Origin of the sequence: Telmatospirillum siberiense, from assembly GCF_002845745.1 — a bacterium.
Taxonomy (GTDB): domain Bacteria; phylum Pseudomonadota; class Alphaproteobacteria; order Rhodospirillales; family Magnetospirillaceae; genus Telmatospirillum; species Telmatospirillum siberiense.
This window is the reverse complement of sequence record NZ_PIUM01000001.1, coordinates 400268-457938: the sequence shown is the minus strand read 5'-3', so window position 1 is coordinate 457938 and position 57671 is coordinate 400268. Positions and strand designations below refer to the sequence as shown.

48 protein-coding genes (1 of these 48 cut by a window edge) are annotated in these 57671 nt (G+C 62.6%); 22 read left to right on the top strand and 26 right to left on the bottom strand.

Annotation, left to right across the window (positions count from 1 at the left end; all coding sequences use genetic code 11):
• Window positions 1-368: 368 nt before the first annotated feature.
• The 6 genes from CWS72_RS02085 to CWS72_RS02065 all read left to right on the top strand — a co-directional run bounded on the left by CWS72_RS02085 (window position 369) and on the right by CWS72_RS02065 (window position 6682).
• Window positions 369-2408 (top strand): glutamate synthase, encoded by a 2040-nt coding sequence (locus tag CWS72_RS02085; protein WP_101248872.1) that lies wholly within the window; start codon window positions 369-371, stop codon window positions 2406-2408.
• Window positions 2409-2657: 249 nt separating this feature from the next.
• The gene (locus CWS72_RS27315) at window positions 2658-3083 is read left to right on the top strand and encodes a hypothetical protein (protein ID WP_146002593.1); all 426 of its coding nucleotides are present in this window, start codon (window positions 2658-2660) and stop codon (window positions 3081-3083) included.
• A 376-nt stretch (window positions 3084-3459) separates the two neighbouring features.
• Window positions 3460-4356 carry a hypothetical protein gene (locus CWS72_RS02080; protein WP_101248871.1) on the top strand — a complete coding sequence of 299 codons (897 nt, stop codon included), beginning with the start codon at window positions 3460-3462 and terminating at the stop codon, window positions 4354-4356.
• Between the two features lie 231 nt (window positions 4357-4587).
• On the top strand, window positions 4588-5997 hold the full coding sequence (hydA, locus tag CWS72_RS02075) for a dihydropyrimidinase (protein WP_101248870.1): 1410 nt from the start codon (window positions 4588-4590) through the stop codon (window positions 5995-5997).
• 62 nt (window positions 5998-6059) lie between these two features.
• Complete coding sequence (locus CWS72_RS02070) at window positions 6060-6287, top strand: AbrB/MazE/SpoVT family DNA-binding domain-containing protein (protein WP_101248869.1); 228 nt, start codon at window positions 6060-6062, stop codon at window positions 6285-6287.
• A complete protein-coding gene (locus tag CWS72_RS02065) occupies window positions 6284-6682 on the top strand; it encodes a type II toxin-antitoxin system death-on-curing family toxin (protein WP_101248868.1) in 399 nt (132 codons plus the stop codon). Before CWS72_RS02070 ends, CWS72_RS02065 begins: the two co-directional genes overlap by 4 nt.
• On the opposite strand, the gene CWS72_RS02060 is transcribed toward CWS72_RS02065, so the two are convergent.
• Complete coding sequence (locus CWS72_RS02060) at window positions 6679-8325, bottom strand: N-acyl-D-amino-acid deacylase family protein (protein WP_101248867.1); 1647 nt, start codon at window positions 8323-8325, stop codon at window positions 6679-6681. The genes CWS72_RS02065 and CWS72_RS02060 overlap by 4 nt on opposite strands.
• The gene (locus tag CWS72_RS02055) at window positions 8322-9551 is read right to left on the bottom strand and encodes a Zn-dependent hydrolase (protein WP_101248866.1); all 1230 of its coding nucleotides are present in this window, start codon (window positions 9549-9551) and stop codon (window positions 8322-8324) included. The genes CWS72_RS02060 and CWS72_RS02055 overlap by 4 nt, the downstream gene beginning before the upstream one ends.
• 211 nt (window positions 9552-9762) lie before the next feature.
• On the opposite strand from CWS72_RS02055, the gene CWS72_RS02050 reads away from it, so the two are divergent.
• The 8 genes from CWS72_RS02050 to CWS72_RS02015 all read left to right on the top strand — a co-directional run bounded on the left by CWS72_RS02050 (window position 9763) and on the right by CWS72_RS02015 (window position 20796).
• Window positions 9763-10602 carry a MurR/RpiR family transcriptional regulator gene (locus CWS72_RS02050; protein WP_101248865.1) on the top strand — a complete coding sequence of 280 codons (840 nt, stop codon included), beginning with the start codon at window positions 9763-9765 and terminating at the stop codon, window positions 10600-10602.
• A gap of 11 nt (window positions 10603-10613) precedes the next feature.
• Window positions 10614-13262, top strand: a complete 2649-nt coding sequence (xdh, locus tag CWS72_RS02045; protein WP_101248864.1) for a selenium-dependent xanthine dehydrogenase — start codon at window positions 10614-10616, stop codon at window positions 13260-13262.
• The gene (locus CWS72_RS02040; RefSeq protein WP_199175503.1) at window positions 13259-14485 is read left to right on the top strand and encodes an amidohydrolase family protein; all 1227 of its coding nucleotides are present in this window, start codon (window positions 13259-13261) and stop codon (window positions 14483-14485) included. Before xdh ends, CWS72_RS02040 begins: the two co-directional genes overlap by 4 nt.
• Window positions 14486-14519: 34 nt before the next feature.
• Window positions 14520-16025, top strand: a complete 1506-nt coding sequence (locus CWS72_RS02035) for a pyridoxal-phosphate dependent enzyme (RefSeq protein ID WP_101248862.1) — start codon at window positions 14520-14522, stop codon at window positions 16023-16025.
• 129 nt (window positions 16026-16154) lie between these two features.
• A complete protein-coding gene (locus CWS72_RS02030; protein ID WP_101248861.1) occupies window positions 16155-17438 on the top strand; it encodes a pyridoxal-phosphate dependent enzyme in 1284 nt (427 codons plus the stop codon).
• Between the two features lie 260 nt (window positions 17439-17698).
• Window positions 17699-18724, top strand: a complete 1026-nt coding sequence (locus CWS72_RS02025; protein ID WP_101248860.1) for a methyl-accepting chemotaxis protein — start codon at window positions 17699-17701, stop codon at window positions 18722-18724.
• Between the two features lie 298 nt (window positions 18725-19022).
• Window positions 19023-19526 carry a PAS domain-containing protein gene (locus tag CWS72_RS02020; protein WP_241911530.1) on the top strand — a complete coding sequence of 168 codons (504 nt, stop codon included), beginning with the start codon at window positions 19023-19025 and terminating at the stop codon, window positions 19524-19526.
• On the top strand, window positions 19501-20796 hold the full coding sequence (locus CWS72_RS02015; protein WP_101248858.1) for a methyl-accepting chemotaxis protein: 1296 nt from the start codon (window positions 19501-19503) through the stop codon (window positions 20794-20796). Before CWS72_RS02020 ends, CWS72_RS02015 begins: the two co-directional genes overlap by 26 nt.
• 56 nt (window positions 20797-20852) lie before the next feature.
• Here the strand turns inward: CWS72_RS02015 and CWS72_RS02010 are convergent, their stop codons facing one another.
• From CWS72_RS02010 to acs, 7 genes are all read right to left on the bottom strand, one after another.
• Window positions 20853-22655 (bottom strand): O-acetylhomoserine aminocarboxypropyltransferase, encoded by a 1803-nt coding sequence (locus tag CWS72_RS02010; RefSeq protein WP_199175502.1) that lies wholly within the window; start codon window positions 22653-22655, stop codon window positions 20853-20855.
• Complete coding sequence (locus tag CWS72_RS02005; protein ID WP_101248857.1) at window positions 22652-23812, bottom strand: trans-sulfuration enzyme family protein; 1161 nt, start codon at window positions 23810-23812, stop codon at window positions 22652-22654. The genes CWS72_RS02010 and CWS72_RS02005 overlap by 4 nt, the downstream gene beginning before the upstream one ends.
• On the bottom strand, window positions 23805-24317 hold the full coding sequence (locus CWS72_RS02000) for an OsmC family protein (RefSeq protein WP_101248856.1): 513 nt from the start codon (window positions 24315-24317) through the stop codon (window positions 23805-23807). The genes CWS72_RS02005 and CWS72_RS02000 overlap by 8 nt, the downstream gene beginning before the upstream one ends.
• 24 nt (window positions 24318-24341) lie before the next feature.
• Window positions 24342-25118 carry an ABC transporter ATP-binding protein gene (locus CWS72_RS01995; protein ID WP_101248855.1) on the bottom strand — a complete coding sequence of 259 codons (777 nt, stop codon included), beginning with the start codon at window positions 25116-25118 and terminating at the stop codon, window positions 24342-24344.
• A gap of 148 nt (window positions 25119-25266) precedes the next feature.
• Window positions 25267-26154, bottom strand: coding sequence for an ABC transporter permease (locus CWS72_RS01990; RefSeq protein WP_241911529.1), 888 nt, complete (start codon window positions 26152-26154; stop codon window positions 25267-25269).
• Window positions 26151-27140, bottom strand: coding sequence for an aliphatic sulfonate ABC transporter substrate-binding protein (locus CWS72_RS01985; RefSeq protein ID WP_101248854.1), 990 nt, complete (start codon window positions 27138-27140; stop codon window positions 26151-26153). Before CWS72_RS01985 ends, CWS72_RS01990 begins: the two co-directional genes overlap by 4 nt.
• 14 nt (window positions 27141-27154) lie before the next feature.
• Complete coding sequence (gene acs / locus CWS72_RS01980) at window positions 27155-29125, bottom strand: acetate--CoA ligase (RefSeq protein WP_101248853.1); 1971 nt, start codon at window positions 29123-29125, stop codon at window positions 27155-27157.
• Window positions 29126-29397: 272 nt separating this feature from the next.
• On the opposite strand from acs, the gene CWS72_RS01975 reads away from it, so the two are divergent.
• The 7 genes from CWS72_RS01975 (at window position 29398) to siaD (ending at window position 35859) form a co-directional block, all read left to right on the top strand.
• Window positions 29398-30138, top strand: a complete 741-nt coding sequence (locus tag CWS72_RS01975) for a response regulator (RefSeq protein WP_199175501.1) — start codon at window positions 29398-29400, stop codon at window positions 30136-30138.
• Entirely contained in the window at window positions 30135-31493 is a 1359-nt protein-coding gene (locus CWS72_RS01970) for an ATP-binding protein (protein ID WP_101248851.1), read from the top strand. Before CWS72_RS01975 ends, CWS72_RS01970 begins: the two co-directional genes overlap by 4 nt.
• A gap of 140 nt (window positions 31494-31633) precedes the next feature.
• Window positions 31634-31906: a hypothetical protein gene (locus CWS72_RS01965; RefSeq protein ID WP_101248850.1), complete on the top strand. Its 273-nt coding sequence runs from the start codon at window positions 31634-31636 to the stop codon at window positions 31904-31906.
• Window positions 31907-32057: 151 nt separating this feature from the next.
• The gene (gene siaA, locus CWS72_RS01960; protein ID WP_206747692.1) at window positions 32058-34115 is read left to right on the top strand and encodes a biofilm regulation protein phosphatase SiaA; all 2058 of its coding nucleotides are present in this window, start codon (window positions 32058-32060) and stop codon (window positions 34113-34115) included.
• Window positions 34112-34657, top strand: a complete 546-nt coding sequence (gene siaB / locus CWS72_RS01955; protein ID WP_274540578.1) for a biofilm regulation protein kinase SiaB — start codon at window positions 34112-34114, stop codon at window positions 34655-34657. Before siaA ends, siaB begins: the two co-directional genes overlap by 4 nt.
• A 14-nt stretch (window positions 34658-34671) precedes the next feature.
• Entirely contained in the window at window positions 34672-35058 is a 387-nt protein-coding gene (gene siaC, locus CWS72_RS01950; RefSeq protein ID WP_274540577.1) for a biofilm regulation phosphoprotein SiaC, read from the top strand.
• Between the two features lie 9 nt (window positions 35059-35067).
• Window positions 35068-35859, top strand: a complete 792-nt coding sequence (gene siaD / locus CWS72_RS01945) for a biofilm regulation diguanylate cyclase SiaD (protein ID WP_101248848.1) — start codon at window positions 35068-35070, stop codon at window positions 35857-35859.
• 101 nt (window positions 35860-35960) lie between these two features.
• Here the strand turns inward: siaD and CWS72_RS01940 are convergent, their stop codons facing one another.
• The 16 genes from CWS72_RS01940 to CWS72_RS01860 form a co-directional block, all read right to left on the bottom strand.
• Entirely contained in the window at window positions 35961-37190 is a 1230-nt protein-coding gene (locus tag CWS72_RS01940; protein ID WP_158240468.1) for a methyl-accepting chemotaxis protein, read from the bottom strand.
• A 76-nt stretch (window positions 37191-37266) separates the two neighbouring features.
• Window positions 37267-37992 carry a hypothetical protein gene (locus tag CWS72_RS01935; protein WP_101248846.1) on the bottom strand — a complete coding sequence of 242 codons (726 nt, stop codon included), beginning with the start codon at window positions 37990-37992 and terminating at the stop codon, window positions 37267-37269.
• Window positions 37989-38363, bottom strand: coding sequence for a response regulator (locus tag CWS72_RS01930; RefSeq protein WP_101248845.1), 375 nt, complete (start codon window positions 38361-38363; stop codon window positions 37989-37991). Before CWS72_RS01930 ends, CWS72_RS01935 begins: the two co-directional genes overlap by 4 nt.
• A gap of 23 nt (window positions 38364-38386) precedes the next feature.
• The gene (locus tag CWS72_RS01925) at window positions 38387-39238 is read right to left on the bottom strand and encodes a ParA family protein (RefSeq protein WP_101248844.1); all 852 of its coding nucleotides are present in this window, start codon (window positions 39236-39238) and stop codon (window positions 38387-38389) included.
• Window positions 39235-39492, bottom strand: coding sequence for a hypothetical protein (locus CWS72_RS01920; RefSeq protein WP_101248843.1), 258 nt, complete (start codon window positions 39490-39492; stop codon window positions 39235-39237). Before CWS72_RS01920 ends, CWS72_RS01925 begins: the two co-directional genes overlap by 4 nt.
• 2 nt (window positions 39493-39494) lie before the next feature.
• On the bottom strand, window positions 39495-42140 hold the full coding sequence (locus CWS72_RS01915; protein WP_101248842.1) for a chemotaxis protein CheA: 2646 nt from the start codon (window positions 42138-42140) through the stop codon (window positions 39495-39497).
• A complete protein-coding gene (locus CWS72_RS01910) occupies window positions 42137-42556 on the bottom strand; it encodes a response regulator (protein WP_241911528.1) in 420 nt (139 codons plus the stop codon). The genes CWS72_RS01915 and CWS72_RS01910 overlap by 4 nt, the downstream gene beginning before the upstream one ends.
• A gap of 5 nt (window positions 42557-42561) precedes the next feature.
• A complete protein-coding gene (locus CWS72_RS01905) occupies window positions 42562-43437 on the bottom strand; it encodes a CheR family methyltransferase (protein ID WP_101248841.1) in 876 nt (291 codons plus the stop codon).
• Window positions 43437-44054, bottom strand: a complete 618-nt coding sequence (locus tag CWS72_RS01900) for a HEAT repeat domain-containing protein (RefSeq protein WP_199175500.1) — start codon at window positions 44052-44054, stop codon at window positions 43437-43439. Before CWS72_RS01900 ends, CWS72_RS01905 begins: the two co-directional genes overlap by 1 nt.
• The gene (locus CWS72_RS01895) at window positions 44041-45162 is read right to left on the bottom strand and encodes a protein-glutamate methylesterase/protein-glutamine glutaminase (RefSeq protein ID WP_101248840.1); all 1122 of its coding nucleotides are present in this window, start codon (window positions 45160-45162) and stop codon (window positions 44041-44043) included. The genes CWS72_RS01900 and CWS72_RS01895 overlap by 14 nt, the downstream gene beginning before the upstream one ends.
• 92 nt (window positions 45163-45254) lie before the next feature.
• Complete coding sequence (locus CWS72_RS01890; protein WP_101248839.1) at window positions 45255-46808, bottom strand: chemotaxis protein CheW; 1554 nt, start codon at window positions 46806-46808, stop codon at window positions 45255-45257.
• A gap of 39 nt (window positions 46809-46847) precedes the next feature.
• Complete coding sequence (locus CWS72_RS01885) at window positions 46848-48782, bottom strand: methyl-accepting chemotaxis protein (protein ID WP_101248838.1); 1935 nt, start codon at window positions 48780-48782, stop codon at window positions 46848-46850.
• A 111-nt stretch (window positions 48783-48893) separates the two neighbouring features.
• A complete protein-coding gene (locus CWS72_RS01880; protein ID WP_101248837.1) occupies window positions 48894-49559 on the bottom strand; it encodes a response regulator transcription factor in 666 nt (221 codons plus the stop codon).
• A 131-nt stretch (window positions 49560-49690) separates the two neighbouring features.
• Window positions 49691-50380: a helix-turn-helix transcriptional regulator gene (locus tag CWS72_RS01875; protein WP_101248836.1), complete on the bottom strand. Its 690-nt coding sequence runs from the start codon at window positions 50378-50380 to the stop codon at window positions 49691-49693.
• Window positions 50377-51420, bottom strand: coding sequence for a cobalamin B12-binding domain-containing protein (locus CWS72_RS01870; RefSeq protein ID WP_146002592.1), 1044 nt, complete (start codon window positions 51418-51420; stop codon window positions 50377-50379). Before CWS72_RS01870 ends, CWS72_RS01875 begins: the two co-directional genes overlap by 4 nt.
• A 464-nt stretch (window positions 51421-51884) precedes the next feature.
• Complete coding sequence (locus tag CWS72_RS01860; RefSeq protein WP_101248833.1) at window positions 51885-54731, bottom strand: FAD-binding and (Fe-S)-binding domain-containing protein; 2847 nt, start codon at window positions 54729-54731, stop codon at window positions 51885-51887.
• Window positions 54732-55234: 503 nt separating this feature from the next.
• Between CWS72_RS01860 and CWS72_RS01855 the strand changes: the two genes are divergently transcribed.
• The gene (locus CWS72_RS01855) at window positions 55235-56050 is read left to right on the top strand and encodes a FadR/GntR family transcriptional regulator (protein WP_101248832.1); all 816 of its coding nucleotides are present in this window, start codon (window positions 55235-55237) and stop codon (window positions 56048-56050) included.
• Between the two features lie 12 nt (window positions 56051-56062).
• On the opposite strand, the gene arsA is transcribed toward CWS72_RS01855, so the two are convergent.
• Window positions 56063-57671: the 3' portion of an arsenical pump-driving ATPase gene (arsA, locus tag CWS72_RS01850; protein ID WP_101248831.1), read on the bottom strand. Its footprint extends 92 nt past the window's final position; the window shows 1609 of its 1701 coding nt (coding positions 93-1701); the start codon falls outside the window, past its right edge; its stop codon occupies window positions 56063-56065.

Genomic DNA, 57671 nt, shown 5'->3' with positions numbered 1-57671 from the left:
TCCTTCATCCCTGGCCGAACCAGAGGTTCGCCGTCAAATACCCGAGGTGGGAGCCGTATGCGGGAAAGCCGCACGTACGGATCTGTGCGGGGGGCGCTCAGCAATGAGCGTCCCTACCGCGATCCCCGAAGCTTTAGCGGAGGAAGCCCGAGGCGGACGGATGTCCGCCGCCCGGCGTCTGAAGGGCAACAATTTAAACCAGGGCAAGCGGGTTCACCGATTGCCCTGAAGAGGGTTGCGGGCTCCCCTGATTTTAGGCACACTCGTTTCATCATCACAAAATGATGGAACAATCGTTTCACCCACACATTCATCGCGGGCCTCGTCCGGTCCGCATGCGCGCAACTTAAGCAGCCGGTAACCGTTTCATGGTCGAACTCCGTCCCGTTCCCTTTGCCGTCCTGATCACCCGCATGTTTCAAGAGCTGGAACGCAATGGGGCGATTTTCGACTATCCGGCGCGGCGCATCGTGCAGGCCGCTCCGGCGCGCGACCTGTCGGTTTCGATCCATGGGCATCGGGCCTCCACGCCCTTCGGACCGGCCGCCGGCCCCCATACCCAACTGGCCCAGAATATCGTTCTCGCCTGGCTCGCCGGTGGCCGGGTGATGGAATTGAAGACCGTCCAGATCAAAGACGATCTGGAAATTCCCAGACCCTGCATCGACATGCAGACCATCGGCTTCAACGTCGAATGGTCGCAGGAACTGTCGTTGAAGCAGTCGCTGGAGGAATATGTCAAAGCCTCGATGCTGATCGAGATGCTGAAGGCGGAAGGATTGGCGCCCGGTTTCGGCGACACCGTTTTCGATATGAGCGTCGGCTACGACCTGGCCGGCATCCGCTCCCCCAAGGTTCGCGCATTTCTGGACGGCATGAAGGACGCGTCCGAGGTTGTCGAACGGTTGCGCGGCCAAATCCCCGCCGCCTTCGCCCACTTCCGCGACCTGGCCTTTCCGACGAAACTTTCCGACACGCTGACCCTGTCGACCTTCCACGGCTGTCCGCCCGAGGAAATCGAGAGCATCGGCGCCTTCCTGCTGGAAGAGGCCGGCCTGCATCTGGTGGTGAAGCTGAATCCGACATTGCTCGGCCGCCAGGATCTCAACGCCATCCTGCGCGACCGCCTTGGCTATGCCGATCTGATGGTTCCCGACGCCGCCTTCGCCAAGGACGCCCGCTGGGAGCAGGTGGTGGGCATCATCGAACGCCTGGGCACGCTGGCCGAACGCCTGGGCCGCGGATTCGGCGTAAAATTTTCCAACACGCTGCTGGTCAGGAACCATCGCCATTTCTTCACCGGCGAGAAGGAAATGTATCTCTCCGGGCCGCCGCTGCATGTGCTGGCCATCAGCCTGGTCCAGAAATTCCGGCAAACCTTCGGCGACCGCTTCCCCATCTCCTTCTCGGCCGGCATCGACGCGGCCAACTTCGCCGATGCCGTCGCCCTGGGACTGAAACCCGTCAGCGTCTGCACCGATTTGCTTAAGGTCGGCGGTTACGGCCGCGCGCAACGATATTTCGCCGATCTCGCCGCCCGGATGGAAGCTTTGGGTGCCACCGATATCGACGGCTTCGTGCTGAAGGCCTATGGCCAGGCCGAACCGGCGCTGGCATCGCTCGGCCTGCCCGCCGAACAAATGCGGAAATGCCGGGACGCCCTGGCGGACGGCGGCGATCTGGCCGCCGCCGCGGGCGACGCCTTCTCCGCCTGGGTGGGCGCCGCGCGGCTGAAAAACACCGAGATCTACGCGGCGCGCGTGCTTGCCGACCCGCGTTACCGGGCCGCCGAAAACAGCGTGCCGCCCAAAAAAATCGGCAGCCACCTGACCCTGTTCGATTGCCTGACCTGCGACAAATGCATCCCGCTTTGCCCCAACGACGCCAACTTCTCGCTGCCGATCGCCCCGACGCGTCTGCCCATCGAGCATTTGCGCCGCACCGATGATGGCTGGACTGTCGAGACGTCGGGCGAGGTCAACCTTGAGAAGCCGCGCCAGATCGGCACTTTCGCCGACGCCTGCAACGAATGCGGAAACTGCGACGTCATGTGCCCCGAAGATGGCGGCCCCTATCTGGTCAAGCCCCTGTTTTTCGGCAGTCGGCAAAGCTGGGCGGAGGCCCCGGCCCGCGACGGATTCGCGTTCGAAACACGCCCCGAAGGGCTTCACATGTATGGCCGGTTCGACGGCCAGACCGTGACTGTGGTCAGCGGCAAAGGGCGCGTGCGCTATATCGGCGCGGATTTCGACCTGACGCTTGATCCGGCGGATCCCGCCGGCACCACGGAAGGCACCGCGAACACGCCCGTCGATCTGACCCGGCTTCGCCTCATGGAATTGCTGCGCGTCGCCGTCACCGAAAGCGGTTCCGTCAATTATCTGTCCGCCGGGCTGAACGTCGCCTGAGCCCCCAGCAACGTGGGCGTCATCTAAAACCTTAGGATGCGCTCTCAGAGTTACCGCCCTTACGGTATTTTTGCGCAATTCAATCAAATAGCGTCATACCCGGCCTTGAGCCACGGCTGTCCGGCACGGATTTTGCCCTCAATGCATGGGGAAATTTATGCGCTTCTGTTCAACTATAAGTCGCCATGCCCGGACTTGATCCGGGGATCCACGTGCCGCTTCCAATGACGTCAGTCGGTCCGCACAATCATGGATTGCCGAATCAAGTCCGGCAATGACGGTTTTGGTTGCAGCTATCATTCAAATGCGAGCAACGCACAAACTGTGCCGGACAGCCGTGGCTTTGAGCCGGGCATCCGCCGGATAAGCTCTCGCACAGAGAAACAACTTGGCGCGTTTTATGCAACACCCTTCATAGATTTCGGTAAATCCGCCCCAAATCCCCGTCAGAAACAAAAAGCCTGCCCAGAGAATAAGCAGCGCACCCCCAACCCTTTTTCCGGACACCCCAAAATATCGTCTGCCAAAAAGAAAACGAAGCGATTCACTGTAACAAAATTTTCCAAAATCAATTCAATTTGCCACATTGTTACAATAATGCCACATCAAGACCGGAACCCGGGGAAACAGGCCGAGCTTCCCCACACTCCGCGTGGTCATATGCACAAAATTTGACCACTCGGTCAGGAAATGGGGCAAAACTTAGCCACTCTTTCGCGGTCGATTCTCCTGCAAACGAACCACCGTCGCCGGCGTGGCGCAATCCATTGTCTTTCAACAAAAAAATTCCACCGCCGCCAACTTCTGTCGGTTGGCACGCCCTATGCTTATGGCTTAGTCCAGTGGTTTGGGGTTGGTCATGAGGGTTTTTAAAAGGCCCGCCCCACGGAGGTCCGAGCGGAGGGCCTGCGATGCCGGAAAGTTCAAGTTCTGCAGCCGATGTGTTCGGCGGTCGACGCCGCAACAGGCAGTGATCGGAGAATTTGGTCTTCCGGCAATTCCCGAACCGCGGACCATTTCTCAAGCACTCACCTGAACGGGGGAATGAAATATGCTGAAAAAACTGTTGCCGTCGCTGTTGGCGATCTGTGCGGGCATGGCTGCCGCGCCCGCGCATGCAAGTGACTTCCTGTGGACGGACACCTATCTCAGCTATCGCTATCTGTGGCAGGACAAGCAGCCCGGCACCTATAAGGATGTCCAGGAACATGCGGTCAACCTGTCGCATGCCGACGAGTGGGATTACGGGGCCAACTTCTTCAGCCTCGACGTCGAGCAGTTCACACGTCAGGACGCAACCAACTACGCCTTCGCGTCCGACTACCAGAACGGTGGTACCAAGAGCACGGGATCGGGCGAGTTCTATGGCCTGTTCCGCTCGTCCTTCAGCGGCAACAAGATTTCCGGCACCAAGGTTTTCGCCTTCGGTCCGATCAAGGACGTGAGCCTTGAGATCGGCGCCGACTGGTGTACCCAGAACGATGCCTTCGCCTCCAACAAGAAGATGATCGTCGCCGGCCCGCAGTTCTCCATTGCCCTGCCCAAGGGCTTCTGGGACATTTCCATTCATATGGCGCATGAATGGAACACCAACGGCTATCATGACAACGGTCAGGCCGACAATTTCGACGCCGTGCCGGAATTCGAGACCTCTTGGCTCTATCCGATCACTATCGGCCCGGTTCCGATGAAGTTCACCGGCTATGCCAACCTGATCGGCCCCAAGGGCAAGGGAACCTCGAACGATGCCGGACACACCACCGAGTTCCTTGCCCATCCCAAGCTGATGTTCGACGTGGGCGCCATGGCCGGCGGCAAGCCGGGCAAGGTCGACGCCGGCATCGGTTACGAATACTGGCTGAACAAGTTCGGCACCCGCAGCAGCGCGAGCGTTCCGAACCCCGTCCAGCGGGCCGTCTTCTTCGAAGTCGGCTACCACTTCAACTGATCACGGCGAAGCGGGGGAGAGTTCTCCCCCGCTTCATCTTTGCCCTGTCAAACCGTTCCCTCCATAAGGGACGGGGCGGATGGCGGCCACCGGCATATGCCGTCGCCCGACCGGAATTCCCTCACCGAAGAAACGGAAAAGCCTCTTGGTATCCCGGTGCCTTGGTGGTTTACCTTGTCCGTCCTGAAGCTCTCGACTCTTTTAAGCTTTATCGAAGAACGGAAAAAATCCATGACCACCGATATTCTGATCCGGGGCGGTACCGTGATCAGCGAAAGCGGGCGGCAACGGGCCGATCTGTTATGCCACGAAGGACGAATCGCCGCCGTCGAACGGGACCTGGAGGCGCCGGCCGGCGCATCGGTCATCGACGCCGGGGGATGTTTCGTCATGCCGGGTGGCATCGATCCCCATACCCATATGCAGCTTCCGATGATGGGCACGGTGGTCGCCGACGATTTTTTCACCGGAACGGCCGCCGGGGCCGCCGGCGGCACCACCACCATTCTCGATTTCGTCGGCCCCGACAAAGGCCAGTCGCCGCTCGACGCCCTGGCCGCCTGGCGGGAAAAGGCGGCCAAGGCCTCGATCGACTATGGCTTCCACATGACCGTGTCCTGGTGGGGTGAGGGTTTCGCCGCCGAAATGCCGGCCCTGGTCCATGACCACGGCGTGACCAGCTTCAAATTCTTCCTGGCCTACAAGGGCGGCCTGATGCTTCCCGACGAGGAGATCCTGGCCGGTTTCCTGCGCTGCCGCGACCTGGGCGCCCTGCCCCAGGTTCATGCGGAAAACGGCGAGTTGATCGCCCATCTGCAACGCAAGCTGCGGGCCGAAGGCGTCCGGGCGCCGGCGGGGCATCCGCTGTCCCGTCCCTCCCAATGCGAGGGCGAGGCCACCTTGCGCGCCATCACCATGGCCGAACTTCTCAAGATGCCGCTTTACGTCGTGCATGTTTCGGCGGCGGAGGCGGCGGAAGCCATTCAAAAAGCCCAGGCGCGCGGCGTCGGGGTGATCGGCGAGACCCTGCCCGGCTTCCTGGCCATCGACGCCTCGGTCTATGAGAACCCCGACTTCGATATCGCCGCCGGCCATGTGATGAGCCCGCCCTACCGGCCCGACGGCCATCCCCAGGCCTTGTGGAAGGCCGTCGAGGCCGGCACGCTCAGCATCACCGGGACCGATCATTGCTGTTTCACCCGCGCGCAAAAGCGCCTGGGCGAAGACGACTTCACCAAGATCCCCAACGGCTGTGGCGGCGTCGAGGACCGCATGAACATTCTTTGGGCATTGGGCGTGGAAGGCGGGCATATTTCGCCGGAACGCTTCGTCGCCCTGACCTCGGCGAACGCCGCGAAGACTTTCAATCTCTGGCCGCGCAAGGGCACGCTGAGCATCGGCGCCGACGCCGACATCGCCATTCTCGATCCCGCCAAAAGCAAGACCATCAGTGCGTCCACCCAGCATCAGAACACCGACTTCTCGGTCTGGGAGGGCCGCCGGCTCAAGGGATCGGTGGTCCACACCGTGGCCGGCGGCCGCCATCTGTGGGCGGACGGCGACCTTCGGGCCGAAGCCGGCGGAGGACGCTACCTTCCCCGCGCGCCCTTCGGATCGGTCTACGAGAATTTGAGAGAATAACCGCGGTCGCTTGCAAGAGGGCCCGGTCGTATATAATATTTATTATATACGGAGGATTTCTCATGCTCGCATTCAAAGTCACCACTGTCGGCGCGTCCGCCGGATTCATTCTGACCAAGGAAGCGATGGCGCGCCTCAAAGTCCAGAAGGGCGACACCGTCTATCTGACCGAGGCTCCGGACGGCAGTTACCGACTGACCCCCTATGATCCCGATTTCGAGCGCCAGATGACCTTGGCAGAGGAAATCATGCATGAGGACCGCGAGATCCTGCGGGCCCTGGCGAAGTGAAGAGCTGGCGCTGGGTCGGCTCCAATGTCGTTTATGCCATTCATGACCGCCAGTTGGCCGAACATGGCGGCCTGGAAGGTATCCGTGACCAGGGGGCGATCGAATCAGCTTTGGCGCGGCCCCAGAACCTGACCGTCTATGGTCAACCGGATGTCGCGGACCTGGCGGCGGCATATGCTTACGGGTTGGCCCGAAATCACGGCTTCACGGACGGCAACAAGCGCACAGCCTGGGTGATCGCCCGCCTGTTTCTGGCCGACAACGGGGAACGCCTCCGATTCGACGCGATCAACGCCGTGAAGACGGTGGAAGCCGTTGCAGCCGGGACCATCGATGAGGCGGCCCTGGCCGCGTGGTTCCGCCGGCACCTGGCATCCATGAGGGATGGCGGTTAAGCCCGCAACGGACTGGTCAAGATCCGCCCGGGGAACGGCTTCGGCACGATGAACTGGCCATGGTCGAACACCCGCTGCCCGTGGATCCAGACCATGTCAATGCCGGCCGGCCGGACCAGGGGATCGAGGTAGTCGTTCTTCTCCCCCACCGTTTCCGGATCGAAGAGGACCAGCGAGGCGTCGGCGCCGACCCGCAAGGTGGGATCGGACAGATTGAGGAAGCGGCAGGGCAGCGTGGCCAGGCGCCAGATCATCTGTTCGAGCGGAATGCCCATTTCGCGGCCCATGCGCAAGGCCTTGGGGAAAGCGCCGATGGCCCTGGGATGGGGTTTCTGGCCGGGGCCGGGCATCAGCCCGTCGGTGCAGATGGCCATCGTCGGACGCCGGAAGAACCGTTCGACCGTGGCGTCGTTGCCGTAGTGGGTGATGATGGAGATCTCGCCGGCATTGGCGCTGTAGAAATCGAAGACGGCATCGTAGGCGGCATCGGACATCATGTCGTCGATGCCGGCCGCGGCGGCCACATCGCTCAGGCGCTTGCCCAGAAGGGCGTCGCCGACACCGGGCCGCACGCCGGCGATCTGGATTCCCCCCAGGCCGCCGCAGAAATGGATAAAATTGTCCCAGCTCTTGCTGTCGAAGCGCATCTTGTGCGACATCGCCCGCCGCATCTCGGCATCCCCCAGGCGGGCGAGGAATTCAGCGCGGGTGCCGGAGCGCATCTCCGGCGGGAAGATGGCGTCGCCGGTGGTCGAGCCCGCCGTGTAGGGATACATGTTCTCCATGGTGGGGATGGAGGCCGAGGCATCAGCCAGCACGCCTTCCATCTCGCCGATGCGGTCGTAATTGTTGGCCCCGGCGATCTTCGAATGCTCGTTGCAATAGCCGCCACCGCCGTCGACGGCGGCTTCGACCACCTCTTTCAGGCTGGCGACGATATTGTCGCTTTCCGATCGGAGATGGGGGAACAACGCGCCCGGCTTGACCTTGTTGAAGGCGCCGACCAGGGCGGTGATCTCCCGCTGGTCGCAATAGACGGCGGGGTTGTAGACCAGCCCGGTCGACAGGCCGAGGGTCATCGGCGCCTCGCGGCGGACCACCTCGGCCATGGCGGCGATCTCGGTGTCGGTGGCGACGCGGGCCAGATTGTGCATGACGACGCGGCGGACCGCCGAATGGCCGAGATAAAGGCCCATGTCGGTGACAGAACGGCCCCGGTGCCAGGCCAGGAATTCGGCGACCGAACTCCAGCTCCAGTCGCCCTCGATGGCGCCATCCAGCGGCTTCAACTGGGCCGCGTATTGCGAGCGCTGCGCTTCCGCAACGGGAGCCGGCGACAGACCGTCGACGCCGCAGATGCGCCTGGTCACGCCGGCCTGGATGGCCAGCTCGCAGGCGCGCGGCAGGCCCGAGGACCCCGGCAGGGTTCCGCCCAGGGCGCCGTGATTGTGGGTGTCGGTGAATCCGGGAGCAAGGGCCCGGCCCTTGGCATCGATCACCTGATCGGCCGTCTGGGCATCGGTGCGAGCGACCATCCCCAGGCCTTTGATCACATCGTCCTCGACCAACACATCCCCGGAAAAGGGCGCCGTCTTGCCATCGCCGCGGACGATCTGGGCGTTCTTGATCAGAGTGCGCATCATTCGGCCATTTCGAGCAGCAGACGCAAAAGCACGTCGGCGCCCGCCGTCAGATCGTCGGGCGCGGTATATTCCTTGACGTTGTGGCTGATGCCCTTGACGCTGGGCACGAAGATCATGCAGGCGGGACAGACGCGGGCCAGCATCTGGGCATCGTGCCCGGCCCCGCTGGGAAGCCGCTTGACCGGCAGGTCGAACTCCCTGGCGATGGCCTCGACACGCGCCACCAGGGGGGCCGAGAACGCCACCGGCTCGAAGCGTGCCAGGGTGCGCCGGGTGATTTCGACGCCCTCCGACGCCGCGATCTCGTCGGCGAAGGCGAACAACCGCTTCTCGGCCTCCTGCAAGCGGGCCTCGTCGGTGTTGCGCAGATCGACCGTCATCAGCGCCCGGTCGGCGACCACATTGACCAGATTGGGGGAAAGCGTCAGCGCGCCGACGGTCGCCACCTGATTGCCGCCGATCTCGCGGGCCAGCCGGCGGGCGAAGGTGGCGATCTCGGCGGCCGCGTAGCCGGCGTCGTGACGAAGCCGCATCGGCGTGGTGCCGGCATGGTTGGATTGCCCGGAAATGGTGAATTCGGTCCAGGAAATCCCCTGCACCCCTTCGACCGCCCCGATGGTGAAGCCCTCGGCCTCCAGCACCGGCCCCTGTTCGACATGCAGTTCGACATAGGAATGCACGCCGGGCTTGCCGACCGGCGCCGGACCGGCATAGCCGATGCGGGTCAGCTCGTCGCCCAGGCGGGCCCCGTCGATGGCCGGCGTCGCCAGGGCCTGCGTCAGGGGCAGATCGCCGACATAGACCAGACTGCCCAGCATGTCGGGCTGGAAGCGCGAGCCCTCCTCGTTGGTGAAGAAGGCCACCGCCAGCGGGCGCCTGGTGACGATCCCCGCCTCGTTCAGGGTGGCGATCACCTCAAGGCCGGCCATCACGCCCAGGTTGCCGTCGTAGCGCCCGCCGGTGGCCACCGTATCGATGTGGCTGCCGGCCATCACCAGCGGACCGTCCTCGCGCCCGGCGCGAACGCCCACCACATTGCCGACGCCGTCGATGGTGACGGCCAGCCCCAGCTCCTTCATCCAGGACACCACCAGATCCCGGCCCTGCCGGTCGGCGTCCGAAAGGGCCAGGCGGGCGACCCCGCCCCCCTCGATGGCCCCCTTGGTCGCCAGTTCCGCCAAACGCCAGGACAGACGCTCGCCATTGATCCGAAGGTTGTTCTGCATGGTTTTCCGTTTCCTTCAACAGATACCGTCATTGCGAGCAAAGCGAAGCAATCAGGAATGCGGGGAACCGCTGGATTGCTTCGCCTGCGGCTCGCAATGACGAGCGAACTGAAGTGTGTACGAAACCACCGGGCCGCTCTCCGGTCAACGGAAATATGAAACGATAATTTCTATATTGCCTGATGATGAAACATATGTTTCTAATCGCGCCATGAGCGACGCGCTGGAACAGGCCATCCGAGACCGATATGACGATCTGCCCGCCGGGGAGCGGAAGATCGCCGACGTGCTTTTGGAGATGCGCAGCGAACTGGCCGCCTATTCCGCCACCGAACTGGCGGCGCGCGCCGGTGTTTCCAAGGCCACCACGGCCCGGCTGGTCCGCCGGCTGGGATATGCCGATTACCAGGAAATGCGCCAGGAGGCCCGGGCCCAGTGGAAGAACGGCTCGCCCCTGGCCGAACTGCCCGACGCGCTTGGCCAGGGCGGCTCGCTCAGCCGTCATCTGGAACAGGATCTGACCTGCCTGACCTTGACCCTGGGCACCATCCCGCCGGGTCAGACCGAACTGGCGATCGAGCTTTTGGCCAAGGCCCGCCGAATCTGGGTCATCGGGTTCAGGAACAGCCACGCCCTGGCCCTTTACGCCCGCGAATTGCTGGTTCAGGTCAAGGACGACGTGCGCCTGCTGCCGGTCATGGGACAGACCGTGGCCGAGGAGCTATCGGTTCTGTCTCCCGAGGACCTGGTGCTCGCCCTCGGTTTCCGGCGGCGGCCACCGGTGCTGGGAAAAATCTTGAAACATGCCGACGGCGCCGGCACGCCGGTCCTGTTGATCGGCGATCCGTCGCTGGGCGAACTGACCCAATGGGCGAAGGTCAGCTTCCGCTGCCTCAACCGCGGGGCCAGCCTTTTCGATTCCTATGTCGCCGGCATCAGCCTGCTAAACTATCTATGCTCGGGAGCGGCGCTCGCCCTGGGCGAGGCCGCGCAACAGCGTCTGCATCGCAGCGAACAGCTGCATGATGATTTCGGCGATTTCGACCTTTAAGGACACCGTTTATGTCAACCACCAAGACCGTCCGTTTCACCCTGAACGGCGAACTTCGCGAGATCCACGTGCCTGGAGATCTGTCGCTGCTCGAAGTGCTGCGTGAACGCTTCAAGCTGAAGTCGCTGAAGGATGGATGCGCGCCGCAGAAGGAATGCGGCTGCTGCCTGGCCCTGATCGACGGCCTGCCGAAGGTGACCTGTTCGATCAAGGTCGAGCAGGTGGAGGGGCGTTCCATCACCACGCTGGAGGGCGTCTCCGGGAACGAACGTCAGCTTTATGCCGACGCCTTCCAGGCCGCGGCGGGCCTGCAATGCGGCTTCTGCACGCCGGGCCTGGTCCTGCGCATCAAGCATCTGACGGATCAGGACCGGCCGCTGGAGCGCGACGAGATCGCCCGCGCGCTGGACGGCCATCTCTGCCGGTGCACCGGCTATGTGAAAATCATCGACGCGGTGCAGCTGATCAATGCCGCCAAACGCGGCGGCGGCCTGCCGGCCACCGTCGAGGACGGCGGCGTCGGCTCCCGGCTCAAGCGCTATCAGGGCGCCGAACTGACGCTGGGCACCCGCCCCTTCGTCAACGACCTGGAAGCGCCCGGAATGCTCTATGGCGCCGTGACCTTTTCGGCCCACGCCCGCGCCCGCGTGCTGCGCATCGACACCTCGAAGGCCTTGGCCCTGCCCGGCGTGGTTCGCGTCGCCACCGCCAAGGACGTGCCCGGCGACCGCTGGGTCGGGCAGATCTACAAGGATTGGCCCTGCTTCGTCGCCGAGGGCGAGGAAGTCCGCTATGTCGGCGACGTCCTGGCCGCCGTCGCCGCCGTCGACCGCCGGACGGCGCGGCAAGCCGCGCAACTGGTCGAGGTCGAGTACGAGGTCCTTCCTCCGGTGCTCGATCCCAGGCGGGCCATCGAACCCGCCGCTCCGCAGGTCAACCCCAAGCACGACAACGTCCTGTCGGTGACCGAGATCACGCGGGGCGACACGAAAGCCGTCCTGGCCGCCTCCGCCCATGTGGTCTCCGGCACCTGGCAGACCCAGCGCATCGAACATCTGTTCCTTGAGCCCGAGGCCGCCTTCGCCGTTCCCCTGCCCGACGGGCGCCTGCATTTCTACACGCAAAGCCAGGGCATCTTCGACGATCGGCGCCATGTGGCGGCGGTCCTGGGCGTGCCCGAGGACCGGGTTTTCGTCGAACTGGTGCCCAACGGCGGCGGTTTCGGCGGCAAGGAGGACATGACCATCCAGGCCCAGACGGCGCTCCTGGCCCATCTGACCAACCGGCCGGTCCGCCTGGCGCTTTCGCGCGAGGATTCGGTGCGCATGCATCCCAAGCGTCATCCGATCACCATGCATTACCGGGTCGGCTGCGACGCGGAAGGCCGGCTGACCGCGGCGGAGGTCGATCTCCTGGGGGATTCGGGCGCCTATGCCTCGGTAGGCGGCAAAGTGCTGGAACGCGCCGCCGGCCACGCCTGCGGCCCCTATCGGATTCCGGCCCTGTCGCTGAAGGCGACGGCGGCCTATACCAACAACCCGCCCTGCGGCGCCATGCGCGGCTTCGGGGTCAACCAGACCAGCTTCGCCATCGAAGGCTGCCTCGACATGCTGGCCGCCAAGGTCGGCATCGACGGCTGGGAGATGCGCTGGCGCAACGGGGTGCGCGTCGGCGACGTCTTCACCAGCGGCCAGATTCTCGAAAAATCGGTCGGCCTTGAGAAGACCCTGCTCGCCGTCAAGGACAGCTATTACGCCGCCCGCGCCACGGGCCGCGCCGTCGGCATCGCCTGCGCGGTGAAAAATTCCGGTATCGGCAATGGCGCCATCGAGTTCGGCAAATGCCGCCTGACCATCGAAACCGATGGCTCCATCGGCCTCTACACCGGCTTCACTGAAATGGGCCAGGGATTGCTCACCATCCTGATCCAATGCGCCGTCGAGGTGACGGGTCTGCCGGCTTCGCTGTTCCGTCCGCAGGTCAACAGCCGTTTCGAAGTGGGAACGGGCCAGACCACCGGCTCGCGCGGCACCCTGCTGGCCGGACGCTCGGTGATCGACGCGGCGACCAGGCTGAAGGCCGACCTCGACGCCGGCCTTCGTCTTCCCGATCTGGTCGGCCGGATCTACGAGGGCGAGACCAAGATCGACGACACCACCGCGCCGGGACAGACCAAGAACGGCAAGATCAAGACCCATACCGCCTTCGGCTGGGCCACCCAGGTGGTCATCCTCGACGAGACGGGCAAGGTCGAGAGGGTGATCGCCGCCCATGACGTCGGCCGAGCCCTCAATCCCCAGCAGTGCGAGGCGCAGATCCAGGGCGCCGTGCATATGGGCCTGGGCTACGCCCTGACCGAGGAGCTCCCCTGCAAGGACGGCTTGCCGGTGACCCACAAGCTGCGCGAGATCGGCGTGCTCCGCGCCCAGCACATGCCCGAGGTCGAGGTCATCCTGGTGGAGGAGCACGAACCCGAGGGACCGTTCGGTGCCAAGGGGGTCGGCGAGATCGGCCTGGTCCCCACCGCCGGAGCGGTGGCCGCCGCCCTGGAAGCCTTCGACGGAACCCGCCACATGCGCCTGCCGATGAAGGACTCCCCGGCGGCCAAAGCCATCAACGTCGGGCGCATTCCCGACGCCGACCGGGATCAATGGCATTGAGCGACGCACCCGAATCCGAGCGGCGCCCGGACCCGTCGAAACCGGGGACTCTGCTCATTGGGCCCGACCGCCTCGGCCGCAGCGTTTCGGTGGTCGACGGGCTGGTCAGCGAGGACGTTCCGGAATTCGCCACCCGCCTGGCCTGTCCCGAAGGCGAGATCGCGCCGGGCGCCGTCTGCGCGCATACCCATCTCTACAGCGGCCTGGCCCGCTATGGGATGCCGGCCCCCGCCGAGGCCCCCCGGAACTTCCTCCAGATCCTGGAAAAGGTGTGGTGGCGGCTCGACCGGGCGCTCGACGCCGAAAGCCTCGCCGCCGCCGCCGAGGATTATGTGACGCGGGCGTTGCTGGCCGGCACCACGACGCTGATCGATCATCACGAATCGCCCGATCTGATCGAGGGATCCCTGGGCATCCTGGCGGAGACCTGCCAACGGCGAGGCATGCGCGCCATGCTCTGCTACGGCGCCACCGAGCGCAATTTCGGCCGCGAGGAAGCACGCCGGGGCCTCGACGAATGCCGCCGGATCTCCCCCTCGCGCCTGATCCGGCCGCTGGTCGGCCTGCATGCCGGCTTCACCGTCTCCGACGAGACGATCCGGGAGGCCGGCGATCTCGCCCGCGACCTGGGCACCGTCTTGCACGTCCATGTGGCCGAGGATCTGGCCGATGTCGAGGACGCCCGCGCCCGCGGCTTCCAGGGACCGCTGGAACGCCTGGCGTCGCTGGACGCCTTGATCCCCGGATCCATCCTGGCGCACGGCGTTCATCTCGACGCCGAGCAGGTGGGTTTCGCCCAGTCGCGGAATTGCTGGCTGGTCCACAATCCCCGCTCCAACGAGGGCAACCGCGTGGGCTATGCCAAGACGCTGTCGGCCAGCGGCAAGGTGGCGCTGGGGACCGACGGCTGGGACGCCGACATGGCCGAGGAACAAGCCGCGCTCGACCGGCTGGCCGCCCTGCACGCCGACCCGGGAACCGCCGGACGGCTGGCCGCCGGGCGGACGCTGGTCGCCGAACGGTTCGGAACCCGGCCCGGGGATCTGGCGCCCGGCGCGCTGGGCGACGTGGTCGTCCGGGAACGGGGCCGCGTCCGTCACGTGGTGGTGGATGGCCGTCTGGTGGTCACCGACGGCGATCTGGTGCAAGGATCGGCCCAAGCCATCGCCGAGGCGGCGGAGCGGCTGTCGAAAGATTTGTGGAGCCGCATGGCGGCATTGTGATGCAACGATCGTTTCAACGGGAAAGGGTAATACTATGGCGCGTCTAGGGCTCGAACGCACGGTGGTCGATGCCGATGTTTATGAGCGGACGCTGGCGCGTTTCCGCGAGGCCGGCGTACTGCTGCCGACCATCGGCCAGTTGAAGGCTCCCTCCTCCATCCCCGCGGCAATCAAGGCCAAGCTCAAGGATGTCGATCCGGATGGCCCCCATCCGCTCAACCTGTTCCGCGTGCACTGGTTCAACGATGCCGAGCGCACCGGCCTCGCCGAGGTTCCCGGCCATATCGAGCTGCCCTCCGAGCTGACCGGCGTCAAGGCCCGCATCGTCCTGGCGCTGGGCAACCGCTTCCCGATGATCCATGCGCACAAGGTGCTGGCCGCTTATGGCTGCCTGGTGCCGCGGGTGGTGACCGGGCAGTTCGACCCGACGCATCACCGGGCGATCTGGCCGTCGACCGGCAACTATTGTCGGGGCGGCGTCGCCATCTCGAAGATCCTGGGCTGCCGCGGCGTCGCCGTGCTGCCCGAAAACATGAGCAAGGAACGCTTCGACTGGCTGGACAAGTGGGTGAACGACCCGTCCGACATCGTCCGCACGCCCGGCTCCGAGAGCAACGTCAAGGAAATCTACGACACCTGCGCCGCGCTGGATCGCGATCCCAACAACATCATCTTCAACCAGTTCTGCGAGTTCGGGAATTACCTCGTCCACCGCACGGTGACCGGCGCCGCCCTGGAAACGCTGTACGGCGCCCTGGCCAAGGGCCGTCCGGGAAGCCGGCTGGCGGCTTACGTCTCGGCCTCGGGTTCGGGCGGCACCCTGGCCGCCGGCGACCATCTGAAGAAGGCCCTGGGCTCGAAGATCGTCGCGGTGGAAGCCGCCGAATGCCCGACGCTGCTCTCCAACGGCTTTGGTGAACACAACATTCAGGGCATCGGCGACAAGCATGTGCCTTACATCCACAATGTGATGAACACCGACCTGGTCGCCGCGATCTCCGATCATTCGACCGATACCCTGTTCGTCCTCTTCAACACCGACGAGGGCCGCAAATATCTGATCGAACGCAAGGGGATCGATCCCACCCTGGTCGCCCAGTTGGGCAATCTGGGTCTGTCGGGCCTGTGCAATATGCTGGCCGCCATCAAGACCGCCAAATATTTCGATCTCGGCTCCGACGACGTCATCCTCACCGTCGCCACCGACGGCGGGGCGATGTACGGCAGCGAGATCCGCAAGGCGACGGCCAAATATTTCGGCAACCGCTTCGACGCGGTGACCGCCGGCGAGGTCTGGGGGCAATCCCTGGCCGCCGCCGCCACGGACAATCTGCTGGAATTGACCCATCTCGACCGCAAGCGGATCTTCAACCTCGGCTATTTCACCTGGGTCGAACAGCAGGGCGTCTCGCTGGAGGATTTCACCGCCCGGCTCAAGCCCGCCTTCTGGGACAATCTGCTCGACCTGGTTCCGGCCTGGGACGCCATGATCGCCGACTTCAACGCGAAAAGCGGCGCCGCCACCCGCCTGGGCGCTTAAAAGACGCGTGAAAATAAAAGTATTCCCTCTCCCCTTGTGGGAGAGGGCTTTGTGGGCGCCTGTGCGCGAAAACAAGGGTGAGGAAAAATTCACGATTATTTGCGTTTCCTTTTGACAGGGCATTGAGACATGACTAACGCGGATTTCGTCTGTCACGGTTGCGGCGCGAAGGTGGATGCCGCCCGGCAACTGCCCTTCCGCTGTCCAGGCTCGGGCCAGATCCCGGACGACATCGACCATCTGCTGGTTCCGGCCGATATTCCGGGCTTCGTCTCCGGCTTCGAAGACGATCCGTTCCTGCGCTATCGCACCCTGCTTTCCCCCTATCGCCTGGCCCTTGCCTGGGGGCTTTCCGATGAAGCCTGGTTCGACATCGAAGGCAGGCTCGATCAGGCGCTGATCAGGGTCGACGGACGGGGTTTTCGCCTCACCCCCATGGCGCCGCAGCCGGCACTGGCCGAAGCGGCCGGCTGCCGGGGCGTCCTCTGGGTGAAGGACGAGACCGGCAACGTCGCCGGCTCGCACAAAGCCCGGCATCTGATGGGGGTCATGCTCTATCTCAAGGTATTGGCCGCCGCCGGCCGGCCAGCCGGCGAGGGCTTGGCTTCCCGCCGGCTGGCCATCGCCTCCTGCGGCAACGCGGCCCTGGCCGCCGCCGTCCTCGCCCGCGCCGCCGACTGGCCGCTCGATGTCTTCATCCCTCCCGATGCCAGTCCGGCGGTGGTCGCCCGCCTGACCGAACTGGGTGCCGCCATCACCGTCTGCGAACGCCGGGACGACGAAGCCGGCGACCCCTGTTACCACGCCTTCCGCCGCGCCGTGGCCGATGGCGCCATTCCCTTCGGCGTCCAGGGACCGGACAACGGCCTGGCCATTGAGGGCGGCCGGACGCTGGCCTTCGAAATGGCCGAGACCTTCCGCGACGCCGACGCCCAGGTCGATACCCTGTTCATCCAGGTCGGCGGCGGCGCCCTGGCCAGTGCCCTCGGCCAGGGTTTCGCCATTGCCGCCAAGGCCGGCGTCATCGCCCGGCCGCCCCGGCTCATGGCCGTGCAGACCGAAGGCTGCGCCCCCCTCGCCCGCGCCTGGGAGAAATTGGGCCCCGGCAATCTGACCGACGCCGCCGGACACAAGTCGCGTTTCATGTGGCCGTGGGAAGCCACGCCGCACAGTCTGGCCCACGGCATCCTGGACGATGAAACCTACGACTGGTGGGCCATCGCCGAGGCCATGCGAAACAGCGGCGGCAACCCGGTGGTGGCCACCGAGGCCGCCGTCGCCGAGGCTTATCGCCTGGCCGGAACGCATACCGCCATTCCAGCCTCGGCCACCGGTACCGCCGGACTGGCCGGACTGCTCAGCCGGCCGGCCGAGGGTACGACGGCCCTGATTTTTTCGGGTGCCGACCGTTAGGCATTCACGGATCTCGACCTTGCCCTGGGCCGAAAATAAGGGGGTTAACCTCACCCTCCGTTGATCTTTCATCCTTCCATTGCTCGTCTTCCAGACAAGGAATTCTGGGCATTTTCCAGGGCCGAAGCGCTTTTTCGCGAGACATTCGGCTTAACGGGATCACATCGCCCGTCATACGCCCGCCTTGCATCCCCGGCAAAAATGCCTACATGATACTCACTTAAGTCATATGTCTAAAAATTAGACAGGTCGGGGATATCATGGCGGACGCGGAACAAATCCTGGAACTCACCCATGCGGTCGATTCCGTCGCCAGGGAAAAAATCCTCGCCATCAAAAAAGTCACCAGCACAACGCGCATTCTTTCCCTCAACGCGCTGATCGAAGCCACCCGGGCCGGAGAATTGGGACGCGGGTTCGCCGTGGTCGCCAACGAGGTCAAGAACGTCTCCGACGATATTTCAAAAATCACCCAATCGCTGGAACGCGAACTTGCCGGCACCATCCGCGACCTCACCGAGGTGGGAGAATCGCTGATCCAGCAGTTGCGCGGCTCGCGGCTGACCGACCTCGCCCTCAACATGATCGAAATCATCGACCGAAATCTCTACGAACGCTCCTGCGACGTCCGGTGGTGGGCGACCGATTCGGCCGTGGTGGATTGCCTGGGCCGGGATGATGCCGCCGCCTTCGCCAGTAAACGCCTCGCCGTCATCCTCGATTCCTACACGGTCTATCTGGATCTCTGGATCGTCGACACCAACGGACGCGTCAGAGCCAGCGGACGACCCGACCGCTATCCCCGGGTCGTCAATTCGGACGTCAGTCAACAGGCCTGGTTCCGCGACGCGATGAACACACGCGACGGCACCGACTACGCCGTGGCCGATGTCGCCGCCAATCCGGCGCTGAACAATGCCCTGGTCGCCACCTATTCCACCGCCATCCGCGAGGGCGGCGACGTCAACGGCAAGATTCTGGGTGTTCTCGGTGTTTTCTTCGATTGGCAGCCGCAGGCGCAGACCATCGTGAAAAACGTCCGTCTTACCAAAGCCGAGGCGGCCTTCACCCGCTGCCTGCTGGTCGACCAGAACCACCGCGTGATCGCGGCCTCGAACGATACCGGCATTCTCACCGAGATCCTTCCCCTGTCGACCTCGGGCAGAGATCAAGGCGACTATGTCGACGACGCGGGACGCACCATCGGCTACGCCTTGACGCCGGGCTATGAAACCTACAAGGGCCTGGGCTGGTACGGCGTCGTCATCCAGACCCCGTCCACCTAGTGGTGAAAATCTGACGGATGGTGCCCCCGCCATCCGTCAGATTTTCACCACACTTCAATAAGTTGGCCCACTAGAGTATCCGTAACAGAAGCGTCTCCGACGACATGGCCCCGTGGTGCCCCGCATCATCATTCACGGCACAACTGTTATCAACGGATAATTATTTGCATAGAGGTCCCCATTCCGGGACTGCCGGCAACGTCTCCCTGGATTACATCGGACATGAGCCTGCGCTTCGTGCGCCGGTCCCAGACGTCACCAGCATCGAGGGAACCCCATGGCGCAGGAAAGCCGTCCGATGACAGGTCGTGAAAAAACCTTTCCCGAAAACGAACTGATCGTCAGCAAAACCGACAAGACCGGTCGGATCACCTATGTGAACGACGTTTTTATCGGCGTCTCCGGTTATACCGAAACCGAGGCAAAAGGACAGCCGCACAGCATCGTGCGCCACCCCGATACACCCCGCTGTCTGTTCAAGCTGATGTGGGACATGCTGGGACACGGCGAAGAGGTTTTCGTCTATATTAATAATCTGGCGAAAAACGGAGATCATTACTGGGTCTTCGCCCATGTCACCCCCGACCTCGATCCGAATGGTGACATCATCGGCTACCATTCCAATCGCCGGGTGCCACGCCGCGACGTGATCAAGAAATTGGAACCGCTTTATAAAAAATTGTTCGATGCCGAACGCAGCCACGCCAGCAGCAAGGATGGTCTTGAGGCATCATCGCGTCTGCTGAACGAGGTCCTGAAGGGCGAGGGAAAGAATTATGACGAATTTGTCCTCAGTCTCTAAAGCCCTTCTCTGCGGCAAGATCACCCTCGGCCTTTGCATATTGCAGATGGCCGGATGCGGACTTCTCCAGCAATGGGTGGCCGCGGCGTCCGCCCTGGTCATCCTGGTCCCGACGCTCGTGCTCCTCAAAAACCTCACGCGCGCCAACGCCAGCATCGAAAAGGCCATGGCCGTCTGCGCGGCGGCGGCGCAAGGAAAATTGGGGGTCCGCATCCACGGAATTCGCGGAACCGGCAACATGGGGGCGATGCTGCGCAACATCAACCGCCTTCTCGACCTGACCGAGGCTTTCTGCCGCGAAGCTCAGGCGGCCATGGGAAAGGCCAATCAACGGCAATATTACCGCAAGATCGTGCCGACCGGCCTGCGCGGGGATTTCTCCCGTTATGCCTTGACCATCAACCATTCGCTCGAACTGATGGCCGAACGCGACCACGAGGCCCTGCGCTTCGCCGAGGATAACGTCCGCCGCATCGTCCAAAACGTCTCGTCCGCCTCGGAACAGCTGCAAACCAACGCGAGGACATTGCTGGGCACCGCCGAAATGACCGCCGAACAAGCGCTGACCTCCGCCGCAGCCGCGGAAGAGGCCTCGGTCAACGTCCAGACGGTGGCCAGCGCCGCCGAAGAGCTGGCGGCATCCTTCGGCGAGATCAATCGTCAAACCGCCACGGCCACCCGAATTTCATCGGAAGCCGTCGCCATCGCCGAGCGAACCGATCGCACCGTCGGCGAACTGGGCGCCGCGGCCTCGGAAATCGGCAATATCGTCGCCCTGATCCAAAGCATCGCCAGCCAGACCAATCTGCTGGCCTTGAACGCCACCATCGAGGCGGCCAGAGCCGGTGAAGCCGGCAAGGGGTTCGCCGTCGTCGCCGGAGAGGTCAAGACTCTCGCCAATCAAACGGCCAAAGCCACGGACGAGATCGCGGCCCAGGTCACCCATATTCGCGCCACCTCGGACGCCGCGGCCGAGGCGATCCGCGATATTGTAAGAAGCATCAGCCAGATCCAGGAAACCTCGACCGCCGTCGCCGGAGCCGTCGAGGAACAAAACGCGGTAACCAATGAGATCTCCCGCAACGTGGCGGAAGCGGCCGTCGGCACCAGTTCCGTCTCGGAAGCGGTGGGAACGGTCAGGACTGCGACGGACGGCACCAGCGGCGAAGCCAGGTCTATTTCCACCGCCGCCGTCCATCTGGCCGGCCAAGCCGACGAACTGCGCCGGCAAGTCGATGACTTCATCGCTAAAATCAAAGGGGATGCGTAGAGGCGGGGACTCCAACCGTCGCATGGGTTTTCCCGACATACCTCGGAGGCTTGCCGCTATGCCAGCGCCTGGTCGAGATCGCGGATCAAATCACCGGCGGTCTCCAGTCCGACCGACAGACGGACCACATCCGGTCCCGCTCCCGCCGCCAGCCGCTGCTCGTCGGTCAATTGCCGATGGGTGGTCGAGGCGGGATGCAGGATCAGGCTGCGGGTATCGCCGACATTGGCCAGATGGGAAAACAGCCGGACACTCTCGACGACCTTGATTCCCGCCTCATAGCCGCCCTTGACGCCGAAGGTGAAGACCGCCCCCGCCCCTTTCGGCATGTATTTTTTCGCCAGATCGTGAAAACGGCTGGACGGCAGTCCGGCGTAGGACACCCAGGCGACGGCGGGATGGCCCTCCAGGAATTCGGCGACGGCTTGCGCGTTGGCGACGTGGCGTTCCATGCGCAGCGGCAAGGTCTCGATGCCGGTCAGGGTCAGAAAGGCGTTCATCGGGGCCAAGGCCGGACCGAAATCCCTGAGCGCCACGGCGCGTGCCTTGGTGGTGAAGCCGAAATCGCCGAAGGTCTCGTAAAAGTTCAGGCCGTGATAAGCCGGCTCCGGCTGGCTCATCGAGGGAAACTTGTCGTTCTGCGCCCAGTCGAACCGCCCCGACTCGACCACCACGCCGCCCAGGGAATTGCCATGTCCCGCCAGGAATTTGGTGGTCGAGTGGCAGACGATGTCGGCCCCCCAGTCGAAGGGGCGGCAGAGAAAAGGCGTCGCCAGCGTGTTGTCGACGATGAAGGGAATGCCCGCCTCATGGGCGACCTTCGCCACGCCTTCCAGATCGACCACGACACCGCCCGGATTGGCCAGGCTTTCCACGAAGATGGCTTTGCATTTCGGCGTCAGCGCCCGGCGAAAGTTCTCCGGATCGGTGGGGTCGACGAAATGGCAGCTCCAGCCCAGCTTCTTGAAGGAAAGCCCGAACTGGGTCAGCGAGCCGCCGTAAAGATTGCGCGACGCCAGGAATTCGTCGCCCGGCTCCAGAAGAGTGAAAAAGGTCAGAAACTGGGCGGCATGCCCCGAGGCGGCGGCCACGGCGGCGCGTCCGCCCTCCAGGGTGGCGACGCGCTCCTCCAGCACTGAAACCGTGGGATTGGTCAGCCGGGAATAGAGATTTCCGAAATTGTGCAGATTGAACAGCGACGCAGCATGCTCGACATCTTCGAAGACATAGGACGCCGTCTGGAAAATCGGCGTGATGCGGGCCCCAGTGGTCGGATCGGGCGCGGCGCCGGAATGGATGGCCTTGGTTTCAAACCCATAATCCATATTGCGGGAGGGAAGCGGCCGTTCCTTGCGGTGACGGTCGGTCGGCGCCTGCGGGGCGCGATTGAGAATCAGGCCGGTGTTGACCCCGCTCCACGACAGTTCTCCGCCCAAACGACCGAACTCGATCTTCGGGCAGCGGTCCATCACCACCTCCAGTCCGGCGGCCTCCGCATTGGCGGCGGCCGCGTCATGGCGCACGCCCAACTGCATCCAGACCACCCTGGCCTTGATGGCGATGGCCTCCTCGACGATGCCCGGTACGGCATCCGCGGCGCGGAACACGTCAACCATGTCGACCGGATCGGGGATATCGGCCAGGCGGGCATAGACCGTCTCGCCCTGCAACTGCTGGCCGGCCAGGCCGGGATTGACCGGAATCACCCGGTAACCCTTGCTTTGCAGATACTTCATGACGAAATAGCTGGGCCGGTTCCAGTTGGCCGAAGCTCCCACCATGGCGATGGTCCGCACCGAGGAAAGGATCCGGCGCAGCTTGGCGTCGGAATAGACGAGAGGACCGTCCATCGTCGTCATGCCCGCTCTCCCGCCCGCCGCAAGGCCTGATCCAGATCGTCGAACAGATCGTCCGCCGCTTCCAGTCCGACCGACAGGCGCAAGAGATCGGACGGCACCGGCGAAGACGGCCCCTCGATGCTGGCACGGTGTTCGATCAGGCTTTCGACGCCACCCAGCGACGTCGCCCGCTTCCACAGATCCACATTGGCCGCGGTGCCGATGGCGGCCGCCTCTCCGGCCTTGACCCTGATCGACAGCATGGCGCCGAAGCCGCCCCGCATCTGCCGCGCGGCCAGATCATGGCCGGGAAAACCGGGCAGTCCGGGATAAAGCACGGCGCTTACCTTCCCGTGGGCGGCCAGACGCTCGGCCAAACGCTGGGCACTGGCGGCGGCGGCCTTCACACGGACGAACAGGGTCCGCATGCCCCGTTGCAGAAGCCAGGCCTCGAAGGGTCCCAGAATACCGCCGTGGCGCACCAGAACCTGGCGAATCCGCGCCCAGAACTCATCCTGCTTCGCCGTCGTCAGGGTGCCGGCCACCACGTCGGAATGACCGTTCAGATACTTTGTCGCCGAATGCATGACGATATCGGCGCCCAAATCCAGCGGCCGGGTGAAGACCGGCGTGGCGACGGTGGAATCGACGGCAAGCCGGGCTCCGGCCCGATGGGCGAGATCGGCAATGGCGGCGATATCGCTCACCGACCACAGCGGATTGGCGGGAGACTCCAGCCAGACCAGCCTGGTCTCGCCGGGTCGGAGGGCCGAACGCACCGCATCGAGATCCGTGGTGTCGACTTCCTCGACCCGAAGCCCCCAATGGGTCGCCGTCTCATGCAGCCAGGCCCGGAAGGCCCAATACATCACCTTGGGCACCACCACATGGTCGCCGGGCGAAAGAGCCAGGAACACGGCGGTCGCCGCCGCCATGCCGGAGGCGAACAGCAGGCTGTCCGCCCCGCCCTCCAGCGCCGTGAGCAAGGCCCCGGCCTGCTCGAAAGTGGGATTGTCGGCCCGCGCATAGATCCGCCCCCGGCGATAGCCGTTGTCGGGATCGCGGAGATAGGTGGTCGAGGGATGGATCGCCGGGATGATCGCCCCGCTCGCCTCGTCGATCAGGCCCAACGCCTGTGCGGCCAGGGTCTCAGCCTGGAATTTGCTCCAATCACTCATGAACGTCGATATCCAGGCTAAGCGGTGGCGGATTGCGCAGCGTCTGATAGATGACGCAGTAGCGTTCGGTCAGCTTGACCAGCGAGGCGACCTGTTCTTCGGACGCGTCCGTCTGCAGGTCGAACCGGAGGCGGACGGCCCGGAAGCCGACCGGCGCATCCCTGGCCACCCCCAGCGTGCCGCGAAAATCCAGATCCCCCTCGGCCGCGACGGTACCGCCACGCAAGGTGATGCCCAGGGCCGTCGCCACCGCCTTCAAGGTCACCCCGGCGCAGGCCACCAGGGCTTCGAGCAGCATGTTGCCCGAGCAGGCCTCGCCGCCATCGCCACCGGTGGCCGGATGCAGGCCGGCTTCGACCAGGGCGCGACCGGTTTCGACCTTGCAGACGATCTTCGCCTCGTCCAATTCACCCCTGGCCGTCAGGGTGACGACGGCGGAGTCCGCGTCATTTCGGTATTTGTCCTTCAACGGCGCCTGCAGGGCGCGTAGATCCTCGGCGTTCATTCTTGCTCCTTCCCGAAGCGGCCTTCAGATGGCGGCGGCGGGGAACCGCTCATCGCCCTGGCGCGCCGGTCTGACGAACGAATGGTGCAGTTCGGCCAACAGATGCCGCTTCCACTCCTGAAATTCCAGGCTCGCACGATCACGCGGCCTGGACAATGGCGGCGTCACGGTCACTTGGACGCGCCCCGGGGCCGGCTGCATGACGACGATCCTGTCGGAAAGGGCCAATGCCTCCTCGATATCATGCGTCACCAGCACCATGGTCGGGCGATCATAGGCCCAAAGATCCAGCAGATGTTCCTGCAGATCGTTGCGGGTCAGCGCATCCAGCGCGCTGAACGGCTCATCCAGCAGCAGGATCTGCGGCCGCCCCACCAGGGCGCGGGCCAAGGCGGCGCGCTGAGCCATGCCGCCCGACAGTTCGCGCGGCCAATGACCGGCAAATCCCGCCAAACCGACCCGGACCAACGCCTCCCTCACCCGGACATCCCGCTCTTCCCGCGCCAGGTGGCGGATGCCGAACGCCACATTATCGTCGATGGACAGCCACGGCATCAGGCGCGGCTCCTGGAATACGAAACCAACCTCGTCGCGCGGACCGCTGACCGGCGATCCTCCGATCTCGATGCGCCCGTCGCTCGGCGTCTCCAGTCCCGAGATGAGACGAAGCAAGGTGCTCTTGCCGCATCCGCTCCCCCCGACGACGCCCAAAATTTCTCCAGGCCCAACCGAAAGATCGATGCCGGAAAGAGCCAAGTGACCGTTGGAATAGCGTTTCGAAAGATTTGAAAGCGTCAGCATGAGATCACCCTAGTGCATTGACACAAATAGAGGATTCAACAATTTCGTCTATGCACTCCAGCCTGCGCGGCGCTTGAGCGTTGAAAAAGCGGAGATTTTTCGCTCTTGCAGAAGCTAGTGCATTGAATCATCTGAATAATTCAATGCACTAGGCCGTCGGATTGAAACCGTCCTGCCAGCGCAGAAAGCGGAGCGAACCCTGAGCCAACAGCCAATCGGTGAGCTTACCAAGGACGGCGAAGACGGCGATGGAAGCCAGCACGGTCTGCGGCCGGCCGGTCATCTGTCCATCGACCAGCAGAAAGCCCAGCCCTTCGCTGGCCCCCATGAATTCGGCGGCGACGACGAACATCCACCCCAAGCCCAGACCGGCTCTCAGCGCAATGACATAGGCCGGCAAGGTGGCCGGCAACAACACCCGCCAAACCATCTCGGGACCGGAGAAACGAAAGATCCTCGCCACTTCCACCAATTTGCGGTCAACACCGAGAATGGCGCCGGACAAGGCCAGATAGATGGGAAAGAAGACGCCGACGGCGATCAGGATCACCTTCGACGTCTCGAAGATACCGAACCACAGGATGAACACCGGAACCCAGGCGATCGAAGGAATGGCCCGCAACGCCTGCAATGTGGGATCGAGAAGCGCGCGCGCCAGGGTCGAATAACCGGTCAAGGCCCCAAGGAACGTTCCCGCCAGCACGCCGAAGACGAACCCGAGGGCGACGCGGCACAAGGTTGCGACAATATGGCTGAGCAATTCTCCCGTGGCGGCCAAAGCGGACAAGGTCGCAATGATCTTCGAGGGGGGCGGCAGCAGACGACCATCGCCAAGGCCGGCGGCGACGGCGATTTCCCATCCCACGGCCAACCCGACCGGCACGATCAGGCCGAGCAGCCAGTTCCAGCGACGACCCGGTCTCGCCGAAACAACGGAAGCGTCCTCCTCCCCGGTCCGTCGCGAAGGCGCGGTGACCGCCGGCAAGGATGCCGGCGCCACCTCGTTGTAGGGATCGGAAGGATGCGTGACGGTCACTTCACCGCGATCCGGCTGGTAAACTTCGGCTCGATCAGGGCAGATGAGACCGCCCGCACATCGACATCGGCAGGGATGACGCCGGCCTGCTGGAGAGCCAGGCCGGCGGCCTGGATGGTGTCTTTCTGACGATCCCCGATCACCGGATTGGAAAGGTCGGTGCGCTCCAATTGCCGGGCGGCGACCGCCTCGGAAATCTTGGCATTGTCGGCTATGATCTTCTTCAATTCCGCCGGATGGGCGAGCGCCCACGACCGGGCTTTCTCATAGGCCGCGATGACGCGGGCGACCAGTTCGGGATGATCGCTGATCACGTCTTCGCGCGTGTTCAGCACGCCATAGGTGTTGTTCTCGGCGTTCCGGTAAAACAGGCGGGCGCCATCGTCGACCTCGGCCTGCGCCATCAACGGATCCAGGCCGGCCCAGGCGTCGACGTCACCCTTCTGCAGCGCGAGACGACCGTCCTGATGCTGTAGCAGAACCAGTTTGACGTCCTTGTCGGTCAGGCCGTAATCGGCCAACGCCCGGATCAGGAAGATGTGCGGATCGGTGCCGCGGGTTACGGCAATCCTCTTGCCGGCCAGATCGGACACTTTCTGGATCGGAGATTTTCCCTGCGTCACCAGCGCCGTCCATTCGGGCTTCGACGAAACATAGATCGACTTCACCGGATTGCCGTTGATCCGGGCCAGAAGCGCGGCGCCACCGGCGGTCGAACCGAAATCAAGGCTCTTGGCGTTGAGGAACTCAAGCGCCTTGTTGCTTCCCAGCGACAACACCCATTTGACGGCGATGCCGTCCTTCTTCAGGTCCTCCTCAAGGAACCCTTTCTCCTTCAGAACCAGGCTGACCGGGCTGTAATAGGCGTAATCGATATGAATCTCATCAAGCTTCCCGGCGGCACGCGCCGACGTGGCCAGGGTGGTGGTGGCGATGACGCCCAGCAAGACGCTGGCGATGGGGCGAAGGAATGTTGGCAAAGACATGGCTTGACCCTCCGTTAGGATGCGAGTTCCGGGATATGTCCGATGGCGTGACGGCGGCGCTCGACGATGTCGTTCACCACCTCAGGTTCGGCCAGGGTGGTCACGTCGCCGAAATTGGCGAAATCGTTGGCGGCGATCTTCGACAAGATGCGGCGCAGGATTTTTCCGGCACGGTTCTTCGGCAAGGCGGCGGCCCATTGAATGACGTCGGGAGTGGCGATGGGTCCGATACGACGGCGGACCCAATCGACGATCTCCTGGCGCAGGGCCTCGGTTTCCTCGAAATCGGCCTTCAAGGTGACATAGGCAAAGACCCCCTGCCCCTTGATCTCGTGCGGAAATCCGACGACGGCGGATTCGGCGACCGCCGGATGGGATCCGATGGCGCTCTCCAATTCGACGGTCCCCAGGCGATGCCCGGAGACGTTGATGACGTCGTCGACCCGTCCGGCGATCCAGTAATAGCCGTCCTCGTCCCGCTTTGCCCCGTCGCCACTGAAGAAATGGCCGGGATAAGGCGAGAAATAGGTATTCAGAAAGCGCTCGTGATCATGCAGGATCGTCCGCGCCTGGGCCGGCCAGGACTCGGCGAAGCAAAGATTTCCGGTCCCCGTCCCTTCGACGGGCTTGCCTCCGGCGTCGAGCAGCACGGGACGGATACCGAAGTAGGGCTTGGCCGCGGCCCCCGGTTTCAACGGCGTGGCGCCCGGCAGGGGGACCAGCATCACGGCGCCTGTTTCCGTCTGCCAGTAATTATCGACGATCGGGCAGCGTCCGCCGCCGATGACCCGGTGATACCAGGTCCAGGCGTCCGGATTGATCGGTTCACCGACCGATCCCAGCACCCGCAAGGACGACAGGTCGTGTTTCCGGACCGGGGCCTCGCCGTCACGCATCAGCGACCGGATGGCCGTTGGCGCGGTATAGAAAATGGAAACCTTCAGCTTCTCGATGATCGACCACCAGCGCGAGTGATCCGGCCACGTCGGGACACCTTCGAACATGACGATGGTCGCGCCGTTCAGCATTGGCCCGTAAATCTTGTAGGAATGGGCCGTCACCCAGCCGACGTCGGCCGTGCACCAATGGATATCGCCATCGTGATAGTCGAAAATGTTTTTCCAACTGGTCGCCACATGGACCAGATATCCTCCGGTGGTGTGCACCAGCCCTTTCGGCTTTCCCGTCGAACCGGACGTGTAAAGCACGAATAACGGATCCTCCGCCCCGACTTCCTCCGGCGGGCAAACGGGATCGGCGGCTTCGACGATCTCGTCATACCAGTGATCGCGGCCCGGCGTGAAGGAAACGTCGGCACCCGAACGGCGCACGACCACCACATGGTCGACCTGATGCGAGATACCGGCCAGGGCGGCGTCGGCTTGGCGCTTCAGGGGAAGGACGCGTCCCCCGCGGTGCCCCTCGTCGGCGGTGATCAACAGCTTCGCCCGGCAATCGGCAACCCGCCCCGCCAGCGATTCCGCGGAAAAGCCGCTGAACACTACGGAATGGACCGCGCCGATGCGAACACAGGCGAGCATGGCGACCAGCACTTCCGGAATGACCGGCAGATAGATGGTCACGAAGTCCCCCTTGCCGACGCCGAAGCCTTTCAGGGCGTTGGCCAGACGGTTGACCCTGTCATGCAGTTCCCGCCAGGTGACGGTCCGGCTTTCCCCAGGCTCATCGCCCTCCCAAAGGATGGCCGGCTTATCGGCCTTGGCCGGCAGGTGACGATCGAGGCAATTCACCGAGGCGTTCAGAGTGCCATCGGAAAACCACCGGATATGCACATCGCCGGCAGAGAAACTCGTCTCCTTGATCAGCGTCGGCTGCCGGATCCAGTCGATAGCCCGCGCCTGTTCGCGCCAAAACCCTTCCGGATCTTCCACAGACGATCGATAGAGACGCTCATACCCAGCCGCATCGACATGAGCCTGGGCGGCGAAATCCGCCGCCACCGGAATCAAAGTACCATCCGCCATGCAGGAAACTCCGGGAAACTGACCCCATCGGCACGATATTGCACATTAGTATTATGTGCATCGATAACCTAAGTTCTAATATGCGCACACAATCGATAGCAATAGCTTATTTTCCAAAAAATAAAGATGTAAATTTATTAATAACATAATTTATAAGTTAAATATGGGCGATTGAGGAAAAATCGACATAAAAAAACACATTTCCCCTGCTGACGGGCACGCCGCGATCGGGGAAAATCACCCATTCCACTTCCATAATGCGCGGTCTCGCAATGCCGGTTCCCCATGCCAACGCCACCGACGCCCCCACCCGCATCCTGCTCGTCGAGGATGACGCGGAAATCGCCCGCATGCTTTCGGATGTGCTGACGGAAAACGGATTTGCCGCCCGCAGCGTCACGTCGGGCGAGGAAATGGACCAGGTGCTGGAACGGCGGGATATCGATCTGATCCTGCTCGACGTCATGCTGCCGGGCGAGGACGGATTCAGCATTTGCCGGCGGCTACGAACCGAATCTGGTGTGCCGATCATCATCCTGACGGCCCTCGGCGAGGATATGGACAGGATCATCGGCCTTGAGATCGGGGCCGACGACTACGTCACCAAGCCGTTCAATTCCCGGGAACTGGTCGCCCGCATCCGGGCGTTGCTGCGCCGAGCCCGCATCGCCGGGACGGTGGCGTCCGACCGGCTGACCGCGTTGCATTTCGTCGGATGGCGGGTCGACCCCGTCGAGCGACAACTCTACAACCCCGATGGCGTACGCGTGACGACGACCAGCGCCGAGTTCGATCTGCTGCTCGCCTTCTGTCAGAACCCCGGCCGCGTTCTGTCCCGCGAACAACTGCTCGACTTGACGCATGGCGGGCTCGCCGGCCCGATCGAACGGAGCATCGACGTCCATGTCAGCCGTATCCGCCAGAAGATCGAGCCCGATCCACGCGACCCCACCCTGATCAAGACGGTGCGCCTCGGCGGTTACATCTTCACTCCCGGCGTCGAGGCCTCGTGATCCCCGCCCGCCGCCTCCTGCCGCGGACCATCACCGCGCAGATCACCGCCCTCGTCGTCACTGCCGTCCTGCTGGCCGTCGGCCTGACGACACTGGTCCTCATCACCATTTTCGACCTGAACGGCCGCGGCAGTCCCGAAGTATTGGCCGTCACCCGCGCCGCCCGCATCGCCATGCTGGTAAAGGAGGAGCTATCTCCCCGATCGCAGGAGGAACGGGCCCTGGTGATGGCCGCCGCGAGATGGTTCGGCATCGAGGTTGAAAGGCTGCCTCTGTCGGGCCTGGACTCCGATCCTGCCGCCGGGACGAATCCTTTCGTCAAATCGATCAAGACGATCCTGCGCGACAGCTGGGGAATCGAAGCGCTGGCCGACCGGGCGCCGCCTGGCCGGCCAGACGCCATCGCCGTGCCCATCAATGGCGAAGAAGCCCTGATCTTCCAGGCAGCCCATCGCTTTTCCCGTAATTTTATCGTGCTGCCGACGATTTTCGCCGTCGGCGCCATCATCGTCATCACGGTGTTCCTATCGATCTACGCCCTGCGCTGGATCACCTCGCCCCTGTCGTCCATTGCCGCCGCCGCGCGCTCCTTCGGGCGAACAACGGCGAAGGAGGAAGCGTTGAGCGAGAACGGCCCCCGCGAAATCGCCCAGGTCGCCGAGGCCTTGAACGACATGCGCAAGCGCGTCCGCACGCTGGTCGATGAACGGACCCGCATGCTCGCGGCCATCAGCCACGACCTCCGCACGCCGCTCACCCGGCTGCGGCTGCGCGCCGAGCGGATGGACGACGCCAAGACCCGCGACGGAATGCTCCAGGACATCACGACGATCAACGACATGATCGGCGAAACACTGACCTATCTGCGCGACAATGGCAGAAGCGAACCGGTCCATCTGGTCGATCTGCCGAGCATGATCCAAACCATCTGCGACGAATTCGGCGACGTCGGTTTCCCCGTCGCCTATGAAGGCCCTGGACGGCATCCCTTCGCCTGCCGGGCCCACGCCCTGACCCGCGCCATCACCAATGTGATCGACAACGGCACCAAACATGGCCCCGGGGTCTTCGTGGTCCTGAGCCCGCAGCCACGGGGCGCCGTCCGGATCGACATATCCGATAACGGGCCCGGCATTCCCGAACCGTTGCGGGAAAAGGTTTTCGAACCTTTTTTCAAAGGTAACAGCGCACGTCCCTCATCCGAACGCGGCGGCTTCGGTCTTGGCCTGTCGATCGCCCGCGATATCGTGAGAAACCATGGCGGCGATATCCGGTTACTCGACCATGAGCCGCGTGGATTGACCGTCCGCCTGACCCTGCCCAGGCAGGCGGAAACATCTCTTAACATCACTTAAAACGGTCTTTCCGCGCGAAAGGCTATGCTGGTTTTCGCCACAGGAAAATTCCGCCAAATCGGCGATGGATGCCATCGCCGAACATCGGCCTGCCAAAGATTGTGACGACGAAGGAACAATAGCAGACGGGAGCTCGCGCCATGCCGGACGGAGATGCCTCACCCGATCTTCCGTCCGCGGAATCCGGCCCGACGCACGACTTTCTTTGGCTCATGCCGATACTTCTATGCACGGAAATCTTCACCGGCTGCATCCTGCCCCGTCTCTACGAGACGATCGATAGGGCCGTCACCGCCAAGCTGGACCGCTCTCTCATCCTCGTTTCAAGCGAAATACGGCATCGCCGTCCCATCGGTCCGGCGGGACCATCCATTCGAAACGAACGAACCAGCCCCCTCGTCATGAACGACTGATGCCGGCACCCCTTTCCCCATTCTCCCAGAGAAAACCCTGATGAAATAAACAGCACTCGGGTGCTTTGCCTTATTTCACGGCCGGGTTATTGTCTGACCCGCCGAACGTTTCGCCGTTTTCGGCGCACATAATAATAATCAGGAACGACTCTTGAAGGATCTGAACGCTCCAGCCGGGATGGGCATCCCGGCGATAGCCGCTTGGCGGCTTGGTCTTCGCGGCAAATCCATGCTGGCGCTGCTGTCGGCCTGCCTGATCGCGCTGTTACCAGCCACCCTGATGGGGAGGCAGGCGCTTAACGGCATCCGCGAGGGTATCGGCATGGCCTATGCCCGAAATCTGAACGAACTCAGCAGTCAGAAAATCCTGGCCCCGGTCAGTCGCGAACTGGCCTTGTCCCTGAGGCTGGCGGATTCCGAATTCGTCCGTCAATGGATGGGGGACGAGGGAAACGAGCAAAAACGGCGCCTTCTGTTTACCGAAATGGACGGCTACCGCCGGGCCTTCCGCGACCATTCCTGGTTCCTGGTGGTCGATTCCAGCCTGAACCATTATTTCGGCGACGCCGGCCAGTCCGGCCAGACGCCGGTCGAGACGCTGAAGGCCGGCGAAAAGAAAGACGCCTGGTATTTCGCCAGCATGCGCAAAATCGACAGCTTCAATATCAATGCCGACACCGATGTCGCGGTCAATCAGACCAAGCTCTGGTTCAACGTCGTGGTGAAGGACGGGGACCGGAAGATCGGACTGGCCGGAACCGGCCTCGACCTGACGAGCTTCATCGCAGACTTCCTGGCGAGCGATGCCGCCGGCGTCACGCCGATGATCATCGATCGCAAGGGGGTCATCCAGGCGCACCGCGACACCAGCCTGATCGTCATGAACGGAGGCAGCGGCGCCGAAAATGCCGCCCCCACGCTGCTGACCCTGATAGGGGATGTCGTCAGCCGGCACGCTCTGCAAAAAGCCATGCAGACGGCCGAGCAACAGGCCGGGCATCCGACGACCGCCTGGGTGGTTCTCGATGGCAAGCGCCAGTTGATCGTTGACAGCTTCATTCCCGAACTGCAGTGGCATGTGCTGACGGCGGTCGATCTCGACGCCGCCCGCTTCCTGGACACCGGTTGGATCGCGCCTGCCGTGGTGGCCGTCGGCCTGTTGCTGACCCTGCTGCTGATCGGGTTCAGCTATGCGGTGGATGTCCTTGTCCTACGGCCGCTGCACCGCCTGCAATCCTCGGCCCGCGCCATGGCCGCCGGCCATTACGATGTGGCGTTGCCGACCGGCTCCACCGATGAGATCGGCGAACTGAGCCAAGCCTTCGCCATCATGGCCGACCGAGTCAAACGCTACACGGAAGAGCTGGAACGCAAGGTCCTGGAACGGACCGCCGCACTTGAGGCGACCCATCGAGAAATGGCCACGGCGCACAAGAAACTGGGAGACTCCATCGATTACGCCAGCCTCATTCAACGGGCCATCCTTCCCGACCGGCAGATGCTCCGATTGCTGGGGCCGCACCATTGCATTTTCTGGCAACCTCGAGATACCGTCGGCGGCGATTTCTACGTATTTCGGGAAGATGACGCCAATTGCCTGCTGGGAGTCGTCGACTGCGCCGGCCATGGCGTTCCCGGCGCCCTGATGACCATGCTGGCCCGCGCCGCCATCGACCACGCGCTGAGCGAGGTCGGCCCCCGGTCGCCGGCCGCCGTTCTATCGCGAACCGATGCGTCGATGCGCGCCATGATCGAAGACGGGCAGATGGCCAAGGCCGTCGCCACCAACATGGACGCGGGACTGGTCTACATCGACCGCTCCGGACGTCGGCTGTTGTTCGCCGGCGCCAAGATCTCGCTCTACTGGAGTGACGGCGAGACCGTCGAAGAAGTCACCGGCAACCGGCGGGCGCTGGGCGAACGCAAGCCCGGCACCTATGCGGACCGGGACCTCCCCCTGATACCTGACCGCACCTACTATCTGACAACCGACGGCTTTCTCGACCAGGCCGGCGGTGAACATGGATTCGGCTTCGGCAAAAGCCGGTTCATCGCGATGATCCGCCATCATGCCAAGCTGGATCTCGCCTTGCAAAAACTGGCCATTGCCGAAACGCTCGCCCGATATCAGGATGGACATCCGCAACGCGACGACATTACGGTTCTTTCCTTTCGATTCGATGACGCTCCCGGGAATACGAAAACATGATGGAAGCATCAGATCTTTATTCGATGCGTGAATATTTCACAAAGCAGCACATTCTTCTTTGCTTCAATGGTCCGATTTCCCGAAGTTTGATTGAAGAAATCGGCAATGCTTTAAAAAATTATTTGCAAGCCGAACGCGCACAACCTTCCGCCGCCACCGACGTCTTTGCCACTTATATCGAAATGAGCCAAAATATCAGGCATTATTCTATCAACCGTGGCTATGGCGAGCAGGAAGCCTCGGCGACCGTGGTGATCGCCCGCGACGAAACAGGCCGGTACGCCGTTTCGGCGGGCAATCTGGTCGAGGCGGCGGATGGCCGGGCATTGCTCGCCCGCGTCACGGCCCTCGCCGGTCTCGACAAGAGCCAATTGAAAGCAGCCTACAAGGAACAGCTTCATAGACCGCGAAGCACCGAGCCGCATCAAGGGGCGGGGCTCGGTTTGCTCGACATTGCCCGCAGGTCTTCGGCGCCCATGGTGGCCAGCCTGACGGAACTGACCGGAGAGCAGGCCTTTTTCAGCCTGCGCGCCACAATATGACCGAAGAAGCGACCATGATAATCGATGATCTTTGCATCCCCGGCACGCAATCGACACCCGACATCCGGACCGACGGAGCGGCCGGCCGGATCTTCATGCAGGGCGATTCCTATCCCGAAAACACGCTGGAACTGTTCGGCCCCGTCATCTCCTGGGTCGAACGCTATCTGGAGACCGGCGACAGGCCGCTGACGCTGGAACTGCGATTGATTTATCTGAACACCAGCAGCATCAAGGCGATGATGGACATTTTCGATCTGCTGGAGGTGGCCCATGGCAAAAGCCGGATCGTCGCGGTGACCTGGTACTACGACAGCCGGAACGAACGGGTCGCGGAACTGGCCGGGGAATTCCGTGAAGACTGCTCGTTCCCTTTCGACATCCAACCCCGCAACGACTGAAATCGGAACATGCCCCCCGATCGGCGCCCCCTGGACGACATCATCGAAGACCTGTTGGCCGATTCCCAATATGAGGGTCATCCCCTGCGGGACGCGCTGAACCGACTTTGGACGCAGAGCCGCGACCATTTGAACCGCCTGGAACGCATCGCCCATATTTCCGACGGTTATCAAAAGATGGCGTTCGACCAGACGATCTCGCTGCAGCAGCGTTACGATCGAGAACTTCGCCGATTGGAAAAAGCGGTCCGCATCTCCGATCGCTACCAGGACATGATGCGCGAACTCAACAACGCGCTTCAGGACGCCTCGACCCGCGACCATCTGACCGGACTGGCCAATCGCCGGATGCTGGTCGATCAATTGAAGATGGAAACCCAACGGGCCGAACGTCAGGGGCACAGCTACACCCTGGCCATGCTCGACGTCGACCATTTCAAGCAGGTGAACGATCTCTATGGCCACGATCTCGGCGACCGGGCGCTGATCGAAGTGGCCGGCGCCATGCAGAGGGCGTTGCGCGAATATGATCTGTGCGGCCGATGGGGGGGCGAGGAATTTCTGATCCTGCTGCCGCAAACATCGATCGGCGCCGCATGTTCGGTGATCGAAAGAGTCCGGGAAAGCCTGCAACGAAAGCCCATGCCCGGTGAAGCGCCCGGCACCGGCATCAAGATCACCGCCAGCATCGGCCTGGCCGAACATCAGCCCGGAGAAGGGTTCTCAGATACCGTCAATCGCGCCGACGAAGCTCTTTTGGAGGCGAAACGGGCCGGCCGCGACTGCTATCGCCTGGCCTGAGTTCTTCGGAGGACGGGCAGACCGGAGAGCCTCGGCCGCGATACCTTTTGCAGGAACGCTCATACCCGGTCTCGATAAGAGACATTCATCAAGACCGGGTATTAGAACAGCTCGATGGCGCTGCCCCCCGTTTGCTGTTCTCCGCGACTTGACAGCGTTCGGCGTTCGGTCTTGAGTTCCGCAATCGCCGAGGAAACGGTCTGATCGATATGCGAGCGCATCAGGCTGCCCATCTCTTCGAAGGTGCTTGCCGCGCCGTTGGCGATGTCCTTCATCGTCACGTCGACGGCATCCGAAATGCGGGTCGAGCAACGAGTCAACGCATCGAGTCGTTGCTTGACCACATCCTGGAATTGGATCGAGCCGATCATCTCCATAATCGGCTCACCCATCTTTTCATTTTCGCTCTGCACCCTGTCCAAGGTATCGCGCTGATGGGCGATGAGTTTCTTCATGTTTTCCGTCAAGTCGCCGACCGCATTGGAAATCACCAGGAAGCCGTTCTCTTCCTTCCGATTGCGCTCTCCGATGATGGTGTTGAGGCTGTTGGCGACGGCAGCTTGCAGTTCGTCGATCCCGGTTCCGATCTCGATGGCGGCCTGATCCGATTGCAGTGACAGGGTTTTGACCTCGGAGGCGACGATGGCAAATCCTTTTCCCGCCTCCCCCGCCCGAACGGCTTCGATCGTCGCGTTTAGCGCCAACATGCGGGTTGATCTGGCAATGCCGCGGACTGTTTGAACCATTTTTTCGAGATTGGCGACCACACCGCCGATGCCCTCCATTGCCTTCTGTACGTTTTCGGCATCGCGTTGCCGTTCGGCGGAAAACTGATCAACCAAGGATCGGCTGCGATCAAGTTGGTGTTCCGTCCCCTTGATGATCTGCACGACATGGTCGTTATTGCTGTTGATGAAGGCGAGCAGACTTTCCAGACTACCCTCGACCACATTCAGGTCGGACATCAGTCTCGCGGCATTTTTCTCGGTATCGATGACAACGCCCGAGGTCTCTTCCGTCACAGCATCGGCAAACTGGCGAAAATATGAGATTTTTTCGGAAATGCAGTCACCACAACGGAAAGGCCCCGCAGCTTCACCGGCAATCGGTGTGTCCATGGCGAGCATTGACGGATCAACGTGGATCGGTCCATCGCTTGGCGCCGCGACAACCGTCTCCCGCCGCCGGCTCCAGGCGAAGAAAATTGTCGTGGCCAGACCCGCCATCACCAAACGCAAGCCGACTGCCGGGAGAAACGAAGTTATGGAAAATATTCCAACAGATATTTCACCGAGAAGAACAGCCAACAGAACGGTGATGACGAGAGTCACTCGACCATAGGCCGGGACAGTATTGTGATATATCATAGTCCGAAGCCTTTATCGCTTTTTCTTCATCTGGCGAATTTCAAAACAGTTCGACCTTTAGGCCATTCGATTCATGCAAGTCGAGCCCGAGGGCGACATGATGGTCTTCACGTTGGCTGGTCATCACGCAGTCGTCCAAGGCCTTATTGAACATGTCCTTGAAATCGCCGATACGATCGGCTGAACGGCGATCCCCCAACTGACCGGCCAGTTCGATCATGTGTTGGTCGACGATCAGCGACAGCCGGGCCAGAAAATCGATCTGCTGCTGGGTGACGTCCTGAAATTGAAGCTGCCCCAGCATCTCGACCACCGAGGCGCCGAGGGCGTCGGCCAAGGGCCCTAGCTCCTCGGCATCCCTTGATGCGATACGCTCGGCCAGGGCCCTCAGCCGATCCACGGAGGCGTCGATTTCCCCGATGCCGGCCACCAGCGCCATCGCCGCGTCACCGGTGGTCTTGGTGATGCGGGCGCCCTGATCGCGGAGCAACCGGGTAAAGGCCCGATATTGAGCGAGATCGTCGGCAACCCGGAACATTCGGCTCCGGATCGTCGCCGGCATCGGGCCGTCCTTGCGGCCCAGCAGATACCCGAGCGAGATCCCGCCAAGCGAGGCGAGCGCGGCGATGATGGAACCATTGAAGACCGTCGCCGCGGCGACGGAAGCCCCCAGCAGAATGCCCGCCAGCACGGTCAGCCGGATTCGCGCGCGCCTTTCGTTCGCCGCGAAGAGACCGCCGCGGCCGGACTTGACGCCGCCCGTCATCCGTTGGGCAGTATCTGTTTGACGACTTTCAGCAGATCGTCGGGTTGCACCGGTTTGACCAGCCATCCCGTCGCCTTGGCGGCGCGGGCCTCATCGCGTTTGGCCTGCTGGGATTCGGTGGTGACCACCAGAATCGGGACGAATTGGCACCCCGGCATGATGCGGACCTTGCGGATGAGATCGATGCCGTTCATGCCCGGCATATGGATATCGGTGATCATCAGGTTTGGCTTGAGGCCGCCTTGCAGCGTGGCGACGGCGTCTTCACCGCTGGCGGCCTTGGCGACGATGAAGCCGGCCTTGCGCAATATCGCTTCCATGCTCATCAGGATGGTCGCCGAATCATCGACGAGAAAAATTGTTGAAGGCATCAAGAGCCCCTTTTTCCGTTTGTTCAAAGATCCGAAGCTGATTTCAGGGGGAGCTGACCTCCGAGGCGGCGTTCCCTTGCGACGTGGAGGGCGGCTGCACCGGCTTTCCCGGGCCAACACCAGGAACTCGCCAACTCGTCGGCAAGCAGGAAATAGTCGAGAGCACCACGGCAGCGCGGCGCGAAATGGCGGATTGGCTTTCGTGCCGCGAAGGCTGCGGCGAGTTGGATGTCGGTGCGGATCGGCCGCAAGATCCGATCGGCTCCGAACTGGCGGCCGATGTCGGCGATCACCGCTCGATGATGGCCAATTCTCGGGCTGGCCATGACCGGCAACAAGCCCATCATCTTGAGGTCGGGATTGACCGTGGTGACCATCTTGTAGAACAGCCGTGAAAGCTGCTTGACGCCCTCGGCCGACAAAGCGTGGGCCAGGAATGGGATGAGAACCCCATCGGCGGCGGCCATGGCGTTGGTCAGGATCAAATCGAGCGATGGCGGCGTGTCGAGGAGGATCACGTCATAGGCGGCCATTTCCGGCCGGCGGAGCTGGCGCCTCAGCGACACGGCGTCGAACCGAGCATCCGCCCCGTCATACAATGGATCGGCGGGCGCGCACCAGAGATTGGGCCAGGCGGTCGCCACGATGACCGGTGCGATGTCGGCGCCACGATCGCGAAAGACATCATGGACGCCGGGCATCGATTTCGTCGCTTCGATCCCCAGGCCGAGCCCGGCGTGGCCCTGCGTATCGAGATCGATGACCAGAACCCGCCGGCCGCCGGCCGCCCATTCGGCGGCGAGATTGACGACGGTCGTCGACTTGGCGCTGCCTCCCTTGCGGTTCGATACGGACAGAATGAATGGCGCCGTCATTTCGCCGTCTTTCGCGCGGGAGACCCCAGGGTTTGCGTCAGCCAATGGGCAAGCGGCGGATCTCCGGGCATTTGCGTGATCTGCGGCCGTGCGGCCAGCAAGACTTGCAAAATCGCGGTATGCAGATGGTCGCAGGGTCCCAGATTGATCTTCGCATGCGGGTGGGACTGCAGAAACTCCAACAGCGGCAGGGCGTCCTCGACGGTGCAGGTCTCCTTGGCTGTGACGGTGTTCTTGGTGAAGGTGAAGGGCATGGCTAAAGCAACTCCTTCAGATTGAGGACCAGGAGAACCCGCCCATCACCCAGCAGGGCCGAACCGGAATAGCCTCGAATGCCCGACAGGATGCCGTCGAAAGGCTTCAGGATGATGTCCATGCCTTCGCGGAAATGATCGACCAGCAGGCCGATCAGGTTGCCGCCGACACGAACCACCAGAACGGCATCCTCTTCGCTGCCATCGCCGATCCACACCGATGACGGCATGCCCAGAAGGACCTCGAGACGAATCAGCGGCACGATGGCGTCACGCAGAACGAACGCTTCGGCCTGCTTGAAGCGGCGGACCGCGCCGCGATGCACCCGGACGGTTTCGGCGATATGCTCCATCGGAATGCCGAACAGCATGCCGCCGCCGGCCTCGACCACCATCACCCGGGTCACCGCCATGCTGAGCGGCAGCGACAGGCGCACCGTCGTTCCCCGGCCTTTGACCGAGGTGATGGCGACACTGCCGCCGGTTTTCTCCACCCCGGTGACCACCACATCCATGCCGACGCCGCGCCCCGACAGGTCCGAGACCTTGGCGGCGGTGGAGAAACCAGGGGTGAAGACCAGGTTGACCGCCTCCTGATCAGTCAGACGAGCCGCGCAGTTTTCGTCGATGACGCCCTTCTTCAGGGCCGAAGCCTTGATCTTCTCCGGGTCGATGCCGCGACCGTCGTCGAGCACTTCGATGATCACCTGATCGCTTTCCTGGAAGGCGCGGAGAAGGATGGTGGCCTGCGGGGATTTCCCGGCGGCCTCCCGCAGATCGGGGGTCTCGATGCCGTGATCGATGGCATTCCTGACGATGTGCAGCAGCGGATCGCCGAGCGCCTCGATGATGTTCTTGTCGGCCTCCGTATCGGCGCCTTCGATCGACAGGTCGATCCGCTTGCCCAATTTCCGCGCGACGTCGCGGACCAGACGCGGGAAGCGGTCGAACATTTCGGAGACCGGGAGCATGCGGACCGCCATGATGGCCGTTTGCATCTCCTGTGCCAGGCGATCGATCACCGCATGGAGATCCTTGATTTCGCGGCTCATCTCCCGCGAGCCGTGAACCTGTTCGGCCCGCCTGGCCAAAAAGGGGAGACTGTTCTTCGATACGACCAATTCGCCGATCAGGGTCATCAGCGCATCGACCTTGGCCTGGTCGACCTTCAGGACACGGCTTGCCTGTTTGACCTCTCCGCCGGGATGATCTCCCGTTTCGGCCCGACGCCGGGTTTGATCGCCGGGCGTCGGCATCGCGTCTGCCGCCGACATGCCATCCGGCGTCAGCCACTGGTCAAGAATCTCGACGACTGGAGCCACGCCGTCCTGCGCCATGGCGGCGTCGACGGCAGCCGACCAGAGGGCCGAATCGGTTGCCCTGCGTGCCTCGGCGACCAGCAGATTGGCAACCGTCCGAGCCACCGAATCAAGGCGCGCCGCCAACCCCCCGGGCGGCAAGGGCAGGCCGAGGAGAGTTCGCTGGCTTTCCAGGATGCGGATCGCCATCGGAGAAATGGTTCCAAGGCCGGTCCGTCCGGGGCTTGACGGGATCGGCGGGGGGACCGGAGCAACGGCAGAGACCGTTGCCGGAGCCGGGCCGGAGGCGGCCGGCAGGACGAGATCGGCATCGCCGTCGGCAATACAATCCACCAACCCGCTCAGCCAACCCGGGACCGGATCGGGGGCGGCAAGCACGACTTCGAGCCACCGAAGGGCCGATCCCACCCGCAAAGTCGGGGCGGTGAATTGCCGCAGCGCTCCGATGGCCTGCCGGAATGCCGGCCAATCGCCGGCGACGATCAGACGGCGCGCGTCATCGACGAAATCCCCGTAAACCGGCCCCTCGTGGCGATCGCCCCCGACCGATATCAGGGCCGGAGGTGGAACGGCGGCCACCCGCACCTGTTCGACGACATAGCGGAACAAGGCTTCGATATCGGCGCGCGGCGCCGTGGTCAGTGCTCGAAAGCGCAGAACGCAGCGATAGGGGTCGAGGTTGTCGATCTCCGGCCAGGGTTCGCCCGCCTCGATGCTCAGACTATGCAGCGGGGTCACCTGCCGCAGCAGGGCGAAAGGATCCTCGCCGCTGAAGAAGCAGTCCTCCAGCGGCACATACTCGATGGCGAGAAGCCCGGCGCCGCCTACGGCGGCGGAGAAGGCCGCCAGTCGGTCTTGTTCCGGCAGGCCCGCCAGCCAGTCCAGTTCCACCAGATCCCCGGTTTGCGCGATGGGAGCCTCGGCTTCGGGCGTTCCAAAATCGCCCGGCAGAAGCGCCCGCAAGGCCGCCGTCATCTCCTTGGACAGGCCATCGGCACCGGCGGGCAGGACGCCGTCGCTGGCGATGGCGTCGATCCAGGCGCCGGTCTGGTCGAGGGTATCGAGCAGAGTGTCGACCAGTTCCGACGTCAGGCCGAGCCGGCCGTCCCGCACCGCGCTCAAGACATCCTCGCCCGCGTGCACCAGTTTGGTGAAGGCCGGGAAATCGAACAATCCGGCCGAGCCTTTCAGCGTATGGACGGAGCGGAAGACGTCATTGATGGCGGCCTCGTCGGCCGGATTGCGCTCCAGGACCAGCAGGCCGGACGCCGCCAACTGAAGGAGATCGCGCGCCTCGGAGACGAAACGATCGAGAAGCGGCGTACTCATGCCGCGACCCCGACGATCATGCGAACCACTTCGGTCAGGTCCTCGGGCGCCACCGGCTTGACCAGATAGAAATTAGCCCCGGCCTCAAGGGCTCTGGCCGAGTCCTTCGCCGCCGCCTCGGTGCTGACGACCACAGCCGGGATCATGCGGACGGCGGGATCGTTGCGGATCGTCCGGATCATCGAATAGCCGTCCATCTTCGGCATGTTGATGTCGACGATCATCAGATCGAACGGCTGGGCCAGAACCTTTTCGTAGCCTTCCATCCCGTTGGTGGCCTCTTCGACCATGAATCCGGCCGCCTCCAGGACCGAACGATAGAACATCCGCATGGTGATGCCGTCATCGACCACCAGAATGTGCGGCGGAGCTCCGTTCATCTCGCTTTCCCGGCTTCTGGCCATCGATTCGCTCACAGCGGTCACTCCGCGGACAAAGGCTTCTGATAGACGATGGTTTCGCCGAATTTCCGGGGCAGGAAGATCGAGGACATCCGGCTCATGCTTTCGGAATGGCCGAGGCAGACAAAGCCGCCGGGGCTCAAAGCGTCGAAAAACATCTCGACGGTCTCGCGCCGGCCGACATCGTCGAAATAAATGAGGAGATTGCGGCAAAAGATCACGTCGATGTCGCGGAAGCGGTGGGTGTGCAGCGGATTGACGACATTGACCAGCGAGAAGTCGATGGACTCGCGCAGCTCATCGCAAATCTGGAAACTGCCGTCGGGTCGAGGGAGGAAATATTTAGAGCGTAGCTGCGCCGACACTCGTGACACCGATCGCTCGCCGAATAGACCCGTCCGCGCCTCGTGAAGAATCTTGCTGTCGATGTCCGAGGCGGAAATCTCGATGTTCCAGGAATCAGCCTGGGACCAGCGTTCGAGAATGCTGATGGCGATGGAATAGGGTTCTTCGCCCGACGAGCATGGGATCGACCAGATGCGAATGGGCTCGTTACGGCGTTTGCTCCGCGCGACCTCCGGCAGAATGCCGCCGATCAGGGCATCGAACTGATAATCCTCGCGAAAAAAATAGGTCTCGTTCACGGTCATCGCATTGACCAGGAACTGCAGTTCCTCGCCGGTCACTTGAAAACGCACCATGGTGAAATAGTCACGGAATGATTCAGAGCAGGTCTTCTCAATACGATCGGCAACTCTCCGGTCGACGAAGTATTTCTTGCCGGCCTGAAACTGGATGCCCGTCTTCCGATAGAAAAATTCGCAGAATTTCGCATATTCCTCGTCGGTCATGGCGGGAGACGGATCCTTCTGGCGCGTGGCGAACAAGGCTGCCATCAATGCCCCCGGATACGGCGCATGGCCGCATCGATGGCGAATTCCATGAAGGGGTTACCCTCGTACCGGCGGCGCAGCGCCTCCAAATCGATCAATGTTTCCGGTCCACCGATTTCCGCCAAGCCGTCCACCGCGGCGGCGCAAACATTGATATGCGGGTCGGAGCGCACCACATCAGTCAGCCATTGGGGGGCTTGGCCGTGGCGTAATGCGCCCAGAATGTTGACGGCGAAAATGCGCACATCGCTGTCTTCGTCGGCCAGAAGGTCCCGCAAATGGGGGGCGACGGCATCGGGCATCTCTTGCAGGGCTTCAATGGCGGCATTGCGCAAGGGCACATCGTCGCTGCGCAAAAGGGACGCCAAACGCATGGCGACCGTCGGCGACTGCAGATGGATAAGGCTGGTCAGCAGTACCGCCCGCACACTGGGGCTGGCCTCCACCTCCAGTCGGTCGCACAGAGCCATCGCGGCTTCGGGATGGGGGGCGAGATCGCGGGCGGCTGCCCGGCGGACCGACGGCTCGGCAGCCGAAAGGTCGGCCAGCAATACCGCCGGATCGCGGGACGGCTCCGCCAGGACCAATGTTCTTTGCCCGCCTGCCTTAACGAGCACCATGGCGATCCTCCCTGGTGGTCACGGTCTGCTTGAGCCAGGCCGTCAGTTGTCCGGCGATGCGTCCGGCCGGCAGGACCAGATCGGCCCCGCCGCGTTTGACCAATTCGCCGGGCATGCCCCAGATCACCGAGCTCGCCTCGTCCTGGGCGATGGTGTGCCCGCCGCGCCGTTTCAGTTCGCACATGGAATCGGCGCCGTCGTCGCCCATGCCGGTCAGCAAAACGCCAATGACGTTTTCGGACGCCATGGCGTGCAAGGCGCTGTCCACCAGGCGTTCGACGCTGGGATGCCAGAGAAACTGACTGCCGCCCGGCATCGGGTTGACCACCCAACCGGTTGCACGTTTCCCGATGACGACGTCGGCGTCGCCCTTGGCGATATAGATTACCCCAGGCTTCAGCGGCATCATCTGGGCCGCCTCGATCACCGGCATCCGGCACATATCATTCAGACGCCGGGCGAAGATCGCGGTGAAACTGCCTGGCATATGCTGAGCCACCACCACCGGCCAAGGGAAGTCGGCGGGAAGGCAGGGCAGAATTTCCTCCAACGTCCCCGGACCGCCCGTGGAAACGCCGATGATGACGACACCGAAATCGTCCACCGCCAAACGCGCCGAAGGGGAGGCGCCGCCCCCGCCCTGCCGTTCCCGGCGATCGCTCCGATCCGCCCGCTGATCGCGCAGCCGTTGTTGCAGCCCCGTCGAGCGGCGCAAGCGGGCCCGGCTCGCCGCCTTGACCTTTTCCAGAATCTCCCGTTCGACCCGATCGACATTGAGCGATATGGTGCCATCCGGCTTGTGGATGAAGTCCACAGCGCCCAAGGCCAGGGCTTCGAAGGTGACCTCGGCCCCCCGTTGCGTCAGGGACGACACCATGACCACCGGCGTCGGGCGGCGGGCCATGATATGCGACAGACAGGTCAGGCCATCCATCTCCGGCATGTTCACATCCAGCGTGATAACGTCCGGCTGGAACGGCTCCAACGCCTCCAGCGCTTCGACGCCATTGCGAACAGCCATCACTTCGTAGCCACCCTTGGCTTCGAGGATCTCCTTCAAGTGGCGACGCATCAGCGCCGAATCGTCGACGATCAATATCTTTGCCATGTCGACTGGCGCCCTCCAGAGGTAAATACAATCAGAGGCTTTGTGCCGGTGGGACCGGCACCGCCAGCGTGGAGCCTCCGCATTGCTGATTGCTACTTCGCCGCCTTGCTTGCCGCACTCAGTTCCTTGCCGTCGAGGAGCTGATCGATATCCAGCAGCAAAATCATGCGGTGTTGCTTCTCGATATTGGCGACCCGCCGGATAAGACGTTGCTGCTCCTCCGACAGATCGGGCGAAGGTCCGATCACCGAGGCGGGGATGCGCATCACCTCCAGCACCTGATCGACGATGAAGCCGGTCCGCACGCCCTTTATGGTGTAGACCATGATCCGCTGCCGATCGTTCTTCTCCATCGTCGGCAAACCAAAGCGCCGACGCTGATCGACCACCGGCAGGACGACGCCGCGCAGATTGATCACGCCTTCCAGAAAATCCGGGGTCTTCGGCACGCGGGTCAGTTCGTCGGGCACCCGGACGATTTCCTGCACCGCGTCGATGGGGACGCCATACTCCTCATTCATCAGGCGGAAGACGACGAACTGTTCCTCGTCGTCAATGGCGCCGCTAGAAGTCCCCACACCGTCTTCGGTCATCGCCCTGTCCCCTTCTTCCCTGCCGTCGAGGACCGCCCGGATGTCGCCGCTGTTGAACATCTTCTCCGACGATAGGATCGACACCAGCCGCTGCCCCTCATTCAGACGGCAGATCGACTGGATTTCGCCGAGATTGCCGTCGCGGGCGAGCAGGGCCGGCATCGGGTCGATGACCGAGCGGCCCACCCTCAAGACCTCCTTGACGCTGTCCATCATCACCCCGACCGACATCTCGGCGCTCAGTGAGACCACGACGATCTTATTCGCGTCGGTGACCTCCTGAGGCGGCAAGCCGAACATGTCGCGCAAGGAAACCAGAGGCAGAAGCCGGTTCCGGAGCGTCATCACCCCCAGAACATGCGACGAGGTGTTCGGCACCTCGGTGATCTGCTCGGGGATCTGGACGATCTCCTGGACCTGTTCGATGGGCAGGGCATATTCCTGACCCGCCACTTCGAAACTGACCAACTGGCTTTCGTCACTGGCATCATCGGCATTGACAATCGTCTTCCGGTCTTCCGCGCCGCCACTCAGAGCCTGTTTGACCGCCTTGGAAACGGCCTTGAATTCGCGGGCCACCACCTTTCCCGCATCAAGGATCATCACCATCGACGTGCCATCGGAGGCCTTGATCATCCCGGTCATCAGATCATTGTCGACGGTGCCCTGAATCGAATCCACCGGCTCGATGCGGTCACTCTCGACAGTCACCACATTGGCCACCCTATCGACCACCAGGCCGACCGGACGCCCCTGGTCGAGGATGACGACGCGGGTGGCGTCGTCATGCTCCACCGCTGTCATGCCGAAGATCTGTCGCAGTCGGATGACCGGCAGCACCGTACCCCGAAGATTGGCGAGTCCCTCGAGAGCCCCGGGGCTCAAAGGGACGCGGACCACCTCGGGCATGCGGATGATCTCCTGCACCTCGGCCAGACGCACGGCAAACATCTCGTCGGCGACATGAAAAATCACGAACTGACGGGCGTCGCCGGCATCGGCGATGGTCATCGCTCGCGCCTCATCGCTTACCGTTTCCGCAACCTCGGACATGGTTCGTCCTCCTGTTGGCTATAATTGTTTGCGGAAACGTCAGGCAGTCGCCTGCAATTCATCGGCGAGCGAGGCGATCTCCTCGATGGCGGCAGCCAGTTCCTCGGCCCCCTTGGCTTGTTGCTTGGCGGCCACGCCGGCCTCGCCCGTGGCTCGCGTCGTCTGCTGGGCGGCGGCGGCGATCTGCTCGACGCCGGTCTGCACCTCCTTGACCATGCGGACGATGTCCTCGCCACCGGCGAGAATTTCCCGATTGCCCGCCAGCACCAACTCGACGTCCTTGACCACCGTTTCCAGATCGACGCGGATCGCCTTATTTTTTTCGATCTCGACAGCGGCGGCATTGCCGATTTCCTCGAGATCGCGGCGCACCGCGCCGATCTGATCCTGGATCGCCTTAACCGTGTCCTTGATCCGATCGGCATTCTCCGCCGAGTCTCGGGCGAGGTTGCGGATGTCAGTGGAGACGACCGCAAAGCCTTTGCCGAACTCGCCGGCCCGCGCCGCCTCGACCGAGCCGTTGACCGCCAGCATGTTGGTCTGGATCGACACCGTGGTGATGGCATCGACGATCTTGTCGATGCGCCGGCTGATCTGCTCGAGCGCGGTCATCTGCTCGCGACTCTGCTTGCCCGATTCGACCGAGGCCATGACGCCGTCGATCAGTTCATCGATACCCTTGATGCTGTTGGTCACGCGCTCGGCGGTCGCCTCACTCTTTTCGACTGCGGATTGCGCATTGGCCGCCGATAACTGGGCGCCCCGCTCAATCTCGGCAATGGCGGCCGAGGATTGCTGGGTAGCCGCCCCCTGTTGCTGGGCGCCCTTCTGGATCTGTTCCAATGCCACCATGATCTGGGCGGCGGCGCGGTTGATCTCTTCCACCGCCGAGGACAGTTCCTCCGCCGCCGAGGCGACTTCCTCGCTGCTCTTGGTGATGTCGGTGGAGTTTTTCAATTCGTCGGCAAGTTCCGACAATTCCTGCGACGCCTGCTCCGACTGGGTCAGCGCCACGGTCTGCTGGTCGATGGTCTTCAACGCCTCCTGGCAGGCCGCGCTCTGCTCCTCGGCGGCGGCGGCGATAATCTCGGAGCCCTTCTGCACCTCGACGGCAGCCGTGTTGGACTCTTCCGACGCCTTGGCCAGTTCGCGCCCCCCGATGGCGACCTCGCTCATTTCGACACGAATTTGCTCAAGCTGGGTGGTGATGACCTTGCCTTTCTCCACTTCCTGCCGGGCGCTGTCGGCCGAGGTATTGATCCCCTCGGCAATCACCTTGACGTCCTTCTGGATCTGGGCGATCAGGTCCTGGATCTCGCGGGCGCTCTTCTCGCTGGTTTCGGCCAATGTCCGAACCTCGTCGGCGACCACGGCGAAGCCCTTGCCGTGCTGCCCGGCCCGCGCTGCTTCGATCGCCGCGTTCAGGGCCAGAAGGTTGGTCTGATCGGCGATGCGCGCCACCGCCTTGACGACCTCGGAGATGGCCGCCGCTTGGCGTTCCAGCTCCTCGACCATCTGGACAGAGGATGTCTGACGCTCGGCGGCGCGACCGATGGCGCCGATTGAATTGGTGATCTGGACCGAGACATTCCCGATCAGTACCTGTAAAGCCTCGGTCTTGGAGACCGAAAGGTCGGCGTTCTCCTTGGCTTTGCGGATAAGACCGGCGCCATGGCTGACAGCCTTTTGCGATTCCTGGGCAGCGCCCGCGGCTTCTTCGGCGCCCTGGGCAATCTGCTCCGATGCCTTGCGTAACTCCTCGGCGGCGGATGTCGCCTCGGCGATGCCGCTAGCCAACTGCGAGGTGGCGGCAGCTATGCGCTCGGCGGCCTTTTGCTGACGGGCGAAGGTTCGCGCCTTGCGTTTCTGGGCTTCGGCCAAGAGCTTGCTGCCGCTTGCCGCACCGATATCCTCAGTCTCGGCCCCTTTAGCCACGACCAATCCGCCGATCTGATTCTTTTTGACGAGAGCCATCTGAATTTCCCCATTCGCGACACGACGCGCGCGACTATTCAGAGCGCTTTTATTCCAAATCGTGGACAGCCAACATCCTATCGTATGTTAGGAGTCGCTATCGAACGATAGCTAGTCGGAACGATGCACCCCGTTAGCCAAGAGCAACCAGACGGCTTGGGCACGATTGGTTGCCCCAATTTTTTTGTAAACCCCCCTCATCCGAGCCTTGACCGCCGTTTCTTCAATCCCAAGACGATCGGAGATGGCTTTGTTGGACAAACCGTCCAACAAAAGGGGGACGACATCGACCTCCGCAGGAGAAAATTTGACTTGTGCGATAAATGCGGCGTCAACCGCATTGCCCCACATCACGGGGCCAACAACCACCTGAGCGGCCATCGCCTTCAACGTGTCAGCCGGCAGATAGAGCTCTCCCAACAACACCAGCCGAAGAGCAGACACCATATTTTGTCCGGAGATGGTCTTGAAGATGACTGCTTTGGCGCCGGCATCGATGGCTGCCCACATGAGGGCTGGATCGGCGACAGTCGTCAGCAGCACCACCTTGGCAAGCGGGAATCGCGCCGTGAATAATTGGATTCCGGCTGATCCATTGAGCCCCGGCATTGCCTGAGCGAGAAGAGCCAATTCGACTCCCCCCGCACCCTCTGTCACAAGGAGAGCATCATCGAAAGACTCTGCTTCAATAATTTCGGCTTCTTGGTTTAGTTGCGACAGGAAGCTGCGAATACCATCACGCAACAATCTATGATCATCGGCAAACAGAATTCGCATACCAAACCTTTACGGCAGTAGCCTCCCGTGGACCTTGTCCAACGCTCGATAGTTACATTCGTTTTAAGTGTGGTAGTGCGACAATCCTATCTATGGATAGATACCCACCATCATCCTATCGAAAGATATTGTCACTTGGGTGTCAAGCGCCCATCTCGGGCGAGAAGCGCCATGATCGCCTGAGGACGACTGGCGACACCAAGCTTTCTATAGATAGTGCGCAATCGCGCCTTTGCCGCAGATTCCTCAATTCCAAGGTATTGAGCAATCCGCAGGTTGGAGAAGCCGGCCAAAAATAAAGGAATGACTTCATTTTCGCGTACGGAAAACGGTTTCGACGCCATAGGCGTATTCACCTGGATGGACTCGACAGCGGATGGTTTCGCCGGGTGGGCCATGCCGTCGGTCACAGCAACTCTTGCCGCCTCAATTGAGGCGCGAACCAGTTCTCTCTGCTGGTTGATAAGCCTGTTGTTGAGCCCACCGATGGCGTCAATGGCCGCCAACGAAACATCGGAGCCGGCAACCTCCAACCGCCTGACGATGACAACCAGGCCGTCATTGATTACGCTCCCATCGACCTGAAGGACCGTTCGCCCCTCTTTCAGGTCGAAGGCTAGCATCCAGTTGAGCGCCATGCTTTGGCGGCGAACGGCGAAGATGAAATCGTGCGCCGCAGCAACGTCCGTTTCCGCCACTTGCTGAACAAGCGACCGACCGATAGTGAAATCCACGGCGATGCCGAGGCCATCAGTGGGAATGGCAAGGAGCATTCCATCGAGATCGCAGAGCAAAATGGTCCCGGTGGTGTGATGGGTCATTCGCCACCCGCCAACAACCGATTCGCTTCCATCACGGCGAGGCGACCATCCGGCGCCGTGCCGTCGGCCCCGACGCGTCGCCACAGATCTTTGTCCACATTGAAAGGGTAACCCCCGACCAGAATTTTTCGTCCGCGCCCCCCTGGTCCGGCACGTAACATGATAACCTGTGCGGCAACGGCGGGGACGTTGGTGGCGATCATTGCCGAAACGGCAACCACGGACGCTCTGACTTGGTCCGCCAGCACCACGACCGCTTCGGGTGGCACGTTGGCGCCGAGGAACTTGGTGTCCCATCCCTCCAGTTGGAACAGATCGGCCACCATCCGCATACCTATTTCATGGGGTTCTCCCTCCGCGCAAATGGCAACCAGCACCGGTCCCTTGCATTCCGCCGCAAACAAGCGCGGATAAAGTTGCGACATGATCACCTGCGCGGCAGATGATACGTAATGCTCCTGCTCCACCGAGATTCGTGCGGCATACCAAAGTCGCCCCAGTTCGTGCATGGCCGGCGCGATTACTTCGAGATAGATGGATGGGATGGCTACTCCACCGTTGACAGCCCCGATCACCAATTTTTCCGCCGTCCGCAGATCCCAAGCCAGCAACGCCGACAAAAATTGCATCGCCGCACCGGTGATCGGGGGGCCTGAGCAGGCCAGGGAAGAGAATTCCGAGGGCTGCTGATCAAGTTCGGCGAGTGCCCGGCGCAGCATATCCGCCTGTCGGACGCTGCGGACACTTCCCTCGGCGGCGATTGCATCGGCCAGACATTGAAGAGACGACTGAAGATCGGCGGCGGAAAACCCGAGATAAAAAAACCGCCCCTTGAGCCAGACCAGATAATCCAACAGCAGACACTGACTATCGACAGACTCCGCCGCATCCAAATAGCGCAGATGCATCAGCATGTTCTCGGCACATTTCTCCCGGGCGCCGGGGATATAACGCTCGGCCGGAGAGTAGCGTCGATAGAACAATTCGACCGCATTAGCAGCCAGTCTGCGACCATCCTTTTCAATAAATACCGAGTTCACATTGCCTCTCTGCCAAAATTCCAGACAAGGATAGGTGTACGGCAGGTACAATGAACGGGAAAAGTGCCGCGCTATAATGCGGGGGCCTCGGCCATTTCCACGTTGATGGCGTTTCTTGCTTCGGGCCGGCTCAGGGTAAAGATCGTTGTTGCCCCGTCAAGGCGGATTTTCAGCGCGCCTACAGTTCAGCTCCTTCGTGGCATTTTTGGAAGAGATCGGATGTGCCTGTCAGCGCTGGGCGGTGGGCCTGGAACTGCTTGCACGCATGGAGCCCCTCGTCACCGCGTTCGATACAGCGATCGAACACACGCGGCTTTTCCGGGACATGGTCAGCGGAACCGTTCGCGTCAGCGCGGCCGCCCATGCCGGGTGCAAAAAAACTCCCGCGAGGGAAAGCCCCCTCGCGGGAAAGTTTATCGAAGGCCCTCTCGATCAGCGGTGATCGACAGGAGGTGGACGGTCGATCACGCCCCGGTCGCTTTCGCGACCAGATGCACGATAGACCGGTAGGGAATGCCAGCCTGATCGGCCAAGCCGATCTCGCAGGTCCGGTTGGAGGAATAGCCGTCGTGACAATCGTGCGGCACCTGCTTCGCCAGATGCCGGGTCGCATGCTCGTTCAGCTCCGGCGTGGTGAACCCCCACATGCCGGCGAAGCCGCAGCAGGTCATTTGCTCGGGCTGGATCACCGTCTCGGCGCAGGCCTTGGCGATGGCGACCAGCTTGCCTTCCAGCCCCATCTTCTTCGCCCCACAGTTCAGATGCAGCATGACGGTCCCCTGCTTTTTCTGAACATTGAGCTTGGGCAGGACCTCGTCATGCAGGAAATCCACCACGTCGCGCAGCTTCAACCGATCGCCCAGATATTCCTTCATGCGATAGCTGCAGGTGCTGGTGTCCGAGACGATCGGCAGTTTTCCGCCATCACTGGCGGCGAACAACGCCGCTTCCAGTTCGGCGGCCTTGGCGTCGGCGACGTCCTTGAGCCCTTGCGTATCCCAGGGCTGGCCGCAACACAGGCCACCGAGATTCTTCGGGTAGATCACCTGGAAGCCGACCTTCTCCATCAGCCGCTGAAACACCTCCGGCACCGATTCACGAACCGGATCGTCACCGGCGGGTCCCATCGACCGGGTGGCGCAACTCGGCAGATAGACGACTTTCCGTCCGGCGACGACCGAGTCCCTCGGCTTGTAGGAGATCCGCGTCGGCACATTGTGGGTAACCTTCGGCACCAGGCCACCGCTCACCTTGCGGGCGGCGCCGGCGAGACCATCGAAACCCTTGTTGCCGACGAGGGCGCGGGCCACCCCCACGGCCGCCAGGCCCGGACCGGAAAGAGCCAGCATGGAGCCGTAATTCCTGGACGTCCAACTGCCCACCGCCTTGCCGAAACCGCTCCAGTCCTCGGTCCTGAGCGACTTGATCAGTTTTCCGGTATTGATGCCCATCGGGCAGACGGTCGAACACAGGCCACAGGCGGCACAGGTCCTGGTTCCGTCATAGGCGTAACGCTTGCGCAGGTCGGCCTGCTGGGCCGGATCGGCGCCCACCTTGGCCAGCCGGTTGACCTCGCGCCAGCCGGCGATGCGCTGGCGGGGGGTCAGCGTCAATCCGTTCGAGGGACATTGCGGCTCGCAGAAACCGCATTCCATGCAGGCGTCGATCAGCGGACTGGTCGTCGGCATGGGTTTCAGGTTCTTGGTGAAGATGGATGCGTCGTCGTTCAGCACCACACCGGGGTTCAACATGTTTTCGGGATCGAGCAGGCTTTTGATCTCGACCATCAACTGATAGGCCGCCTCGCCCCATTCCAGTTCGACGAAGGGAGCCATGTTGCGGCCGGTCCCATGCTCGGCCTTCAACGAGCCGTCGTACTTCTTCACCACCATGTCGCAGACGGCTTCGATGAATTTACGGTAGCGCTCAAGCTCGCTGGGGATCGAGAAGTCGTGATAGATGACGAAATGCATGTTGCCGTCGAGGGCATGGCCGTAGATGCAACAGCCCACATAGCCGTGCTTGTCGAACAGGTCCTGAAGATCGAGCACGCCGGCGGCCAGATCCTCGATCTTGAAGGCGACGTCCTCGATGATCACCGTGCTGCCCGGCGGACGGATCGCCGCCACGGCCGGGAACACGCCCTTGCGGACGTTCCAGAAGATGGCCGTCTCCTTCGGATCGGTCGAGAAGATCGGCGGCGACAGGGTCGTCGCCTTGTCGAGAACGGCGGAGATCGCCGCCATATTGGCTTTCAGCGTCTCCTCGTCGGCGGCGCGGGTTTCGATCAGCAGGGCGGCGGCGCCGTCCGGCGTCCCGACGATGCTCTTCGGCATGCCGGGCTTGTCCTCCACCGCCCGCATCGCCGGGGAATCGAGAAGCTCGACCGCCGCGACCGGGGTCTTCTTCAGCAGCGGCACCGTCCGGCAAGCCTCGCCGATGTCAGGAAAGACCGCCAGCGCGCTGGCCTTTTTCGGAAGATCGACGACGGTGCGGTAGGTGATCTCGGAAATGAAGGCCAGGGTGCCTTCCGAGCCGATCAGCAGATGCTGTAAAATGTCGATGGGATCTTCGAAATCCACCAGGGCGTTCAGGCTGTAGCCGGTGGTGTTCTTGATGCGGTACTTGTGGCGCACCCTTTCGGCCAGGGGACCGTTCGCCTTCAGGTTCCTGGAAAGCTGCGACAGCTTGTCGAGCAGGACGCCGTGGCTTTTCTGGAAAGCGGCCCGGCTGGCCTTGTCGGCCGTATCGAGCAGCGTCCCGTCGGCCAGGACGATGCGCATCGACTGCACGGTCTGATAGCTGTTTTCGTGGGTGCCGCAACACATGCCGCTGGCGTTGTTGGCCGCGATGCCGCCGATCTTGGCCGCGTCGATCGACGCCGGATCCGGACCGATCTTGCGGGAATAGGGCACCAGCCGACGATTGGCGTGAGCCCCGATCACACCGGGCTGCAGGCGGATCGTCTCGCCGCCGTTCTCCACCGAAATGCCGGTCCAGTTGTCGCTCAAGGTGATCAGCACCGAATCGGTGATCGCCTGCCCCGACAGGCTGGTCCCCGCGGCACGGAAGGTGACCGGCGCATGATAGCGGCGGCAGCAGGCCAGTACGTCGCGGACCTCCTGCTCGGTTTCCGCCCGCACGACGATTTTCGGGATCAGGCGGTAAAGGCTCGCATCGGTGCCATAGGCCAGCAAGCGCAAGGGATCTGTAACCAGACGTTCCGCCGGAATCAGGCGTCTGAGCGCTTGACCCAACTCGGCATAAACATCGGCGGAAGGCGAAGGCAGGACACGAAGAGTGGACGACATGGTGTCTGGGCTCCCTGATCGATTCTCCGGAAAAGCCGGAAAATCAGCGCCCTCGATTCAAGGTGTCGCGGAAGGCCCCTCCTCCCTGGTGGCGACCGTCGTGAAACCCGAACGGAGCATGTTTTTTTGACCATGCGACGGCGGGAACTCCCCTTTTTTGATGCCCCACGCAACGCAATGGATAACTCTTTTTACCACTAAAATTGCCACTGACAAAAAACTTTCTCTCAGTCCGATCCAGGAATTGTTCCCTGACCAATTCCACGATGGAAATCCCCGCCGAAGTCTATTTTCATCCGCCTGCCCCTCACGGGCAAAACCCTCCCGATGAGCGGCGGGCCGGCCTGGGCGGGGAAAGCCAGCGTCTCAGCGAACAGGAAAGATGAAAAGTGTGAAAAAGAGTTATCCACTGAAGATGGCGCGAGGAAAACGGATCATCCATTGTGATGTTCGGTGTACAAATGCTATGCTCTTGGGAATATTAGCAAAGCAAGGTTTTGGCCATGGTCTTCCAGGCTGTGCGCCCGCCACGTCTTTCCGATGCGATTGCCGACCAGATCCGCGACCTGATCTATGAGGGCGCGCTTCCACCCGGCACCCGCATACCGTCGGAAAGAGAACTGGCGGAACGTTTCGACACATCGCGACCGACCGTACGCAGTGCGCTGGCCAAGCTCGATTCCGAAGGGCTTCTGCAGATGCAGCGGGATGGACTGCACGTGGCGGATCCGACCGCGGAGGGAAACTCGACCTCGCTCACCGCTCTTTACGAGGGGCGCCCCGAGCGCTTCGACGATTACCTCGAGTTCCGTCTGATCATCGAGCGCGAGGCGACTTATTTCGCGGCGTTGCGGGCCACCAGCGTCGATCGCGACAATATCGCCCATTGCTTCGAACGGCTGATGGAACTGCACAAGCAATCCGATGCCGGGGCCGAGGCGCAAGCCGATGCCGACTTTCATCTATCCATCTACGAAGCCTGTCACAACATGACCATCCTGCATGTGATGCGCGGAATGTCGGGCCTGCTTCGCAACGACGTCATTCATAACCGGGGACGCCTGCATCCGCGCACCGGCTACCACGAACTGAACGCCCAGCAGCATCGCGCCATCTACGAGGCCATCATGGCCGGCTCGCCCGACGCCGCGCGGACGGCGGCCCATACCCACATCGCGCTGGTCCGCGAATTCCTCGACGAAATGCAAAAGGCCAATGACCGGCTGGAGACGTCGCTCCATCGGATGGCATCGAAGGCGCAGTTGGCCTCCACCGAAACCACCGAACTGCCGCCGTCGCTCGGCCGGGAAAAAGGCTGAGGGCCGAAAGAATCAGGCCTTCCATGCGATCAAAACGGTGCGACAGGCGGATGCGACGCGATCAATGAAGGGAATTTCATAGCGGCCCCTCTCGGCGAGTTGAGGATCGCGGGTGCCGCTGGCCAGCAGGCTTTGATTGATCACCCAGGCAAATGGAGAAATCCCCGCGCGCGCCAGGTCATGTTGCAGGCGCTCCGCCTCGTGAACCGGTGTCGCTTCCGCCAGCGTGACGATGATCGTTTTGGTGAAGACCGGGTCACGCAACCGGGGGAGAAGATTTCGAACGGCGTCCGGCATATCCAGTTCGCTGCGCAGCACTTCGCGGTGATAGGCCTCGGCCGCGTCCAACAACAGGATCGTATGGCCGGTGGGGGCGGTGTCCAACACCACGAACTGGTCCCGGCCTTCGTCGACGGTGTCGGCAAAAGCGCGGAAAACCGCTATTTCCTCAGTACAGGGCGAGCGCAGATCCTCTTCCAGCATGGCACGGCCGGCAGCATCGAGGCCAACGCCCGCTTTTGCCAGAACCTCAGTCCGATAGTTGGCGATCTCCTGTTCCGGATCGATACGGGTCACCGTCAAACCCGGCACATCCTCACCGACGGCATCGACGACATGCGCGGCCGGATCGGTCGTCGAAAGCGTCACCCGATGACCCCGCCGCGCCAAGGACATGGCGATGGAGGCGGCGACAGTGGTCTTGCCGACGCCGCCCTTGCCCATGGTCATGATGACGCCCCGTCCGACCTTGGCGATATCCGCCACCAAGCTCTCCAGATCGGGTGGAAGCGCCCCAAGTTTCACAGGAGAAGCGGCAGGAACATCACCGGCTTTCGATCGGACCATATCGCGCAACGCCTCAAGACCGACCGTCCCCCTGGGCAGGAACGGCGTCTCGGTGCGTGGCAGTCTCGCCAGACCGACCGGCATAGCGGCGACGGCATCCCGCCCCCGGGCGGTCAAGGCGTCGGCGACGGCATCGCCGGGGGCAATCGCCGTGAACATGCCGTTCAGGGCGAGGCGCAGATTGGTGACCCCCAATTCGACCAGTTCGCCGCGAGTCCGCTCCGCTTCGCGTAGGGAGGATCGCTCCGCACGGCTGACCAGAATCACCGTGGTTGCCGCCGGATCGGAAAGCCGGGTGACGGTGGCGGCATAGAGCGCTTTCTGCTTTTCCAGCCCGGCCAGGGGTCCCAGGCACGAGGCGCCGCCGGTCGAGGAGGCGATGAAATCGGTCCAGGCGGAAGGCAGGGTCAGCAGGCGCAGGGTATGCCCGGTGGGAGCCGTATCGAAGATGATGTGATCGAAGCCGATCGTCGCGGAAGGATCGCCCAACAGTTTGGCGAATGCGTCGAAGGCGGCGATTTCCACCGTGCAGGCTCCTGAGAATTGTTCTTCCATGCTGGCGATGGCCGCCGCCGGCAGCACCCCGCGATAAGGTCCGACCACGCGTTCCCGGTAGTCGCGGGCGGCAACCTCGGGGTCGATGTTCAGAGCATAAAGACCCGGCGCATCGGCAATCGGCGTCGGCGCCCCCGTCAGCGGAGTACCCAGCACCTCGTCCAGGTTGGAAGCCGGATCGGTACTGACGATCAGTACCCGTTTTCCGGAATGGACCAAA

Bases quoted from the DNA above. Each gene is read 5' to 3' on its own strand.
- siaC (WP_274540577.1), top strand. From the start codon at position 34,672: ATGATAATCGATGATCTTTGCATCCCCGGCACGCAATCGACACCCGAC.
- CWS72_RS01885 (WP_101248838.1), bottom strand. From the start codon at position 48,782: ATGGCTCTCGTCAAAAAGAATCAGATCGGCGGATTGGTCGTGGCTAAA.
- CWS72_RS27315 (WP_146002593.1), top strand. From the start codon at position 2,658: ATGGATTGCCGAATCAAGTCCGGCAATGACGGTTTTGGTTGCAGCTAT.
- CWS72_RS01995 (WP_101248855.1), bottom strand. From the start codon at position 25,118: ATGCTGACGCTTTCAAATCTTTCGAAACGCTATTCCAACGGTCACTTG.
- CWS72_RS01930 (WP_101248845.1), bottom strand. From the start codon at position 38,363: ATGCCTTCAACAATTTTTCTCGTCGATGATTCGGCGACCATCCTGATG.
- CWS72_RS01890 (WP_101248839.1), bottom strand. From the start codon at position 46,808: ATGTCCGAGGTTGCGGAAACGGTAAGCGATGAGGCGCGAGCGATGACC.
- CWS72_RS02000 (WP_101248856.1), bottom strand. From the start codon at position 24,317: ATGAACGCCGAGGATCTACGCGCCCTGCAGGCGCCGTTGAAGGACAAA.
- CWS72_RS02070 (WP_101248869.1), top strand. From the start codon at position 6,060: ATGCTCGCATTCAAAGTCACCACTGTCGGCGCGTCCGCCGGATTCATT.
- CWS72_RS01915 (WP_101248842.1), bottom strand. From the start codon at position 42,140: ATGAGTACGCCGCTTCTCGATCGTTTCGTCTCCGAGGCGCGCGATCTC.
- CWS72_RS01860 (WP_101248833.1), bottom strand. From the start codon at position 54,731: ATGTCGTCCACTCTTCGTGTCCTGCCTTCGCCTTCCGCCGATGTTTAT.
- CWS72_RS02085 (WP_101248872.1), top strand. From the start codon at position 369: ATGGTCGAACTCCGTCCCGTTCCCTTTGCCGTCCTGATCACCCGCATG.
- CWS72_RS01965 (WP_101248850.1), top strand. From the start codon at position 31,634: ATGCCGGACGGAGATGCCTCACCCGATCTTCCGTCCGCGGAATCCGGC.
- siaD (WP_101248848.1), top strand. From the start codon at position 35,068: ATGCCCCCCGATCGGCGCCCCCTGGACGACATCATCGAAGACCTGTTG.
- CWS72_RS02015 (WP_101248858.1), top strand. From the start codon at position 19,501: ATGACGAATTTGTCCTCAGTCTCTAAAGCCCTTCTCTGCGGCAAGATC.
- CWS72_RS02020 (WP_241911530.1), top strand. From the start codon at position 19,023: ATGACAGGTCGTGAAAAAACCTTTCCCGAAAACGAACTGATCGTCAGC.
- CWS72_RS02005 (WP_101248857.1), bottom strand. From the start codon at position 23,812: ATGAGTGATTGGAGCAAATTCCAGGCTGAGACCCTGGCCGCACAGGCG.
- CWS72_RS01905 (WP_101248841.1), bottom strand. From the start codon at position 43,437: ATGGCAGCCTTGTTCGCCACGCGCCAGAAGGATCCGTCTCCCGCCATG.
- CWS72_RS01975 (WP_199175501.1), top strand. From the start codon at position 29,398: ATGCCGGTTCCCCATGCCAACGCCACCGACGCCCCCACCCGCATCCTG.
- CWS72_RS01985 (WP_101248854.1), bottom strand. From the start codon at position 27,140: ATGTCTTTGCCAACATTCCTTCGCCCCATCGCCAGCGTCTTGCTGGGC.
- CWS72_RS02050 (WP_101248865.1), top strand. From the start codon at position 9,763: ATGAGCGACGCGCTGGAACAGGCCATCCGAGACCGATATGACGATCTG.
- CWS72_RS01880 (WP_101248837.1), bottom strand. From the start codon at position 49,559: ATGCGAATTCTGTTTGCCGATGATCATAGATTGTTGCGTGATGGTATT.
- CWS72_RS02055 (WP_101248866.1), bottom strand. From the start codon at position 9,551: ATGCAGAACAACCTTCGGATCAATGGCGAGCGTCTGTCCTGGCGTTTG.
- CWS72_RS02080 (WP_101248871.1), top strand. From the start codon at position 3,460: ATGCTGAAAAAACTGTTGCCGTCGCTGTTGGCGATCTGTGCGGGCATG.
- CWS72_RS01895 (WP_101248840.1), bottom strand. From the start codon at position 45,162: ATGGCAAAGATATTGATCGTCGACGATTCGGCGCTGATGCGTCGCCAC.
- acs (WP_101248853.1), bottom strand. From the start codon at position 29,125: ATGGCGGATGGTACTTTGATTCCGGTGGCGGCGGATTTCGCCGCCCAG.
- CWS72_RS01920 (WP_101248843.1), bottom strand. From the start codon at position 39,492: ATGCCCTTCACCTTCACCAAGAACACCGTCACAGCCAAGGAGACCTGC.
- CWS72_RS01855 (WP_101248832.1), top strand. From the start codon at position 55,235: ATGGTCTTCCAGGCTGTGCGCCCGCCACGTCTTTCCGATGCGATTGCC.
- CWS72_RS02060 (WP_101248867.1), bottom strand. From the start codon at position 8,325: ATGATGCGCACTCTGATCAAGAACGCCCAGATCGTCCGCGGCGATGGC.
- CWS72_RS02035 (WP_101248862.1), top strand. From the start codon at position 14,520: ATGGCGCGTCTAGGGCTCGAACGCACGGTGGTCGATGCCGATGTTTAT.
- xdh (WP_101248864.1), top strand. From the start codon at position 10,614: ATGTCAACCACCAAGACCGTCCGTTTCACCCTGAACGGCGAACTTCGC.
- siaB (WP_274540578.1), top strand. From the start codon at position 34,112: ATGATGGAAGCATCAGATCTTTATTCGATGCGTGAATATTTCACAAAG.
- CWS72_RS01925 (WP_101248844.1), bottom strand. From the start codon at position 39,238: ATGACGGCGCCATTCATTCTGTCCGTATCGAACCGCAAGGGAGGCAGC.
- CWS72_RS01935 (WP_101248846.1), bottom strand. From the start codon at position 37,992: ATGACGGGCGGCGTCAAGTCCGGCCGCGGCGGTCTCTTCGCGGCGAAC.
- CWS72_RS02030 (WP_101248861.1), top strand. From the start codon at position 16,155: ATGACTAACGCGGATTTCGTCTGTCACGGTTGCGGCGCGAAGGTGGAT.
- CWS72_RS01900 (WP_199175500.1), bottom strand. From the start codon at position 44,054: ATGGTGCTCGTTAAGGCAGGCGGGCAAAGAACATTGGTCCTGGCGGAG.
- CWS72_RS02025 (WP_101248860.1), top strand. From the start codon at position 17,699: ATGGCGGACGCGGAACAAATCCTGGAACTCACCCATGCGGTCGATTCC.
- hydA (WP_101248870.1), top strand. From the start codon at position 4,588: ATGACCACCGATATTCTGATCCGGGGCGGTACCGTGATCAGCGAAAGC.
- CWS72_RS01875 (WP_101248836.1), bottom strand. From the start codon at position 50,380: ATGACCCATCACACCACCGGGACCATTTTGCTCTGCGATCTCGATGGA.
- CWS72_RS02010 (WP_199175502.1), bottom strand. From the start codon at position 22,655: ATGACGACGATGGACGGTCCTCTCGTCTATTCCGACGCCAAGCTGCGC.